The 57671-nt window shown below is 68.7% G+C and carries 51 protein-coding genes (1 of these 51 running past the window's edge); 30 read left to right on the plus strand and 21 right to left on the minus strand.

Annotated features, from left to right (window positions below; genetic code table 11):
* Positions 1 to 1264, plus strand: a 1264-nt coding sequence (locus VHC04_RS19315; RefSeq protein WP_325684355.1) for an ABC transporter substrate-binding protein, incomplete at its 5' end; no start/stop codon positions are given.
* A gap of 310 nt (positions 1265 to 1574) precedes the next feature.
* Here VHC04_RS19315 and VHC04_RS19320 read toward each other — a convergent pair.
* Positions 1575 to 2780, minus strand: coding sequence for an amidohydrolase family protein (locus tag VHC04_RS19320; protein WP_325684357.1), 1206 nt, complete (start codon positions 2778 to 2780; stop codon positions 1575 to 1577).
* Between the two features lie 308 nt (positions 2781 to 3088).
* Here VHC04_RS19320 and bla point away from each other — a divergent pair, with 308 nt between their 5' ends.
* The 3 genes from bla (at position 3089) to VHC04_RS19335 (ending at position 6351) form a co-directional block, all read left to right on the plus strand.
* Positions 3089 to 3859, plus strand: coding sequence for a class A beta-lactamase (gene bla / locus VHC04_RS19325; RefSeq protein WP_325684359.1), 771 nt, complete (start codon positions 3089 to 3091; stop codon positions 3857 to 3859).
* 7 nt (positions 3860 to 3866) lie between these two features.
* Complete coding sequence (locus VHC04_RS19330; protein WP_325684361.1) at positions 3867 to 5003, plus strand: acyltransferase family protein; 1137 nt, start codon at positions 3867 to 3869, stop codon at positions 5001 to 5003.
* 163 nt (positions 5004 to 5166) lie between these two features.
* Entirely contained in the window at positions 5167 to 6351 is a 1185-nt protein-coding gene (locus VHC04_RS19335) for an acetyl-CoA C-acyltransferase family protein (protein ID WP_325684363.1), read from the plus strand.
* Positions 6352 to 6545: 194 nt separating this feature from the next.
* Here the strand turns inward: VHC04_RS19335 and VHC04_RS19340 are convergent, their stop codons facing one another.
* The 5 genes from VHC04_RS19340 to VHC04_RS19360 form a co-directional block, all read right to left on the minus strand.
* Entirely contained in the window at positions 6546 to 7688 is a 1143-nt protein-coding gene (locus tag VHC04_RS19340) for an epoxide hydrolase family protein (RefSeq protein WP_325684365.1), read from the minus strand.
* A 99-nt stretch (positions 7689 to 7787) separates the two neighbouring features.
* Complete coding sequence (locus tag VHC04_RS19345) at positions 7788 to 8159, minus strand: nuclear transport factor 2 family protein (RefSeq protein ID WP_325684367.1); 372 nt, start codon at positions 8157 to 8159, stop codon at positions 7788 to 7790.
* 42 nt (positions 8160 to 8201) lie between these two features.
* Complete coding sequence (locus tag VHC04_RS19350; protein WP_325684369.1) at positions 8202 to 8957, minus strand: hypothetical protein; 756 nt, start codon at positions 8955 to 8957, stop codon at positions 8202 to 8204.
* Positions 8954 to 12415, minus strand: a complete 3462-nt coding sequence (mfd, locus tag VHC04_RS19355) for a transcription-repair coupling factor (RefSeq protein WP_325684371.1) — start codon at positions 12413 to 12415, stop codon at positions 8954 to 8956. Before mfd ends, VHC04_RS19350 begins: the two co-directional genes overlap by 4 nt.
* A complete protein-coding gene (locus VHC04_RS19360; RefSeq protein WP_325684374.1) occupies positions 12408 to 12683 on the minus strand; it encodes a succinate dehydrogenase assembly factor 2 in 276 nt (91 codons plus the stop codon). The genes mfd and VHC04_RS19360 overlap by 8 nt, the downstream gene beginning before the upstream one ends.
* 29 nt (positions 12684 to 12712) lie before the next feature.
* Between VHC04_RS19360 and recG the strand changes: the two genes are divergently transcribed.
* From recG to VHC04_RS19380, 4 genes are all read left to right on the plus strand, one after another.
* Positions 12713 to 14782 carry an ATP-dependent DNA helicase RecG gene (gene recG / locus VHC04_RS19365; protein WP_325684376.1) on the plus strand — a complete coding sequence of 690 codons (2070 nt, stop codon included), beginning with the start codon at positions 12713 to 12715 and terminating at the stop codon, positions 14780 to 14782.
* Between the two features lie 368 nt (positions 14783 to 15150).
* A complete protein-coding gene (locus tag VHC04_RS19370; protein WP_325684377.1) occupies positions 15151 to 15387 on the plus strand; it encodes a hypothetical protein in 237 nt (78 codons plus the stop codon).
* 368 nt (positions 15388 to 15755) lie between these two features.
* Positions 15756 to 16778: an isopenicillin N synthase family dioxygenase gene (locus VHC04_RS19375; RefSeq protein WP_325684378.1), complete on the plus strand. Its 1023-nt coding sequence runs from the start codon at positions 15756 to 15758 to the stop codon at positions 16776 to 16778.
* A 93-nt stretch (positions 16779 to 16871) separates the two neighbouring features.
* Positions 16872 to 18131 carry a cation:proton antiporter gene (locus VHC04_RS19380; protein WP_325684379.1) on the plus strand — a complete coding sequence of 420 codons (1260 nt, stop codon included), beginning with the start codon at positions 16872 to 16874 and terminating at the stop codon, positions 18129 to 18131.
* A gap of 27 nt (positions 18132 to 18158) precedes the next feature.
* Here VHC04_RS19380 and VHC04_RS19385 read toward each other — a convergent pair whose 3' ends face one another.
* Positions 18159 to 18728 carry a hypothetical protein gene (locus VHC04_RS19385; RefSeq protein ID WP_325684380.1) on the minus strand — a complete coding sequence of 190 codons (570 nt, stop codon included), beginning with the start codon at positions 18726 to 18728 and terminating at the stop codon, positions 18159 to 18161.
* 88 nt (positions 18729 to 18816) lie between these two features.
* Here VHC04_RS19385 and cnbZ point away from each other — a divergent pair, with 88 nt between their 5' ends.
* From cnbZ to VHC04_RS19445, 12 genes are all read left to right on the plus strand, one after another.
* Positions 18817 to 19359: a 2-amino-5-chloromuconate deaminase CnbZ gene (gene cnbZ, locus VHC04_RS19390; RefSeq protein WP_325684381.1), complete on the plus strand. Its 543-nt coding sequence runs from the start codon at positions 18817 to 18819 to the stop codon at positions 19357 to 19359.
* Positions 19356 to 19565, plus strand: coding sequence for a hypothetical protein (locus VHC04_RS19395; protein WP_325684382.1), 210 nt, complete (start codon positions 19356 to 19358; stop codon positions 19563 to 19565). Before cnbZ ends, VHC04_RS19395 begins: the two co-directional genes overlap by 4 nt.
* A 455-nt stretch (positions 19566 to 20020) precedes the next feature.
* Positions 20021 to 21010, plus strand: a complete 990-nt coding sequence (locus VHC04_RS19400) for a c-type cytochrome (protein WP_325684383.1) — start codon at positions 20021 to 20023, stop codon at positions 21008 to 21010.
* A 433-nt stretch (positions 21011 to 21443) separates the two neighbouring features.
* The gene (locus VHC04_RS19405) at positions 21444 to 21662 is read left to right on the plus strand and encodes a hypothetical protein (protein WP_325684384.1); all 219 of its coding nucleotides are present in this window, start codon (positions 21444 to 21446) and stop codon (positions 21660 to 21662) included.
* 228 nt (positions 21663 to 21890) lie between these two features.
* Positions 21891 to 22934 (plus strand): Ku protein, encoded by a 1044-nt coding sequence (locus VHC04_RS19410; protein ID WP_325684385.1) that lies wholly within the window; start codon positions 21891 to 21893, stop codon positions 22932 to 22934.
* Between the two features lie 3 nt (positions 22935 to 22937).
* Complete coding sequence (ligD, locus tag VHC04_RS19415) at positions 22938 to 25475, plus strand: DNA ligase D (RefSeq protein WP_325684386.1); 2538 nt, start codon at positions 22938 to 22940, stop codon at positions 25473 to 25475.
* 342 nt (positions 25476 to 25817) lie between these two features.
* The gene (gene rpsA, locus VHC04_RS19420) at positions 25818 to 27617 is read left to right on the plus strand and encodes a 30S ribosomal protein S1 (protein ID WP_325684622.1); all 1800 of its coding nucleotides are present in this window, start codon (positions 25818 to 25820) and stop codon (positions 27615 to 27617) included.
* Between the two features lie 83 nt (positions 27618 to 27700).
* The gene (sppA, locus tag VHC04_RS19425; protein ID WP_325684387.1) at positions 27701 to 28549 is read left to right on the plus strand and encodes a signal peptide peptidase SppA; all 849 of its coding nucleotides are present in this window, start codon (positions 27701 to 27703) and stop codon (positions 28547 to 28549) included.
* A gap of 17 nt (positions 28550 to 28566) precedes the next feature.
* On the plus strand, positions 28567 to 28896 hold the full coding sequence (ihfB, locus tag VHC04_RS19430) for an integration host factor subunit beta (protein WP_325684388.1): 330 nt from the start codon (positions 28567 to 28569) through the stop codon (positions 28894 to 28896).
* Positions 28893 to 29198: a lipopolysaccharide assembly protein LapA domain-containing protein gene (locus VHC04_RS19435; RefSeq protein WP_325684389.1), complete on the plus strand. Its 306-nt coding sequence runs from the start codon at positions 28893 to 28895 to the stop codon at positions 29196 to 29198. The genes ihfB and VHC04_RS19435 overlap by 4 nt, the downstream gene beginning before the upstream one ends.
* On the plus strand, positions 29198 to 29893 hold the full coding sequence (gene pyrF / locus VHC04_RS19440; RefSeq protein WP_325684390.1) for an orotidine-5'-phosphate decarboxylase: 696 nt from the start codon (positions 29198 to 29200) through the stop codon (positions 29891 to 29893). The genes VHC04_RS19435 and pyrF overlap by 1 nt, the downstream gene beginning before the upstream one ends.
* Entirely contained in the window at positions 29890 to 30525 is a 636-nt protein-coding gene (locus VHC04_RS19445; protein ID WP_325684391.1) for a phosphoribosylanthranilate isomerase, read from the plus strand. Before pyrF ends, VHC04_RS19445 begins: the two co-directional genes overlap by 4 nt.
* 120 nt (positions 30526 to 30645) lie before the next feature.
* Here VHC04_RS19445 and phaR read toward each other — a convergent pair whose 3' ends face one another.
* A complete protein-coding gene (gene phaR, locus VHC04_RS19450; RefSeq protein ID WP_325684392.1) occupies positions 30646 to 31266 on the minus strand; it encodes a polyhydroxyalkanoate synthesis repressor PhaR in 621 nt (206 codons plus the stop codon).
* 442 nt (positions 31267 to 31708) lie between these two features.
* Between phaR and VHC04_RS19455 the strand changes: the two genes are divergently transcribed.
* A complete protein-coding gene (locus VHC04_RS19455) occupies positions 31709 to 33199 on the plus strand; it encodes an alpha/beta fold hydrolase (protein ID WP_325684393.1) in 1491 nt (496 codons plus the stop codon).
* Positions 33200 to 33395: 196 nt separating this feature from the next.
* Positions 33396 to 34187 (plus strand): undecaprenyl-diphosphate phosphatase, encoded by a 792-nt coding sequence (locus VHC04_RS19460; protein WP_325684394.1) that lies wholly within the window; start codon positions 33396 to 33398, stop codon positions 34185 to 34187.
* A gap of 38 nt (positions 34188 to 34225) precedes the next feature.
* On the opposite strand, the gene rnd is transcribed toward VHC04_RS19460, so the two are convergent.
* A complete protein-coding gene (gene rnd / locus VHC04_RS19465) occupies positions 34226 to 35413 on the minus strand; it encodes a ribonuclease D (RefSeq protein ID WP_325684395.1) in 1188 nt (395 codons plus the stop codon).
* A gap of 336 nt (positions 35414 to 35749) precedes the next feature.
* Between rnd and VHC04_RS19470 the strand changes: the two genes are divergently transcribed.
* Positions 35750 to 37333, plus strand: a complete 1584-nt coding sequence (locus VHC04_RS19470) for a 2-isopropylmalate synthase (protein WP_325684396.1) — start codon at positions 35750 to 35752, stop codon at positions 37331 to 37333.
* A 248-nt stretch (positions 37334 to 37581) separates the two neighbouring features.
* Here VHC04_RS19470 and VHC04_RS19475 read toward each other — a convergent pair whose 3' ends face one another.
* From VHC04_RS19475 to VHC04_RS19495, 5 genes are all read right to left on the minus strand, one after another.
* On the minus strand, positions 37582 to 37803 hold the full coding sequence (locus VHC04_RS19475; RefSeq protein WP_325684397.1) for a hypothetical protein: 222 nt from the start codon (positions 37801 to 37803) through the stop codon (positions 37582 to 37584).
* A gap of 146 nt (positions 37804 to 37949) precedes the next feature.
* On the minus strand, positions 37950 to 38771 hold the full coding sequence (locus tag VHC04_RS19480; RefSeq protein WP_325684398.1) for an isocitrate lyase/PEP mutase family protein: 822 nt from the start codon (positions 38769 to 38771) through the stop codon (positions 37950 to 37952).
* Positions 38771 to 39916, minus strand: coding sequence for a CaiB/BaiF CoA transferase family protein (locus tag VHC04_RS19485; RefSeq protein ID WP_325684399.1), 1146 nt, complete (start codon positions 39914 to 39916; stop codon positions 38771 to 38773). The genes VHC04_RS19480 and VHC04_RS19485 overlap by 1 nt, the downstream gene beginning before the upstream one ends.
* Before the next feature lie 145 nt (positions 39917 to 40061).
* Positions 40062 to 41891 (minus strand): alkaline phosphatase family protein, encoded by a 1830-nt coding sequence (locus VHC04_RS19490; protein ID WP_325684400.1) that lies wholly within the window; start codon positions 41889 to 41891, stop codon positions 40062 to 40064.
* Positions 41892 to 42227: 336 nt separating this feature from the next.
* Complete coding sequence (locus tag VHC04_RS19495) at positions 42228 to 43271, minus strand: MBL fold metallo-hydrolase (RefSeq protein ID WP_325684401.1); 1044 nt, start codon at positions 43269 to 43271, stop codon at positions 42228 to 42230.
* 178 nt (positions 43272 to 43449) lie between these two features.
* On the opposite strand from VHC04_RS19495, the gene VHC04_RS19500 reads away from it, so the two are divergent.
* From VHC04_RS19500 to VHC04_RS19515, 4 genes are all read left to right on the plus strand, one after another.
* Entirely contained in the window at positions 43450 to 44673 is a 1224-nt protein-coding gene (locus VHC04_RS19500; protein WP_325684402.1) for a calcium-binding protein, read from the plus strand.
* A 161-nt stretch (positions 44674 to 44834) separates the two neighbouring features.
* On the plus strand, positions 44835 to 46421 hold the full coding sequence (locus tag VHC04_RS19505) for an acyl-CoA carboxylase subunit beta (RefSeq protein ID WP_325684403.1): 1587 nt from the start codon (positions 44835 to 44837) through the stop codon (positions 46419 to 46421).
* A 3-nt stretch (positions 46422 to 46424) separates the two neighbouring features.
* The gene (locus VHC04_RS19510) at positions 46425 to 48764 is read left to right on the plus strand and encodes a CaiB/BaiF CoA-transferase family protein (RefSeq protein WP_325684404.1); all 2340 of its coding nucleotides are present in this window, start codon (positions 46425 to 46427) and stop codon (positions 48762 to 48764) included.
* 27 nt (positions 48765 to 48791) lie between these two features.
* Positions 48792 to 50003 (plus strand): MFS transporter, encoded by a 1212-nt coding sequence (locus tag VHC04_RS19515; protein WP_325684405.1) that lies wholly within the window; start codon positions 48792 to 48794, stop codon positions 50001 to 50003.
* Between the two features lie 89 nt (positions 50004 to 50092).
* On the opposite strand, the gene VHC04_RS19520 is transcribed toward VHC04_RS19515, so the two are convergent.
* On the minus strand, positions 50093 to 50968 hold the full coding sequence (locus VHC04_RS19520) for a hypothetical protein (protein ID WP_325684406.1): 876 nt from the start codon (positions 50966 to 50968) through the stop codon (positions 50093 to 50095).
* Positions 50969 to 51254: 286 nt separating this feature from the next.
* Here VHC04_RS19520 and VHC04_RS19525 point away from each other — a divergent pair, with 286 nt between their 5' ends.
* Positions 51255 to 51749 (plus strand): YaiI/YqxD family protein, encoded by a 495-nt coding sequence (locus VHC04_RS19525; RefSeq protein ID WP_325684407.1) that lies wholly within the window; start codon positions 51255 to 51257, stop codon positions 51747 to 51749.
* Between the two features lie 289 nt (positions 51750 to 52038).
* Here the strand turns inward: VHC04_RS19525 and VHC04_RS19530 are convergent, their stop codons facing one another.
* Positions 52039 to 52278 carry a hypothetical protein gene (locus tag VHC04_RS19530; RefSeq protein ID WP_325684408.1) on the minus strand — a complete coding sequence of 80 codons (240 nt, stop codon included), beginning with the start codon at positions 52276 to 52278 and terminating at the stop codon, positions 52039 to 52041.
* Between the two features lie 245 nt (positions 52279 to 52523).
* On the opposite strand from VHC04_RS19530, the gene VHC04_RS19535 reads away from it, so the two are divergent.
* Positions 52524 to 52742, plus strand: a complete 219-nt coding sequence (locus tag VHC04_RS19535) for a cold-shock protein (RefSeq protein WP_325684409.1) — start codon at positions 52524 to 52526, stop codon at positions 52740 to 52742.
* 92 nt (positions 52743 to 52834) lie between these two features.
* Here the strand turns inward: VHC04_RS19535 and chrA are convergent, their stop codons facing one another.
* Positions 52835 to 54040: a chromate efflux transporter gene (chrA, locus tag VHC04_RS19540; RefSeq protein WP_325684410.1), complete on the minus strand. Its 1206-nt coding sequence runs from the start codon at positions 54038 to 54040 to the stop codon at positions 52835 to 52837.
* Positions 54041 to 54107: 67 nt separating this feature from the next.
* On the opposite strand from chrA, the gene VHC04_RS19545 reads away from it, so the two are divergent.
* Positions 54108 to 54467 carry a PadR family transcriptional regulator gene (locus VHC04_RS19545; protein ID WP_325684411.1) on the plus strand — a complete coding sequence of 120 codons (360 nt, stop codon included), beginning with the start codon at positions 54108 to 54110 and terminating at the stop codon, positions 54465 to 54467.
* Between the two features lie 200 nt (positions 54468 to 54667).
* On the opposite strand, the gene VHC04_RS19550 is transcribed toward VHC04_RS19545, so the two are convergent.
* From VHC04_RS19550 to VHC04_RS19565, 4 genes are all read right to left on the minus strand, one after another.
* The gene (locus tag VHC04_RS19550; RefSeq protein ID WP_325684412.1) at positions 54668 to 55273 is read right to left on the minus strand and encodes a PEP-CTERM sorting domain-containing protein; all 606 of its coding nucleotides are present in this window, start codon (positions 55271 to 55273) and stop codon (positions 54668 to 54670) included.
* Between the two features lie 230 nt (positions 55274 to 55503).
* A complete protein-coding gene (gene arsB / locus VHC04_RS19555) occupies positions 55504 to 56595 on the minus strand; it encodes an ACR3 family arsenite efflux transporter (RefSeq protein ID WP_325684413.1) in 1092 nt (363 codons plus the stop codon).
* The gene (locus VHC04_RS19560; RefSeq protein ID WP_325684414.1) at positions 56592 to 57119 is read right to left on the minus strand and encodes an arsenate reductase ArsC; all 528 of its coding nucleotides are present in this window, start codon (positions 57117 to 57119) and stop codon (positions 56592 to 56594) included. The genes arsB and VHC04_RS19560 overlap by 4 nt, the downstream gene beginning before the upstream one ends.
* An 8-nt stretch (positions 57120 to 57127) precedes the next feature.
* On the minus strand, positions 57128 to 57671 hold the 3' portion of the coding sequence (locus VHC04_RS19565) for an arsenite methyltransferase (protein WP_325684415.1). Its footprint extends 296 nt past the window's final position; only the last 544 of its 840 coding nucleotides appear in the window; its start codon lies beyond the right edge, outside the window — the gene reads right to left on this strand; its stop codon occupies positions 57128 to 57130.

A 57671-nucleotide genomic window follows, 5' to 3' on the forward strand; every position in this document is an offset into this window, starting at 1 on the left:
AAACCCTGACCGGCGCCGCTTCAATTCCAAGGATGAACAGATGCTTCTGAGACGGCGCTCCCTCCTCGTTGCCGGCGCGGCCACGGCGCTGCCGCGCTTCGGCCATGCGCAGACCCCCACCATCAAGATCGGCGTGCTGAACGACCAGTCCGGCCCCTATCGCGACGATGGCGGCCCCACCGGCGTGGTTTGCGCGAAGCAGGCGCTGGAGGATTTCGGCATCTCCGGCAAGGGCTGGAACGTCGAGATCATTTCGGCCGACCACCAGAACAAGCCGGATGTCGGCGTGTCCATCGCCCGGCAATGGCTCGACCGCGACGGGGTGGACGCGATCGTCGATGTGCCGACCTCCTCGGTCGGGCTGGCGGTGAACACGGTGTGCCGGGAGAAGAACAAGGTCTATCTGAATTCCGGCACCGGATCCTCCGACCTGACCGGCAAGCAGTGCAGCCCGAACACGGTGCACTGGACGTACGACACCTACATGCTGGGCAGATCGACCGGCGGGGCGACCGTGAAAAGCGGCGGCGACAGCTGGTTCTTCATCACCGCCGACTACGTGTTCGGCCAGACCCTGCAGCGCGACACGACCGAGGTGATCACCAAGGCCGGCGGCAAGGTGCTGGGCAGCATCGCCTATCCGTTCCCCGAGACCACCGATTTCTCCAGCATGCTGGTGCGCGCGCAGGCCTCGGGTGCGAAGGTGCTGGGCCTGTGCATGGCCGGCGCGGATACCGAGAACTGCATCAAGCAGGCGCACGAATTCGGCGTGGCGCAGAACATGCAGATCGCCGCGCTGCTGATCCAGGTGCGCGGCGTGCGCGCGCTGGGGCTGGACACGGCGCAGGGGCTACGGTGGAGCGAGTCGTACTACTGGAACGCGAACGATCGCACGCGGGCCTGGAATGAGCGTGTCCGCACCAAGACGCCGAACGGGGTGTGGCCGAACATGACCCAGGCGGGCGACTACGCGGTGACGCTGCACTATCTGAAGGCGGTGAACGACATGGGCGTGGCGGCGGCCAAGGCCGACGGCAAGGCCGTGGTGGACCGGATGAAGGCGATGCCGACGGACGATGACTGTTTCGGTCCCGGCCGCATCCGCGAGGACGGCCGAGCGCTGCATCCGGTGTATCTGCTGCAGGCGAAGAAACCGTCGGAGAGCAAGCAGTCCTGGGATGTGGCGAACATCATCGCGGTAACGCCGGCCGAGGAAGCGTTCCGGCCGTTGAACGAAGGGGGCTGTCCGCTGGTGAAGAGCTGAGGTGCGGCCGGCCGCGGCGGCGGGGGTGGATCCCCTGCCGTTGCGCGGGCGATCCCGTCATGCCTCCGGAGCAGCGGGAACGCCGCCGTCCGTTTTCAGAAAGTACTAAAACAGTATTGGTTCAACGCCCGGACATGGCCGCCGTTCCGCCGGCGGGCCCGACGCGCTTCCGTCGCCGAGCATCTGCCGCGCACAGCATGCGCACGCGCTGCGTGAGGATGATGACGGCCACGCCGGTTCGCAACCACAACCGCCACCGAAGACAGGCGGCGGAGAGGCGGCCACGTCCCACGTGACCGCCTCCACCCCCTTACGCCGCGATCTGCTGATGCGCCGGCACCGTCAGCCTGAAGAACCGGGCGGCATTCAGACCCAGCACCTTCGCCCGCTGCACGTCGTTCAGTTCCGGCATCGTCCGCTCGATCGCCTCGGCCGAGTGCGGCCACGTCCCCTCATGATGCGGATAGTCATTCGCCCAGGCAAAATTATCCATCAGCCCGAACCGTTCCGCGTGGTGCAGCCCCACCGGATCCTCCTGGAACGTCGACAGCCCGTGCGCCTTGTAATAATCGCTCGGCAGGCCCTGCAGCTTCGGCCGCACCCACATGTGGTGCTTCCGATACGCCTCATCCATCGCCTCCAGCAGCCAGGCGACCCAGCCGATCCCGGCCTCGATCGTCGCGAAGCGCAGCCCCTTGAACCGCTCCAGCACGCCCGAGGCGCACAGATTCGCCACCGGCTCGATCGTCGGCGACAACGAATGCGTCACGTAATTGATCACCGCCCCGCCATTGCCGCGGGCCGCCCGCGGGTCGCGCCCGGTCGAGACGTGGAAGGTGATCGGCAGGTCCGCCTCCTCGATCAGCCGCCACATCGGATCGAAATGCGGCAGGTTGTAGTTCACGTGATCCACGTCATGCGCGCCCCAGACCGGCTTGCACGGCAGGGACAAGGCGCGGAAGCCGATCTTCGCCACCCGCTCGATCTCCGCCATCGCGCTGTCCAGGTCGCCGGTGGCGATCGAGGCGACCGGCAGCATGGAGTCCGGATAGCCGCCGAACTGCTCCCACGCCCAGTCGTTCCACACCCGGCACTGCGCGTTGGCGAACACCGGGTCCGGCGTGGCCCACATCGCCAGGCCCTTGTTCGGGAAGATGATCTCCACGTCTATCCCGTCGGCGCGGTTGTCGCGGATGCGGTCCTGCACGTCGGCACCGGCCTTGGAGCGGACCCAGTCCTCACCCTCGAAGCTCATCACCCGGACGCGGTCGGGGCGATAGCCCTCGCAATAGCGCCATTGCACGCCCTTCTCGTCGGTGATGATGCGCGGCACGCGCTCACGGTATTTCGCCTCGATGCGGGTTTCCCACAGGTCCGGCGGCTCATTGGCGTGGCTGTCGGTCGAGACCATGAAGTATTTTTTCGGGTCGCCGGCATGCGCCGTGCGTTCCCAGCCGGAATGGCCGGGGGTCTCCAGCCGCCACAGATTCGGGGCGTTGATGGGGATTTCGTTCATACCTTCCTCCCTTGTGCAGCTACTCACCGGTAGCAGTGTGGCATATCGGGGTGCAATGGCCAAAGAGGCAAACGGCACGCGCAAGCCGCGCGCTCTGTTGCTATGTCGACGTGGCTGTACGTCGGAACGCTCTCCCGTGGTCGCAAACCATCTTTTGGCCGCTTTTCCAATAAGATAATCGGGCAAATTCAACCTGGTGGGAAGCTTCCATGCCCCCTCATCTATCGCGTCGTAGCCTCACCGTCGCACTGCCCATCGTATTTGGCATCGGCGGCCCGACGCCGCTCCTCGCCGCATCAGACTCCCGCATGGCGGACATCGAGCGGCGCCACGGGGGGCGCCTTGGCGTCTTCGCGGTTGATACCGGGTCGGACCGAACCCTCGCTCATCGCGCCGATGAGCGCTTCCTGATGTGCAGCACCTTCAAGGGGCTTCTCGCCGCCCTGATCTACGCCAGGGTGGATGCAGGCCAGGAAGATATGTCTCGAATGATTTCCTATGCCGCGGCCGACTTGATCTTCACGTCCCCCATCACGAAAGCGAATGTCGGAAAAGGGATGATGTCGGTGGGCGATTTGGCCCGGGCGACCCTCGAATACAGTGACAACACCGCCGCGATTTTGTTGATGCGAAGCGCGGGCGGGCCAGCCGGCCTCACGGCGTTCCTGCGCGGCATGGGAGACATGGTGACTCGTTCGGATCGCTACGAACCCGGCTCAAATCAGTATGATGGCTCACGCGACACCACGTCGCCGCGTGCGATCGTCGGGTCAGCGCGCAAGATACTCCTGGGCAACATCCTGAAGCCTGAATCACGGGCACGGCTTGAAGCCGGGATGGCAGCGTGCAAGCCGGGTGCGCGACGCATTCGGGCAACCCTGCCGGAGGGATGGGCGGTCGGGGATCGGCCAGGGGAAAACGTCTATGAGGAATCGAACGACTATGCGATCGTCCGGCCGCCGGATCGTGCTCCCCTGCTTGTAGCAACATATTACGATGCGCCGAAGACGAGCACGGCGGACCGTGAAGCGGTCATTCGTGAGGTCGGCGCTGTGTTCGCCAGCTGGGCCGCGGGCTGATCCCACTATGAGCATTGGCCTTCGCAACCCGCGGATCGATTTGATCCGGGGCGTGTCGATCCTTCTTGTGTTGTTCCATCATTTCAACATCGCGTATCATATGAATGACACCACCCTTTCTATGGTATTTGGCTGGGATGCGGTCCGCGCGCTGGCGCGCAATGGCAACTATGGGGTGACGATGTTTTTCGTCATCTCGGGTTATTTGATCACGTCGAACGCCGATCGCCGCTGGGTCGGACTCGCCCGCATCAACGCGCGGTCCTTTTATGGATTACGCATCGCGCGCATCCTGCCATGCCTGCTGTTGCTGCTCCTCATTGTCAATTTACTCGCGGTGGCAGGCGTGCCGATCTTCCAGAATCACGCGCCGACTGGAACGGTGGTTTCATTTTGGGTCGTTAATCTGGCGTCGCTGGCCTTCTGGATGAATGTGCTGATCAGCGCGCATGGTTGGGTCAACTATCCCCTCGGCGTACTGTGGTCTTTATCAGTCGAGGAAGTTTTTTATCTGTCTTTTCCAATTCTCTGCCTCGTCCTCCAGAGGGAGGCACGCCTGCTGGCTTTCTGGGCCGTGATTATCATCGTCGGCCCTCTATACCGCTTCACCCATCAGGGAGATGAAGGCGGCTTCCTCTACGCTTATTTCGCGTGCTTCGATGGCATTGCCATTGGTTGCTGCACAGCGTTGCTCGCACCACGCCTTCACCTGCGAGGGATTGCAGCAACAATCCTCCAAGCGTGCGTCATTGTCGCTATGGCGTTTATCTATCTCTGGCGGCCGATTGCGCAAACAAACGTGCTCGGCGTGTCGGCGATGGCCCTTGCCACCGCGGTGCTGTTGTGGGGGGCACATAATCGCCCGGCGGGCTCTATCCTCGAACACAGTCGCATCTTGAGTATCGTGGTCTGGTTCGGCAGGCTGAGTTATGAACTTTACCTGTTTCATCTCATAGTACTCGGGGCGGCACGCACCATCTTCCCGCCAAACGTCGTCATCGGAGATGAGAAATTGCTGCTTTTGATCGCGTTCCTGACGCTGTCAGCGGCATTGAGCGCGGCCCTCACGCGACTGTATGCAGAGCCGTTGAACCGCACCCTTCGATGGCTCCTCGAGCGCCAGGGCGTCAATCAAGCTGCCTGACGGACAAGCTGCCTGACGGAAAGCTGAATCCGGCTCGCCTGGCGCTTGCCGGCCTTGCTGTTGGGCACGGCCCGTCGCGCCCGGGTCAGCCGATGGCGCGCTTGCGTCCGCCCCGACCGCGTGCCATCCGTTGCCGCGCAATTCAGATCAAGAGGGCACGGCCATGCAACGCGAGGTCTACATCGTCTCCGGCGTCCGCACCGCGATCGGCGATTTCGGCGGCAGCCTGAAGGACGTTCCGCCCACCGAGCTTGGCGCCCGCGTGGTGAAGGAGGCGCTGTCCCGGGCCCAGGTCGACGGCGCCGAGGTCGGCCACGTGGTGTTCGGCAATGTCATCCATACCGAGGCGAAGGACATGTACCTGTCCCGCGTTGCCGCCGTGAACGCGGGCGTGTCGCAGGACGCGCCTGCGCTGACCCTGAACCGGCTGTGCGGGTCGGGCCTGCAGGCGGTGGTGTCGGCCGCGCAGGCGGTCACGCTGGGCGACGCCGATATCGCCGTCGCCGGCGGGGCGGAAAGCATGAGCCGCGCCGCCTACCTCGCCCAGGGCATGCGCTGGGGCGTCCGGATGGGCGACAGCGCCATGATCGACATGATGACGGCGGCGCTGCACGACCCGTTCCACAACATCCATATGGGCGAGACGGCCGAGAACCTGGCCGAAAGCCACCAGATCACCCGCCAGCAGCAGGATGAACTGGCCATCACCTCCCACCAGCGCGCCGCCCGCGCGATCAAGGAAGGCCGCTTCAAGACACAGATCCTGCCGATCGTGCAGAAGACCCGGAAGGGCGAGGTGGTATTCGACACCGATGAGCATGTCCGCCCCGACGTCAACGCCGCCGACCTGGCCAAGCTGCGTCCGGTATTCCGCAAGGACGGCACGGTGACCGCCGGCAATGCCTCGGGGATCAATGACGGCGCCGCGTCGGTGGTGCTGATGGACGGCGACACGGTGGCGAAGCGCGGCGTGAAGCCGATGGGCCGGCTGGTCGCCTATGCCCATGCCGGCGTCGATCCCAAGGTGATGGGCATCGGCCCGGTGCCGGCCAGCCGCAAGGCGCTGCAACGCGCCGGGCTGAGCCTGGCTGACATGGACGTCATCGAATCGAACGAGGCCTTCGCCGCCCAGGCCTGTGCGGTGGCCAAGGATCTGGGCTTCGACCCCGGGAAGGTGAACCCGAACGGCTCCGGCATCTCGCTGGGCCATCCGGTGGGTGCCACCGGGGCGATGCTGACGGTGAAGGCGCTGTATGAGCTGGCGCGGATCGATGGCCGTTACGCACTAGTGACGATGTGCATCGGCGGCGGCCAGGGCATCGCCGCGATCTTCGAACGCGTGCACTGACTCACGGACCGGCGGGCCCCACGGACCGGCGGGGCCTCATTCACCGGCGGACCGCGTTGACCCGCGGGACACCGAGAGCTCGGGCAGCGGCGGGGTTGGGCGCGTAGGGCCAATCTCGTCATGCCGGGCGAAGGCCCGGCACCCACGCACCGCATGGCATACCGTCCATACGGTCCGCCAGATGCACCACCCATTCACCGCAGCGGGCGGAAGAACACCCGTACCTCCTCCGCCAGCGCGTCCGGCTGTTCCATCGCCGCGAAGTGGCCGCCCTGGGCCATCGACGTCCAGCGCTGGATGTTCGTATAGGTCTTCTGCGCGATCGATCGCGGCGGACGGATGATCTCGTGCGGGAAGGCGCAATAGCCCATCGGCACGTCGATCGTCGCCTCGGCCGGGATCGGCCAGCCGGCGTGCATCCGAGCATAATAGGGCCAGAAGGATGAGTTGATGGCGCCGATGAACCAGTAGAGGGAAATATTCGCCAGCATATGGTCGCGGTTGACGATGGAGCGCGGATCGGTCCACACGCGGAACTTTTCCGCGATCCAGGCGGCCAGTCCGGCCGGCGAGTCGGTCAGCCCGTAAGCCAGCGTCTGCGGCCGCGTGCCCTGGATCCACTGATAGCCCGTCTCCTCCTTCAGCCAGGCGCTCAGCTCCTGGAAATAGCGGGCCTCCTCCTCGGTCGGCGTGGCCGGCGGCGGGCGGTCGCGCTGGATGGTCAGCAGGTTGACATGGATGCCGATCATCCGTTGCGCATGCGCGTAGCCGAGGCGGGAGGAGACGAAAGCGCCGTAATCGCCGCCCTGGGCACAGAACCGGTCGTAGCCCAGCACGTCGGTCATCAGCGCGGCCAGGCAGTCCGCCATCTGCTCGATATTGAATCGTTTCTGGTTCGGCGAGAAAGACAGGCCGAAGCCGGGCAGCGAGGGCGCCACCACGGTGAACGCATCGGCCGGATCACCGCCGAAGCTGGCCGGATCGGTCAGGCGCGGAATGATGTCCAGGAACTCGAATACCGATCCGGGCCAGCCATGCATCAGCAACAGCGGCTTCGGCGCCGGACCCTTGCCGGGGACGTGCAGGAAATGCACGTCGATGCCGTGCAGCGGCACCTTGAATTGCGGGAACGCGTTCAGCGCCGCTTCCTGCAGCCGCCAATTGAACTTGCCGCGCCAATACGGCACCAGCTCCTTCATGTAATCCAGGTCGGTGCCGTAGGCCCAGGGCCCGTCCGGGGCCTGGTCGGGAAAGCGTGTCCGGGCCAGTCTTTCCTTCAGATCGGCGATCTGCGCATCGGGGACCGATAGCTGGAATGGTCGCGGCGCCGGTGCCATGACGGACCTCCTGTTCGTTGGTCCGCCACCTTGCCGCCTGCCGCCACCCGGTCAAGCCCGCGCGCCGGGTCGACGGCCCGGCCCGGCTCCGCCGGGCGGTCAGCCCAGCTTCGTGCTCTGCCAGGTCACCATCTGCCAGGCGCCGTTGCGCCGCGTCCAGACATCGACGAAACGGACCCGGAACGACATCGCATTGCCGCGCGAGGTCACGCTGATCGCCGCCTCGCCCGTCAGCACGACGGTGCTTCCAAGATCCTGCGCCACCACGCCGGATGGCTCGACGGCGGAATAGACCGTCGCGCCCGACTCCATTGCGCCGATCAGGCTCTGCTTGGTATCCAGGCGCGCCGAGGAGTGCACATAGATCAGGTCGTCGCCGATCAGCCGGTTGAGCGTGGCGATATCCTTCGCGCCCATCGCCGCCATGCGCTGGCGGTCCAGGTCGATCACGGTCTGTGCGTTGCTTGTCATGGCCGGTTTCCTCCTTGGCCCGGCCAGCCTATCGCCGCACCGTCAGCCTGTCGAACCGAGGCGGCGGATGGCCGGGATCAGCAGCGGCGCCAGCGGTGCCGGACCGGCGTCCTCGGACGGCGCGCCGTCGGCATATGCCTCGCCTGCCCCATCCGGCGACGGGCCATCCGGGTCGAACCGGCCGGCGGGATCGTCCTCCTCCGCCGTGGGCCGGGATGTGCCGGCCAGGTCCACCACCGCGTCCGCGCGCGCCGCATTGGCGCGCAGGCGCCGGTTATACGCGGTCAGCCCGGCGCGTACGCCGGCCGACATCCCCGGCAACGGCGGCGCGGTGATCGCAATGACCTTCCAGCCTCCCCTATGCGCGGCGTCGGCGTAGTCGCTGAAGGCGGCATAGACATGCCGCGGGTCGCGGCCTTGCTGGATGTCGGCGGCTCCGGCGTGCAGCAGGACGATGTTGGCCCTGGCGCCCGCATCCACCAGCGGCGCCACGCTTTGCCGGAACGTCAGCAGGCATTGCAGCATCTGCCGCCCGGTGCCACCGGTATTGTTCCAGCGGACCGGCATGTCGACCGCCAGCCGGATCGCCTCGGCGAGGCCGCGGCCTTCCCTGGGCAGCGGCTCCATTCCGGCCAGGTCGCCGTCCAGGACCAGATTGAGCAAGCGGCGCTCCGCCCGGGCGGGCCGTGGCGTCAGGCCGAGGATCGCGGTGATCGGCGCGCCGCCGATGGATAAGCCGACCGATAAGCCGACCGATAAGCCGACCGGGGCGCCGCCCAGCAGCGTCCGCCGCCTCATGCGGCCTTGGCCTGCCGCGCGATGTGGTCCAGCGCGCCCAGCGTGTCGCGGGCGAATTTCAGCCGCGCCTTGACATCCATGTCGCGGGAGATCGCCAGCTTGTGATCGGGCCGCAGCCGCACCATGCCGCCCTTGCTGGACAGCCAGCGCACCAGCCCGGCCGGGTTGCTGAAGGCGTTGCCGCGGAAGCTGACCACCATGCCTTTCGGCCCGGCCTCCAGTTTCTCCACCCCGGCCTCCCGGCAGGCGCGCTTCAGCGCCACCACGCCCAGCAGGTTGTCGACCTCCTCGGGCAGCGGACCGAACCGGTCCACCAGCTCCGCCGCCATGGCATCGGTCTCGGCATCCGAGGCCAGCGCGCCGATGCGGCGATACAGGCCCAGCCGCACCGGCAGGTCGGCGACATAGGTTTCCGGGATCAGCACCGGCAGGCCCAGGGAGATGTTCGGCGTCCAGTCCCGCTCCTGCCCGGCGCGCTTGCCCTGGCCGACGCGCAGGTCCGCCACCGCGTCCTCCAGCATCTGCTGGTACAGCTCGATCCCGACTTCCTTGATGTGGCCGGACTGCTCGTCGCCCAGCAGGTTGCCGGCGCCGCGGATGTCCAGGTCGTGCGAGGCCAGCGTGAATCCGGCGCCCAGCGCGTCCAGCGTCTGCATCACGGTCAGCCGTTTCTCGGCCGCAGCGGACAGCCGGTGGCTCGGCGGCCAGGTCAGGTAGGCATAGCCGCGCTGCTTGCCGCGGCCGACCCGGCCCCGCAGCTGATACAGCTGGCCGAGGCCGAACATGTCGGCGCGATGGATCACCAGCGTATTGACCGCCGGCATGTCCAGGCCGGATTCGACGATGTTGGTCGACAGCAGGATGTCGTGCTTGCCGTCGCTGAACTCGGTCATCACCCGTTCCAGCTCCGTCGGCGCCAGCCTGCCATGCGCCTGCACCGTGCGCGCCTCGGGGACGATTTCCCGCAGCCGGTCGGCCATGCGGGCCAGGTCCTCGATCCGCGGCACCACGCAGAACACCTGGCCGCCGCGGAACCGCTCCCGCTGCAGCGCCTCGCGGATCACCACGTGGTCGAACGGCATGATGAAGGTGCGCACCGCCAGCCGGTCCACCGGCGGGGTGGAGATGATCGACATCTCCCGCACGCCGGTCAGCGCGAGCTGCAGGGTGCGCGGGATCGGCGTCGCGGTCAGCGTCAGCACGTGCACATCGGCCTTCAGCGCCTTCAGCCGTTCCTTGTGCGATACGCCGAAATGCTGCTCCTCATCGATCACCAGCAGGCCCAGATCGGCGAACTCCACGCCCTTGGCCAGCAGCGCATGGGTGCCGACGACGATGTTGACCTCGCCGGAGGCGATGCCGCGCTTCACCTCGGCGGCTTCCTTGGCGGTCACCATGCGGGACAGCTGCGCCACCTTGACCGGCAGCCCGGCGAAGCGGGCCGAGAAGGTGCGGAAATGCTGCCGCGACAACAGCGTGGTCGGCACCACGACCGCCACCTGGGATCCCGACATGGCGGCGACGAAGGCGGCGCGCAGCGCGACCTCGGTCTTGCCGAAGCCGACATCGCCGCAGATCAGCCGGTCCATCGGCCGGCCGGAAGCCAGGTCTTCCAGCACGTCCGCGATGGCGCGGGCCTGGTCGTCGGTCTCGGCGAACGGGAAGCGGGCGCAGAACTCGTCCCAGCTGCCTTCCGCCGGCGTCATCATTTCGGCGTCGCGCACCTTGCGTTCGGCGGCGATGCGGATCAGCGCGCCGGCCATGTCGCGGATGCGCTGCTTCATCCGCGCCTTGCGGTTCTGCCAGGCGGTGCCGCCCAGCTTGTCCAGCGCGGTGCCCTGGTGCTCGCTGCCGTAGCGCGACAGCACCTCGATATTCTCCACCGGCAGGAACAGCTTCTCGTCGCCGTCGTAGATCAGCCGCAGGCAGTCATGCGGCGCGCCGGACACCTGCAACGTCGCCAGCCCGTCATAGCGGCCGATGCCGTATTCCTGGTGCACCACCAGGTCGCCCTCGGCGATCTCGGTCGCCTCGGCGATGAACTGGTCGGCCCGCTTGCGCCGGCGCGGCGGGCGGGAGATGCGCTCGCCCAGCAGGTCCTGCTCACCCACCAGCGCCAGACGCTCCGCGACGAAGCCGCGTTCCACCCCCAGCACGATCAGGGAGATCGCGCCCGCCGGCTTGCGGCGGATCGTGGCCCAGTCATCCTCCTGCGCCACGTCCTGGAACCCGTGCTCGCCCAGCAGGTTGGCCAGCCGGGCTCGGGAGCCGCGGGTCCAGGCGGCAATCACCAGCCGCCGGCCCTCGGCGGCCCACCGCTCCGCCTGGGCGCGCAGCTGGTCGAACACGGTGATGCCGGGGCCGCCGGCCGAACCTAGCCCGCCGGATTGGGCGAAGACCGGACCCGGCCGGCCGCCACCGTCGACGCCGCCCGCTCCATCCGGGCGGACGAAGGGCGTGAAGGCCAGCAGCGGGCCGAAGGACAGCATCTCATCCCAGCCGGCGCGGTCCAGGTACAGCATCGACGGCGGCAGCGGCCGATACGGCACCTCGCCATCGCGGGGCACGCCCTTCCGCGCCTGGAAATGGTCGGCGATCATCTCCAGCCGAGCCTCCAGGACCTCATCGGCCTGGTGGTCGAGGGAGACGGCGGCGTCGGGCAGATAGTCCAGCAGGTTTTCCATCGTCGGATGGAACAGCGGCACCCAGTGCTCCATGCCCGGATGGCGCCGGCCGTCCGAGACCGACAGGTAGATCGGGTCCTTGGCCGCGTCCTGACCGAACAGCTCCCGCCATCCGGAGCGGAAGCGGGCGATCGACTCCTTGCCCAGCGGCACTTCCGAGACCGGCCGCAGCGACAGCGCCGACCGCCTTCCGGCGCTGCGCTGGCTGGACGGGTCGAAGGCGCGGATCGATTCGATCGTGTCGCCGAACAGGTCCAGCCGCACCGGCTCCGATTCGCCGGCGGGGAAAATATCGATGATCCCGCCGCGCATCGCATACTCGCCCGGCTCCATCACCGTCCCGGCCCGGCCGTAGCCATTGGCCTCCAGGAACGCCGCCAGGGTCTCGGGCTGCACGGTGCCGTTCACCGTCAGGGTCGTGCTGGCGCCGGCGAAGGCGGCACGCGGCGGGATACGCTGCACCAGCGCGTTCACCGTGGTCAGCACGATGCGCGGCTTCCGGGATGGCTCCAGCAGCCGGGCCAGCGTGGCGATTCGCTCCGAGAGGATCGCCGGGTTCGGCGACACGCGGTCGTAGGGCAGGCAGTCCCAGGCGGGGAAGCGCAGCACCTCGGCTTCCGGCATCACGAAGGACAGCGCCTCGGCCAGGCGCGCCATGCGGGCGTCGTCACGGGTGACGTGCAGCACGCTGCCGGCATGCTCGCGCCGCCGCCGCGCCAGCAGGAACGCGTCCCAGCCTTCCGGGGCGCCCCAAACCTTGACCGGTTCACTCATGAACCAGCGAATCCCGGATACGGCGCAGCATCGGCGTGTCTTCCTCGGGCGGGATCGGCGCGCGGCCGGTCAGCCAGTCGGCCAGCGGCGCGTCCGGCAGTTCCAGCACCGCTTCCATCGCGTCGAGGTCGGCTTCCGTGAAGGCGCCCAGGTTGGCGCGCACGAATCCCCCGATCATCAGGTCGTTCTCGTACGTCCCCCGATGCGTCGCGCGAAACAAAATACGCCGGCGGCGCGTGTCCGGCTGAGCTTGATCTGGTTCAGGCATCGATAAAGGTCATATAGCGGCGCGGTATCATGCTGTCAGCACCGCCCACCGACCTGCTTGCGCCGCTTTTCGCGCCCCTGACCAGCCTGCGTGGCATAGGACCGGCCGTCGCCGGCCTGATCGCCAAGGTGGCGGGCGGCGAACGGGTGATCGACCTGCTGTTCCATCTGCCCGAATCCTACCTGGACCGCTCCGCCCGTCCGACCATCCGCGCCGCCCGGCCCGGATCGGTCGCGACCCTGGCGGTGGAGGTGGTGCGGCACGAACGCCCGGCCACGTCCCGCCAGCCCTGGCGCATCGTCGTGCGGGACGACACCGGGACGGCCGAGCTGGTGTTCTTCCGGTTCACGCGGGAGGCGCAGACGCCGCCCGGCACCCGCCTGCTGGTGTCCGGCAAGCTCGACCTGTTCAACGGCCGGCTGACCATGCCGCACCCGGACCACCTGGTGCCGGCCGACCAGGCGGAGCGGATTCCGCTGGTGGAGCCGGTCTGGCCCATGACCGCCGGGCTGTGGCCGCGGCAGATCGCGGCCGGCCTGGCGCAGGCACTCGCCCTGGTGCCCGGCCTCCCGGAGTGGCACGACGCCGCGCTGCTGCGGCGGGAGCATTGGCCGCCCTTCGCCGATGCCCTGCGCGCCGTGCAGGCACCCCCCGACAAGGCGCCCGGCCCGGCCCCCCGCGCGCGCCTGGCCTATGACGAACTGCTGGCCGGCCAGGTGGCGCTGGGCCTGATCCGCGGCCGGGTGCGCCAGCGCCAGGGCCATGCGCTGGCGGACCGTGCCGTGCTGCGGGCGGAGGCGCTGCGCCGTTTCGGCCACCGCCTGACCCGCTCGCAGGAGGCGGCGTTGCGGGAGATCGACGCCGACCTGTCCTCCGACCGGCGGATGCTGCGGCTGCTGCAGGGGGATGTCGGGTCCGGCAAGACGCTGGTGGCGGCGCTGGCGATGCTGCGGGCGGTGGAGGCCGGCAAGCAGGCGGCACTGATGGCACCCACCGAAGTGCTGGCCAAGCAGCACCACCGCACCCTGTCCCGCCTGTGCCCGCGTCCGGTCGCGCTGCTGACCGGCTCCATCAAGGGCAAGGAGCGCGCCCGCCTGCTGCGCGGCATCAGGGACGGGACGATCCAGCTGGTCGTCGGCACCCATGCGCTGTTCCAGGATGCCGTGGAATACCGGGACCTCGCGCTGGCCGTCATCGACGAGCAGCACCGGTTCGGCGTCAATCAGCGCCTGACCCTGGGCACCAAGGGCGAGCACACGGACGTGCTGGTGATGACCGCCACGCCGATCCCGCGCACCCTGCTGCTGACGCAGTGGGGCGAGATGGAGGTCAGCCGCCTGACCGACAAGCCGGCCGGCCGCCAGCCGATCCGCACCACGCTGCACGCGCTGGGCAGCATGGCGACGGTGCTGGACGGGATCGCCCGCAAGCTGGACGAAGGCGCGCAGGTCTATTGGGTGTGTCCGCTGGTGGCGGAGAGCGAGGCGCTGGATGTCGCCGCCGCCGAGGACCGCTATGCCGATCTGCGCCGCCGGTTCGGCGACCGTGTCGGCCTGGCGCATGGCCAGCAGGCGGCCGAGCTTCGCGACGCCGCCCTGGCCGGCTTCGCGCGCGGCGATACGCGGCTGCTGGTGGCGACGACGGTAGTGGAGGTCGGCGTGGACGTGCCGCGGGCCACGGTGATGGTCATCGAACATGCGGAACGTTTTGGCCTCGCGCAGCTGCACCAGTTGCGCGGCCGGGTCGGACGCGGCACCGAGGCCAGTTTCTGCCTGTTGCTGCATGAAGATTTCGTGAATGACACCGCGCGGCGGCGGCTGACCCTGCTGCGCGACACCGATGACGGCTTCGTGATTGCCGATGAGGATTTCCGCCTGCGCGGCGCCGGCGACGCGCTGGGCACGCGGCAGGCGGGGCTGCCGGGCTATCGCCTGGCCGATCCGATGGAACACGAGCACCTCCTGCACATGGCGCATCGCGATGCCGCCGTCCTGCTGTCGCGCGACCCGAGGCTGGAGAGCGAGCGCGGCCAGGCGGTCCGTTGGCTGTTGCGCCTGTTCGAGCGCACGGCGGCCATGCGCACCCTGGCGGCGGGCTGAGCCTGGCCGATGATCCGGTGTTGCCTGACGGCGCCGCCGGATGCGGTGACCGGATGCGGGAGAAAGGTTTCAAACGCACCGCGATTCGCCGCCCGCGTCTGGCGCGCCGTCTGGCGCGCATCGGTCCCGCGGCCGCCTGTCCCGATCCGCCCGCCACGACGTTGCAGCCGCCAGGCTTCATCACGGTCCGAACGGGCATCGGCGGTGGGCAGCGGTCAGCGGGCTATGGGCTACGGGCCATGGGCGGTTGCCTCGCCCGATTGTGAAGCGGCGGCGGATACCATAATGCTGCCATCGAAATAACATAAGCACATCGCACGAGATGCTTATGTGAGTTTCGCTTTCGCGGAAGGAGAAGGGTTCCGATTATGGGTAAGTTCGTGACGCGCGTTGTTCTGCTGACCGGTTTGATGGCCGGCCTGGCTGCCTGCACCGATCCCTATGATCCTGGCCAGCGTGCCCTCGGCGGCGGCCTGATCGGTGCCGGCACCGGCGCCGCGATCGGCGGCCTGGCCGGTGGTGGCCGCGGCGCGGCGGCCGGTGCCCTGATCGGCGGCGGCGTCGGCGCCGTCGGCGGTGCCGTGACCACGCCGCCGCGCTACTGATGAACGAACGGCCTGGCGGTCTTGCGCCAGGCCGGACGCCTGTTCCTTGGCGGCCTTTGGGACGGCCTTCCATGGGGCGGGCCTGGCCATGAGCCGGCAGAGGCGGCCCGCCACATCCCGCATCGGATGTGGCGGTTTTTTGCGCCCCTGCCACGCGCCGGCCGCGCCGCGGTGCTGCGTTCCGCCACCGGTACCATCCGGGTGGGGAGCCGAAGCCGGCGGCAGGCCCGCCGCACCGGCCGCCAGCGGCCGCCGTCGCCGCGATCATGACACACCGGCAACCACCTGACGCGCTCGCGCCGCCACGCCGCGCTTGACTCCGCCCCCGGATCGGGTCCCGATTCCACGCGTCAGCATCAGGACCCGCCATGACCGTCTATGCACCGTCACTCGCGCCGATCCGCCATGATGCGCCGGAGGAGATCCCGGTTCTCGACATCGGCCGCCTCCGCGCCGGCGACCCGGGCGCCCTGGCCGCGCTCACCGGTGCGTTCCGCCACGCGCTGGAGGATGTCGGCTTCTACTTCGTCGTCAACCACGGCGTCCCCGCCTCGCTGATCGCCGCCACCTTCCAGGCTGCCGCGGATTTCCACGCGCAGCCCGAGGAGGCCAAGCTCGCGCTGCGGATCAACGAGCACAATATCGGCTACCTGCCCTTCCGCGGCTCCGTCACCCGCCACTCCCAGCTCAATGCCAATAATCGGCCGAACCTGGTGGAGGCGTTCTTCATCAAGCGCGAAATCACCGCCTCGGCGCCGCTGGCACCGTTCAGGGCGCCCAACCGCTGGCCGGAGAACGTGCCGGGCTTCCGCGCCGCGACGCTCGCGTATTGCGACGCGATGGAGGCATTGGGGAAGTCGCTGCTGCCGCTCTATGCCAGCGCGCTGGGCCTGGCGCCGGACTGGTTCGACGCCGCCTTCGCCCAGCCGATGTACACGCTGCGGCTGTCGCACTATCCAAGGCAGGACGTCGTGGAGGACAACGAGTTCGGCCTGGCGCCGCATTCGGACACCAGCTTCATGACGATGCTGGCGCAGAACGACGTGCCCGGGCTGTCGATCCGGTTGCCGAACGGGCGGTGGATCGACGCGCCGGCGCTGCCCGGCAGCATCCTGGTGAACGGCGGCGACCTGCTGCGGCGCTGGACCAATGACCGGTTCCTGGCGACGCCGCACCGGGTCATCAACCGATCCGGCCGCGAACGCTACGCCATCCCGTTCTTCATGGATTGCAGCTATGACTGGCGGATGGCGTGCGTGCCCACCTGCCTCGGGACGGACGAAAAGCCGAAATACGATCCGATCACCTATCCCGAATACATGACCTGGTTCCGTAACCAGAACTATGCCGCCGCCGTGCAGGGAACCCGGCAGCCGGCGGCGGGGGCATGAGGCGGCGGCCCGCCGCCGGTCGATCGCCGGGGCCGCGCCGCTGACCATGCCGGCGGTGGCATCGGCCGCCGGTCGATCGCCGGGGCCGCCGGCGTGAGTCCGTTCGACTTCCTGGCCATGATGCTGGTCGCCGTGGCGGCCATCGGCTGGCTGAACCGCCTGTTCGTCCGCCTGCCCCCGGCGATCGGCCTGCTCGGCGGCTCATTGCTGCTCGCCGCCGCCGTCCTCGCCGCCGATCCGCTGACCGGGGGCGCCGCCGCGGACTGGCTCCGCGGCGCCTTCGCCCGGTTCGACCTGCCGGACCTGTTCCTGGAAGGCATCCTGGGCCTGCTGCTGTTCGCCGCGACCTTCCAGGTCAGCCTGTCGGAGCTGGCGGAGAACAAGCGGATCATCTTCCTGCTGGCGACCGCCAGCGTCATACTCTCCACCGTCCTGTTCGGTGTCGGCCTGTACGGCGCCTGCCTGCTGGTGGGCTACGAGATGCCGCTGCGCTGGTGCCTGGTGATCGGCGCCATCCTGGCGCCCACCGACGCGGTGGTGGTGGACGACCTGCTGCGGCGGGTCCGCATGCCGGCCTCCCTGCGCGGCGCCATCGCCGGGGAAAGCCTGCTGAACGACGGCGCCGGCATCGTGATGTTCGTCATCATGCTGCACCTCGCGGCCGGCGAGCGCGGCCTGTTCGGCCATGGCCGGGTCGTCCTGGCGATCGCCAAGGCGGGCGGCGGGGGCGCCTTGCTGGGCCTGGCGCTGGGCCTGCTCGCGCGCCGCGCGGTGCGCGCGGTCAGGGATGACGGGCTGGTGCTGATCGTGACCCTGGCGGTCGTGCTGGTCAGCTACCGCGTGGCGGACTTGATCGAGGTGTCCGGCCCGATCGCCGTTGTCGCCGCCGGCCTGGCCTTCGGCGGCGGCGCGCGGAACGACCAGGGCCGGACGCAGGATCCCCACCGGCACGGCCACCCGCACGTCGTCACCTTCTGGCTGCTGCTGCATGAACTGCTGAACGCGCTGCTGTTCCTGCTGATCGGGTTGCAGGCGGTGGAGATCGCGTTCCGCCAGATCGCCTGGCTGCCGGTGCTGTGCGCCATCCCGCTGGCCGTGCTGGCACGCCTGGTCAGCACCGCCATCCCGGTCGCCTTCCTGGGCGGCGGCTGGACGGTGCGCGCCCGCCGGGTCGCGGTGCTGACCTGGGCGGGCATGCGGGGCGGCGTCTCCATCGCGATGGTGCTGGCAACACCCGCGACGCCCTGGCGCGGCGAGCTGCTGGCGATCTGCCTCGCGGTCGTGCTGTTCACCGTCTTCGCCCAGGGCCTGTCGATGCCATGGGCGCTGCGCCGCCTCTATCGCGAAGCGTAGCCGGTCACGCCGGGCGGGGCCGGCGGCTCACCGGCAGGCGGGCAGCGACTGTCCCTGGCCATATCCCGGCCAGCTGGTCCGCTCCGGGCACACCACCCGGATGGTCACCGACAGGCCGGGCGGCGTCGCCACCGGCGCCGTGCCGGCCGTCATGTCCTGGCTCATTGCCATGGCCGACGTCACCGGCGTGCCGTCCGGCGTCGTCAACGTCGGACCCAGCCGGTATTCCTCCAGGTAGCTGATGAAATTCGCCACCCGCTGCTGCCGGTCGTACTGCGTGCCGGAGCCGGTATCGCTGACCGACAGGCGCATCAGCGACGGGTCCAGCAGGCCCATGACGACGCTGGCGCGGGGATCGCGCACCCGGTTGTCCATCGCCGCCTCATGCCCGGGCAGCACCGCGCCGTCCGCCAGCGTCACCACCGCGCCATCCGGCAGCGGCTGCAGCGTGGCGATGTTCCCGGCGATTTCGGTGCTCATTGTCGTCTGCAGCCGCAGATTCAGCATGTCCACGCTGTTCGGCGGCCCCGACGTGCAGGCACCCAGCAGGACCAGCAGGCCGGCTGCGCTGGCGCGCCGGATCGCGGAACGGTTCATCTTGCTGCCTTCCGGCGGATGGCCCCTTGGCAGGACGGCTCCGCGTCTGGATTGATAATGAACGGAATCCTTACGGAGAAACCGGCACATGAGCAACACGATCGAGCGGCAGGGCTACCGATACATCCCGGGCCCGTTCCAATATTCCGCCGGTGTGGCCGCGCTGCCCGGCCATGCGATCGAGCGGGTGCGCTTCACCGACCCGGTGCCGCTGGCCGACGGGTTCCGCCGGATCGAGGCATACCTGGCGGCGGAAGGGCTGCCGCTGACGGCGTTCTGCGCCTGCGAGCTGCGCTCGCCGGGGCAGTTCACCGATGCCGGGTTCGTCGCGTTCAACCGGCACTATGTCGGCACCCTGGAACGCTGGGGCATCGTTGAAAACGACCGCAACCCGGTCGCCCGCAGCAATGTCTGCCCGGAGCTCGGCGCGCCGGCGGTGCCCAGCTTCCATGCCTTCTGCCTGGTGCGGCCGGCGGACGCGGCACCACGCAGCTTCGTCTGCGCCGGCAGCGGAGAGGCGCGCGAAAGCACCGGCCCGACAGCGAGAAGACGGTGCGTCATGGCGAGACCTCGGCGGACGCGATGGCCGAAAAGGCGCGCTTCGTCCTCGGCGCGATGGAACGGCGGATGACCGACCTGGGGGGCGGCTGGGACACCGCGACCGGCGTGCAGGTCTACACGGTGCACGACATCCATCCCTTCCTGGCCACGGAAATCGCCGCGCGCGGCGCCGCCCGCCACGGCATCACCTGGCACTATTGCCGCCCGCCGGTGCTGGGCTTGGAATACGAGATGGACTGCCGCGCCGTGGCGACCGAGCGGGTGCTGCAGGCCTGAGCGTCCACCTGAGCGTCCACCGGCGCCGCACGGCTGAACCTGCCGTGGCGCGACCACCTGCCGGCGCCCGCCCGGCACGGTTCCGGCGGGGCCGCGCCGGCCGGCCATGTGCGACCTGCATGGCGAGGTGTCGCGCGGTGACAACACCGGCCAGCGAAACACCGGCGAGCCGGCGGACCGGGGGACGGTTTCCGCCGCGGCGTGGCGACGCGGTGGCGGGGCCGGATAAACAAGCCATGGAATCAGTGTCCTGGCGGGCGTCCTTGCGGCTCCGTCACCCGCTGCGGATCGGCATCGATCCGACGAAAAATCCGGCCTGGGACACTAGCCGAACCGGCCGCTATCAAGTATCCCACCCGGCAAGGACGGGTGCGTCCCCGAAGAAGCGAATGTCAAGGCGCTCACTCCGGGGATGTCCGTAGAACCACGTCCCAAAGGACCGGAGTCTCGGCGGCATGGATTCATTGGAACTGAACAAGACAGTCGCGGCGGTGCTCGTCGCCGGCATCGTCTTCTTTCTCAGCGGCTTCATCGGCACCAACCTCGTGCGCAACCTGTATCCTGAGAAGGTCGCCATCGCCATCGAGACGCCGCAGGAAGCGCCAGCCGGCGGTGCCCCCGCCGCGCCGGAAACACCGATCGCCGTGCTGCTGGCCAAGGCCGATCCGGCGCGCGGCGAGGCGGCGGTGAAGAAGGAAGGCTGCGTCGCCTGCCACACCTTCAATGACGGCGGGAAGAACGGCATCGGTCCGAACCTGTATGGCGTCGTGGGCGAGCCGATCGGCAAGGGCAAGGACTTCACCTTCTCCAACGCGCTGGCCAGCAAGGGCGGCAACTGGACGTTCGATGCGCTGAACCACTGGCTGACCAAGCCGGCCGCGTTCGCCCAGGGCACCAAGATGACCTTCGTCGGCGTGAAGAACGAGCAGGAGCGGGCCGATATCATCGACTACCTGCGCACCCTGGCGAAGACCCCGGAACCGCGCCCGACCCCGACCGCCGAGGAGCTGAACCCGCCGAAGGCGGCGCCCGCCACCCCGCCGGCCGGTGAGAAATCCGCCGCGGCCCCGGCGGCGGCCGAATCGATCGATACCCTGCTGGCCACCGCGGACCCGGCGGCCGGTGAGGCGATGGTCAAGAAGCAGGGCTGCAACGCCTGCCATACCTTCAACCAGGGCGGCAAGAACGGCATCGGCCCGAACCTGTATGGTGTCGTCGGTGAGCCGATCGCCCAGGGCAAGGACTTCAGCTTCTCCACGGCGTTGAAGGCGCACCAGGGCAAATGGACCTACGAGGAGCTGGACAAGTGGCTGACGAAGCCGGCGTCCTACGCGCCGGGCACCCGCATGACCTTCGTCGGCATGTCGAACGCCAAGCAGCGCGCGGATGTCATTGCCTATCTGCGGTCGCTGTCCCCGAACCCGGAGCCGCTGCCGGCGAAGTAACCCGAACGCGGCGGCCGCGCGTGACCGGCCGCCGCGGCGTCCGGTCGAGGCCAATGACCGGTCGACGCGGTGTCTGGGCCACCCGGGTACCGGCCGGGATTGCCCGATCGAGTGGAACACCTGACCCAATGGCCGGCCGCACGCCGGCCATTTGCGTTTCCCGGCCCCGCCCCTCCGCGCGGAGCCGCCTCCATCAACGCCTCCATCAACAGTGATGCCGCCGCGCCGGAACCGATCCCGGGGGCCGCCTGTTCTGCTTGCCGTTGCCTAACCCGCGACCAGACGGAGCAATCAGATGACCCTGCTCAATACGCCGCCGCGGCGCACGCCCCAGGCCCCCGCCCGGCCCCAGGACGCGAAAGCCGGCACACCAGCCGCCACGGGGGCCGCCCCGGGGGCCGCCCCGGGGGCCGCCACGGATCGGAGAGCATCGGTGTCCAAGGCATCCGACACGAAAGCCGACGACAAGCCGCTATCCCAGCGCCAGGCCAGCGAGGGGCCGGACCGGCCCTCCCATGTCCGCGAGGTCGAGGCGCGGCCGACCGGCCATCCGACCTCGGATCGCCATGCCGCCGAAACCGCGCATTACTGGGAGGACGAGGTGCCTGAAACGCCGGAGCCGCCTGAATCACCGACAGAGACCAAGCCGTGATCTTGCCGTCGCGGCCTTCCCTCCCGAAGTGTACATGTCGTGCCGGCCGGCATGGCGGCCCCATCCGTCGTGCCGGCGGGGAGAGTCGACCCGTGGCGGGACGCCGCCTTGACGATGGACGCTGACCGCCGCGCCGGCGGGACGGTGGAGGGTGACCGCCGCGACGGCGGGGAATGGCATAGCGGCTGGCAACCATAACGCTGGCAACCATAACGACGGAGCGGACCGGTGGCGGCTCGGGCGAGCTGGAAGGGGTTCCTCAAGCTGGTGGACCTGCGCTGCCCGGTGGCGCTGTACGCCGCGGTCTCCAGCGCCGACACCATCACCTTCCGCACGCTGAACCGCGCCACCGGCCACCGCGTCCAGCGCCGCTTCGTCGATGAGGAAACCGGCGAACCCGTTGACGCCGCCGATCAGGTGAAGGGTTACCAGACGGGCCCCGACGAGTTCATCACGCTGGAGCCGTCCGAGATCGCCGCCGCCGTGCCGGACAGCGACAAGACGCTGACGGTGGAAGCCTTCATCCCCTGCGCCGAGGTCGACGACGTCTATCTCGACCGCCCCTATTACCTGACACCCTCCGACCCGGTGGGCCGGGAGGCGTACGGGCTGATCCGCGACGGGATGCGCAAGAGCAACGTGGTCGCCCTGGCGCGCACCGTGCTGTTCCGCCGGGTGCGCACGGTGCTGATCCGGGCGCACGATGCCGGCCTGATCGCCACCACCCTGCAGTTCGACTACGAGGTCCGTTCCGCCCGGGAAGCGTTTGCCGATATCCCCGACATCCCGGTGCAGGGGGAGATGCTGGACCTCGCCCGCCACATCATCGAAACGAAACGCGGCCGGTTCGACGCCGCCGCCGTGCATGACCGGTATGAGGCCGCGCTGGCCGAGCTGGTGAAGGCGAAGCAGCAGGGCAAGCCGCTGCCCAGGCGCGCGCCGGCGCGGCCGGGGAAGGTGATCGACCTGATGGCGGCGCTGCGCCAGAGCGCGGCCGCCAGTGGTACCACCAGCGGTACCGCCGGCGGTGCCGCCGACCGGGGCGACGACCATGCCGCTGCCGGAACGGAGGCCGCCGGAGCGAAGCGCCGAGCCAAAACGGCCGCCAAGGCGGGCCACGCCGCAACGAGCACCGGCAAGGCGGGCATTGGCAAGGCGGGCATTGGCAAAGCGGGCATCGGCAAAGCCGCCTCCCGGCCGGCGCCCAAGCCGGCCGCGCGGAAACCGGCCGCCTCGGCATCCGCGGCGCCGCGGAAGCGCAAGGCGGGCTGAGCGGTGGCGCTGGACACCTATCGGAAGAAGCGCGATTTCCGCGCGACGCCCGAGCCTCGGGGCGAAGCCGGCGGGCGCAAGGCGACAGCGCCGGGTCGCAGCTTTGTCGTGCAGAAGCATGACGCCCGCCGGCTGCACTACGATTTCCGCCTGGAGCTGGACGGCGTGCTGAAAAGCTGGGCCGTCGCCAAGGGACCGAGCCTGGTGCCGGGGGAACGGCGGCTGGCGGTGGAGGTCGAGGATCACCCCCTGGAATACGGTGATTTCGAGGGCACCATTCCGCAGGGAGAATATGGCGGCGGCACGGTGATCGTCTGGGACCGCGGCACGTGGCAGCCGATCGGCGATGCGCACAGGGGCCTTGCCAAGGGACATCTCGACTTCGAGCTGCTGGGCGAGAAGCTGCGCGGGCGCTGGCATCTGGTCCGCATGGCGCGCAAGCCGCGTGACAGGCGTGACAACTGGCTGCTGATCAAGGGTGACGACGACGCCGCTCGGCGCGACGGCCCCGATATTCTGGATGCCAGTCCCAATTCGGTGAAGACCGGGCGCGGCATCGACGACGTCGCGGGGGAAGCGCCGGGCTGGTCGTCGAGGACCGGCAAGATCGACAAGCCCGACGCCGGGAAGACCGCGCCGGCGGTGGTGAAGGGTGCCCGAAAGGCGGGATTGCCGGATTTCGTGGCGCCCGAGCTGGCGACGCTGACCGCGAAGCCGCCAGCGGGCAAGGCGTGGCTGCACGAGATCAAGTTCGACGGATACCGGCTGCAGGCCCGCATCGAGAACGGAACGGTCTCGCTGCTGACCCGCGGCGGGCTGGACTGGACGCGGAAGTTCGGCCGCGCGATCGCCGAGGCGCTCCGGTCGCTGCCTGCCCGGTCGGCGCTGATCGACGGCGAGGTGGTGGTGGAAGCGGCGAGCGGCGCGTCGGATTTCTCCGCGTTGCAGGCCGATCTCAGTGAGGGGCGCACGGACCGCCTCATCTTCTATGCGTTCGACCTGCTGTACCTGGATGGCGCCGACCTGCGCGGCGCCCGCCTGGTCGATCGGAAGGCGGCGCTGGAGGCATTGTTGACCGGCGCGCCGCCGGTGCTGCGGTTCTCCGCGCATTTCCTGCAGGACGGCGACCTGATCCGGCGGCATGCCTGCCGGCTGGGGCTGGAGGGCATCGTCTCCAAGCGCCAGGACGCACCCTACCGTTCCGGGCGCGGCAAGGATTGGCGGAAATCGAAATGCCAGGCCCGGCAGGAATTCGTGATTGCCGGTTTCGTGCCGTCCTCGGTCTCCGACAAGGCGATCGGGTCGCTGGTGCTGGGCTATTTCGATGACGGCCGCCTGGTGCATGTCGGGCGCGTCGGCACCGGCTTCACCGCCCCCATGGCGGCGGCGCTGTATCGCCGGCTGGCACCGCTGCGGATCAAGGCCAGCCCGTTTGCCGCGCCGCTGAGCGCCGACGCCGCCCGCCAGGTCCGCTATGTGGCGCCGGACCTGGTCGCCGAAGTGGAATTTCGCGGCTGGACCGCCGACCGCAACCTGCGGCATGCGGCGTTCCGGGGCCTGCGGGAGGACAAGCCGGCCGAGCAGGTGGTGTGGGAGGAGCCGATGGATGCGCCCGAGACGGCGCCGAAGCCGCGCGTGGCGCTGACCCATCCGGATCGGCTGTACTGGCCCGAGGCCGGCATCACCAAGCAGGGCCTGGCCGACTACTATGCCGATGTGTGGCGCTGCATCGCCCCCTTCATCGTCGGCCGGCCGCTGGCGCTGCTGCGCTGTCCGGACGGTGTCGGCGGCCAGTGCTTCTTTCAGAAGCATGCCTGGAAGGGCCTGAATCCGTATATCCATCCGCGCCCCGATCCGGCCGAGGACGAGCCGATCCTGACGATCGACGACCTGGACGGCTTGATCGCGCTGGTGCAGTCGGGAGTGCTGGAGATCCACCCCTGGGGCAGCACGCTGGCCGCGCTGGAGCAGCCGGATATGCTGATCTTCGACCTTGATCCCGGTGAGGACGTCCCTTGGCCGCGCCTGCCCGAGGCGGCGCTGGAAGTCCGGGACCGCCTGCTTCAGGCGGGGCTGGCATCGTTCGTGAAGAGTTCCGGCGGCAAGGGGCTGCACGTGGTGGCACCGCTGCGTCCCGAGGCGGACTGGGAGGCGGCGAAGCGGTTCTGCAAGGCGATCGCCGATGCGATGGCGGCGGACAGCCCGGAGCGGTTCGTGTCCACGATCACCAAGGCGAAACGACGCGGGCGCATCCTGGTGGACTATCTGCGCAATGCCCGCGGCGCCACCGCGGTGGCGCCGTATTCGACGCGCGCCCGCGCCGGCGCGCCGGTGTCCATGCCGGTGGCGTGGGACGACCTGGCCACGCTGACCGCGGCGAACACGTTCACCGTCAGCAACGCGCCCGCGTTTCTGGCGCATCGCGCGGACGACCCTTGGGGTTCGTTTCGACAGGCGGAAGCGCCCCTGCCGGCAGACGCGGCACGCAAGGGGGCGACGCGCAAGGGGCCCGCGGGCAGCCGCCGGAGGGCGGCGCGATGAGGTCTCGCGGCATCGCCGCCGCGACACGGCAGGGCCTGGACCCGATGGGCCTGGACCCGATGGGCCTGGGTTCGGCGGGCCTGGGTTCGGCGGGACCGGGTTCGGCGGGACCGGGTTCGGCGGGCCGGCGCTCGCGGCTCTCCGGCCAGAGCGCGCCGGCCGGTAGGAGGCTGAATCGAGATGGATACGCGGCTGGGCCGATCATCCGACGCGGAGTCCTTGACTCGGCGTCCGAATCCTCTATCTCCGCTGTGGACGCCACGCATGACGGGCGCCACAGTGCAATCGGGCCCGCGCTCATGATGGCGCGGGCAAGTCGTATTTCCGGACCAGGAAACGCGCATACCACGGCAACCAGCCGAGCCGGCGTGCTCGGCGCATCCCGTAACGGAAACCACCAGCCACATGGCATTACAAGCCGCCGCGCGCGCGCAAGAGCCTGCGCAAGACCATTTTCGTGGCGAAGATTTCGCCGCCCTTCTCGATGAAACCCTCGGCACAGACACCGGCTTCGACGGCTCCGTCGTCACCGGCCGCGTCGTCCGCCTGACCGATGAGTTCGCGATCGTCGATGTCGGCCTGAAGTCCGAGGGGCGCGTCGCGCTGAAGGAATTCGGGCCGCCCGGCGCCAAGCCGGAGGTGAAGCCCGGCGACTTCGTCGAGCTGTATGTCGAACGGTATGAGGATCGGGACGGCTCCATCATCCTGTCGCGTGAGAAGGCGCGGCGCGAGGAAGCCTGGACCAACCTGGAAAAGGCGTTCGAGGCGCAGAAGCGCGTGGACGGCACCATCTATGGCCGCGTCAAGGGCGGCTTCACGGTGGACCTGGGCGGCGCCGTGGCATTCCTGCCCGGCAGCCAGGTGGACATCCGTCCGGTGCGCGACGTCGCCCCGCTGATGGGGACCCCGCAGCCGTTCCAGATCCTGAAGATGGACCGCGCCCGCGGCAACATCGTCGTCTCCCGCCGCGCCGTGCTGGAGGAGACTCGCGCCGAGCAGCGCAGCGAGCTGATCCAGGGCCTGAAGGAAGGCATGATCCTGGACGGCGTGGTGAAGAACATCACCGATTACGGTGCCTTCGTCGACCTGGGCGGCGTCGACGGGCTGCTGCACGTGACCGACATCGCCTGGCGGCGCATCAACCATCCGTCCGAGGCCCTGACCATCGGCCAGCAGGTCAAGGTGCAGGTGATCCGCTTCAACTCCGACACCCAGCGCATCAGCCTGGGCATGAAGCAGCTGGAGACCGATCCGTGGGAAGGCGTGGCGGCGAAGTATCCGCCGGGCGCCAAGTTCTCGGGCCGCGTCACCAACATCACCGATTACGGCGCCTTCGTGGAGCTGGAGCCGGGGGTCGAGGGCCTGGTGCACGTGTCCGAGATGTCCTGGACCAAGAAGAACGTCCATCCGGGCAAGATCGTCTCCACCTCGCAGGAGGTGGACGTGATGGTGCTGGACGTCGACAGCTCCAAGCGCCGGATTTCGCTGGGCCTGAAGCAGGTGCAGCGCAACCCGTGGGAGCAGTTCGTGGACGACCATCCGATCGGCTCCGAGGTCGAGGGCGAGATCCGCAACATCACCGAGTTCGGGCTGTTCATCGGCCTGTCGCCGGATATCGACGGCATGATCCACATGTCCGACCTGTCCTGGGACGAGTCGGGTGAAGCGGCGATGGCCGGCTATGAGAAGGGCCAGGTCGTCAAGGCGAAGGTGCTCGACGTCGATGTCGAGAAGGAGCGGATCAGCCTGGGCATCAAGCAGCTGCGCGACGATCCGGCCGCCACCGTCCTGGGCAACGTGCACAAGGGCGACGTGGTGACCTGCGTGGTGTCCGCGGTGCAGGCCAACGGCATCGAGGTGAAGGTCAACGATGTGCTGACCGGCTTCATCCGCCGCGCCGAGCTGGCCCGCGACAAGGCCGATCAGCGGCCGGAGCGGTTCGCGGTGGGTGAGAAGGTGGATGCCCGGATCACCGCCGTCGATCGCGCGGCCCGCAAGCTGACCCTGACCATCAAGGGCAAGGAAATCGAGGAAGAGAAGCAGGCCATGGCCGAATACGGCTCCTCCGACTCGGGTGCCTCGCTGGGCGACATCCTGGGTGCGGCGATCCGTCGCCGGAACCAGATGACCCAGGACGGCTAATTCCGGCGATGTCGCTGGAAGTCGACTTGCTATTGGATAGGCGGCGCCTCAAGCGCCGCCTTATCTTTTGGCGGCTGGCGGCGGTGATCGCGCTCATCATCGCGGTCGGCGCCGGCCTGCATGCCGGCGGCTGGCGGTTCGGCAGCGCGCATGTGGCGCGCGTCACCGTGAAGGGCATCATCACCGACGACCGCAAGGTGACCGAGGCCATCGCCAAGCTGGCGGAGGATGACAGCGTGAAGGCGGTGATCCTGTCGGTCGACAGCCCCGGCGGCAGCGTCGCCGGCGGTGAAGGCCTGTATTCCGCGATCAGGCGCGTGGCCGGCAAGAAGCCGGTCGTCACCGTCATGGGCGGGCTGGCGGCTTCGGCCGGCTACATGATCTCGGCCCCCACGACGCGGATCTTCGCGCGCGATTCCACCCTGACCGGCTCGATCGGCGTGCTGCTGCAGACCGGGGAGATGTCGGGCCTGCTGAGCAAGGTCGGGATCAGCGCCACGACCATCAAGTCCGGGCCGCTGAAGGACGAGCCGAACTATTTCGAGCCGCTGACGCCGGCGGCCAAAACCATGCTGCAGGGCCTGATCGACGACATGTACGACCAGTTCGTCACCATCGTCGCCACCGGGCGCCACATGGATCCCGCCAAGGTGCGGGAGATCGCCGATGGCCGTCCCTACACGGGGCGGCAGGCGCTCAAGCTGGGGCTCGTCGACGAAATCGGCGGCGAGCCGGAGGCCCGGGCCTGGCTGAGCACCGAAAGGGGCGTTCCGGTCAGCCTGCCGGTGGACGACGTGACGCCGGACGACAAAAGCCGGTGGTCGATCGCCGGTCAATTCGGTCCCTTGTTCGATGAGTTTTGGAAAACCCTGGTTTCCCAAAGTGTTAGTCTTGACGCACCCTGGGCGATCTGGCAGCGTCCGGGCCACTGACTGTCCGGGGAAGCGCTGTGACGAAGTCTGAGCTGATCGCAGAATTGGCCGCGGCGAATCCGCATCTCCGAGGCCACGACGTGGAAACCATCGTGGCAACGATCTTCGAGGAGATCACCTACGCCCTCGCCCGCGGGGAGCGGGTGGAGCTGCGCGGCTTCGGGGCATTCACGGTGAAGCACCGGGACGCGCGGACCGGCCGCAACCCCCGCACCGGCGCCTCCGTCGCGGTCAGCGAGAAGTCGGTGCCGTTCTTCAAGGCCGGCAAGGAGCTGCGGCTCCGCGTCAACGCCGGCAAGATCCCGCGGGCCGAGAAGACCGAGCGGCAGGCCAAGGCGCAATCATGATCCTGCTGGTGATCGCCATCATCGTCAGCGTGCCTTTCGCGGTGTTCGCGCTCTCCAACATGCAGCATGTGCAGCTCGGGCTGTGGCCGTTCGACTATTCCATCGAAGTGCCGGTGTCGCTGGCGATCCTGGTCGGCATGGCGGTGGGCCTGCTGCTGGGCGGCGCCCTGGTCTGGGTCGCCGAGATCGCGCAGCGCCGCCGGGCGCGCCGGGCCGAGCGCACCTCCCGCCAGTTGCAGGCGCAGATCGAAGCGCTGCAGGCACGGCTCGGTCCGACCCACCTGTCCTTGCCGCCGCCGTGATGGACGCACCGGCCCGCCGGCTGATCGTCGCGCTGGACACGATCGATGTCGGCCAGGCCCAGGCCTGGTCCCAGGCGGTCGGCCCGCATGCGGGCCTGCTGAAGCTGGGCCTGGAGTTCTTCGCGGCCAACGGCCCGGCCGGCGTGCGCCAGGTTGGCGGGGCGCCGGTCTTCCTGGACCTGAAGCTGCACGATATTCCCAACACGGTGGCCGGCGCGGTCCGCGCCGTGCTGCCGCTGCGCCCTCGCATGCTGTCCATCCACGCGGCCGGCGGCGCCGCGATGGTGCAAGCCGCCCGTCAGGCCGCCGACGCGGGCGGGACGGCTCGGCCGATCATCCTGGCGGTCACGGTGCTGACCAGCCTGGATGCCGCGGCGCTGTCGGCCACCGGGGTGGCGGGATCACCGGCCGATCAGGTCCTGCGCCTGGGCCGCCTGGCCGTCGAGTCCGGCGCCGACGGGCTGGTGTGCAGCCCGCATGAGGTCGCCATGCTGCGGCAGGCGCTGGGGCCGGCCGTGCGGCTTGTCGTACCGGGTATCCGCCCGGCGGGCGCCGCCGCCGGCGACCAGGCCCGGGTGATGACGCCGCCGGAGGCCGTGGCCGCCGGCGCCGACTGGATCGTCGTCGGTCGCCCGATCACCCAGGCCGCCGATCCGGGTGCCGCCGCCGGCGCGATCGCCGCGGGCATCGCATGACCGTCCGGGTCAAGATCTGCGGGATCACCGATCCCGTGGCATTCGATACCGCTGTGGAGGCCGGGGCGGATTGGGTTGGCTTCAACTTCTTTCCCCCGTCCCCGCGGGCGGTGACGCCGGCACAGGCGGCCGCGCTGTCGGGGCGCCTGGACGGCGGCCCGGCGCGCGTCGGACTGTTCGTCGATCCGACCGATGCGCTGATCGCGTCGGTCCTGGATGCCGTCCCGCTGCAGGTGCTGCAGGTCTATGGCGGCGGCGTCGATCCAGGCCGGCTGCGCGATCGGTTCGGGCTGCCGGTGTGGCGCCCCGTCGGCATCAGCGGTCCGGCCGACCTGCCGCGCGGCGGGCTGGGCGCGGATGCGCTGCTGCTGGAAGCGAAACCGCCGGCCGACGCCACCCGCCCTGGCGGAAATGCAGTGGCCTTCGACTGGACGATCCTGCGCGGCTGGACCGCGCCGGGACCGTGGCTGCTGGCCGGCGGGCTGACCGCCGGCAACGTTGCCGAGGCGATCCGGGTCACCGGTGCGCCGGCGGTGGACGTATCCTCGGGGGTGGAACAGGAAAAGGGCCGCAAGGACCCGGCCTTGATCCGGGCGTTCATCCGCCGGGCGAAAGCCGCGGCGACCGGCTGAGGCACCCGCGTCCTGCCATTCGGCGGCACGCTTCATGCCGGGCGGCGGGGGCCCGGGATGGTGGCCCGTTGCCGCCGTTCGTTCCCGTCGTGGCGGGAAGCGACGGCGCGACGGCCGGCATCAATGCTGGCTGGTACAGCCCTTCTTCGCCTCGACGAGTTCCTTCTTCAGCCGATCCACCTCGGCCTTCAGCATGGCGACCTCGTCCTTGGTGTCCTCGGCGGCAGGGGGGGACCCGGAACTGTCCTGACCGCGATAGAACGGAGTGAACAGGCTGAACGCCCGTTCCATCATCGCCATGTTCTGGCGGCTGACTTCCTCCATGCTGCCGAACGGGAACAGGTTGCCCATCGTCTTCTGCATCGCGCTGCGCATCTGCTCCTGCTGCTGCGCGAAATTGGCCATGGCGTGTTCCAGGTATTTCGGCACCAGGCCCTGCATCGAGCCGCCATAGAAGCCGATCAGCTGGCGCAGGAACGTGGTCGGCAGCAGGTTCTGCCCGCTCTTGCCTTCTTCCTCGACGATGATCTGGGTCAGGACGCTGCGGGTGATGTCATCGCCGCTCTTGGCGTCGTAAACGACGAAATCCCGGCCGGCACGCACCATGTCGCCCAGATTTTCCAGCGTGATGTAGCTGGAGCTTTCAGTGTTGTACAAGCGCCGATTGGCGTATTTCTTGACGACGACGGGCGCCTTATCCGCGTTCTTGTTATCCGGCAAAATCTGGACGGTGTCTGCCATGCGATCCTCACCCTATGCGCCGACCATATCGTTTATTTCGCAGGTGCGAAAGGCGCAAATTCCAGTGCGGTTATAGGTTTGACGTTTCACCGCCGCCGGACCACGCCTATGGTCCGCCGCGAGGAGGGTTGATGGGGCATGAGCCTGGAGTCCGGTCAGGACGATCCCAAGGCAGGCGACGCACGGACGGACTCGACCGACCACCGCTCGGACTCCGCCGGCCCGGCGCCGGAACCGGACTTGCGACGCCTGGCGCAGGATTGGATCACGCTGTGGGAAAGCGAGCTGTCGGCGCTGGCGGCCGATCCGGAAATGCGGGAGGCATGGCAGGCGATAGCATCCGTATGGGCAGGCGCCTTGACGGCCGCCCTGCGGGCGATGCCGCGCGGGTCGGAGCCCTGGTGGCCCGCCGGTGCCTCCCCTGCCCCCACGCCGCCGGATCATGAGCACCCCGTTCATCAGCGCCCAAGGCAGCAGCGGGAGCAGCAGCAACCGGCCCGAGGCGCCGGGCCCGCTGATGCGGCGCGGGCCGCGCCCGCTGCTGCTGCACCTGACGCTCGCGACGCTGAGATCGACCGTCTCTCGCGCCACATCGATGCATTGGAACGCCGTCTCGCCGACATCGAGCGCGGCGGCGGTGGTGGACGCGCTGCGCCGCGCCGCCGCGGACGGAAACCGCGATCGACCGGGTGACGCCGCGTTCAGCGCCGAGGTGGTGGCCGAGACGCTGCGCCAGGACGCGCTGCTGATCGAGGGAATCGCGGCGTATCGGCGGCATCCGTATCGGCGGACGCTGGCGGACCCGCCAGCCGTGTGGGCCGAGGGCGGGTCACGGCTGCTGGACTACGGCATGGCCGGCGGCGGCATGACCGGCGGCGACATGACCGGGGGCGGCATGGCCGGCGGCGGCAAGGCGGGGGGAGGCAAGCCTGGGGGAGGCAAGGCCGGGGGCGTCCCGGCGGTGTTCGTGCCCAGCCTGGTGAACCGCGCCTATGTCCTGGACCTGATGGAAGGAGGATCGATGCTGCGCTGGCTGGCGCAGCACGGCGTGCGGCCGCTGCTGCTGGACTGGGGCTGGCCGGGGGAGGCGGAGCGGCGGTTCACCCTGACCGATTACGTCGCCGGCCGGCTGGAACGCGCGCTGGGCTACGCCGCGTCGTTCACCGGCGGCCCGACAGTCCTGGTGGGTTACTGCATGGGCGGCACCCTGGCGGTGGCGGCGGCCCAGCGCCGGCCGGACCTGGTACGCGGCCTGGGATTGCTGGCGGCGCCGTGGGACTTTCATGCCGGCGACGCGGAGCAGGCAGCCCAGGTGGCGGCGATGCTGCCGCTGCTGGAGCCGGCGATGGCACTGGGCAACGCGCTGCCGGTGGACCTGCTGCAATCGCTGTTCGCGCTGCTGGATCCCTGGGGCGTTGCCGGCAAGTATCGATCCTTCGCGCGGCTGCCGCAGGACGGGCGGCGCGCGCGGCTGTTCGTGGCGTTGGAGGACTGGCTGAACGATGGCATCCCCCTGGCGGCGGAGGTCACCCGGGCCTGCCTGCGCGACTGGTATGGCGCGAACACCCCATTCCGCGGCGACTGGCGGATCGCTGGGCTGGCGGTGGAGCCGCGCGCGGTGACAATGCCGGCCTTCGTGGCGGTGCCGGCCCAGGACCGCATCGTGCCACCCGGCGCCGCGCGGCCGCTGGCGCGCCTGATCCCACGGGCGGAGCTGCATGAGCCGGCGGCGGGGCATATCGGCATGGCGGCCGGCAGCCGGGCGGAAACGGCATTGTGGCAACCGCTGGCGGCATGGATCGCCAGGGTCGCCGGCTCCGGCGTATCGGGGGCTGGAGCCAGAGGCACCGGAGGTACCGGGGTCGGAGGTGGGGGACCTCGGGTTCCGCGCCGCCGGCCCGGGGCTCGACACGGCACAGGCAGCGCCGCGTGATGGCGGCTTCTCCGCCGCCCGGCCCGGTCGGCGCGGCATCCGGCGGCCCTGGCCGGACCGGCCGGCTTTCGTCAGCCCTGGGCTTTCGTCAGCCCGGGCTTTCATCAGCCCTGGGGTTTCGTCAGCCCTGGGGTTTCGTCAGCCCCGGGTTTCATCAACCAGGGATTCCGACCAGCAGGGAGCCGACCGGCAGCCGATGGATTTGCCCAGCACGATCGCCCTCGGCGTCATCGAGGGAGTCACCGAGTTCCTGCCGATCTCCAGCACCGGCCACCTGCTGATCGCGGAGCAATGGTTCGGCCGCCGGTCCGAGGTCTTCAACGTGGTGATCCAGTCCGGCGCAATGCTGGCGGTGACGGTGATCTACTGGCGGCGACTGATGGCCTTCGCGCTGGGCTGGCGGCAGCCGGAGACGCGCGCCCATGTCGGCAAGCTGGCGCTGGCCTTCCTGATCACCTGCGTGCTGGGGCTGGCCGCGAAGAGGTTCGGCTTCCGGCTGCCCGACACGGTGGGGCCGGTGGCCTGGGCGCTGATCGCCGGCGGCGTCTGGATTCTGCTCGCGGAATGGCTCGCCGCTCTGCGCCCCGACCGGGCGGCGATATCCTGGGTGGCGGCGGTCGGCGTCGGCATCGCCCAGATCGTCGCCGGACTCCTTCCCGGCACGTCCCGCTCGGGCGCCACCATCTTCACGGCGATGCTGCTGGGTACCAGCAACCGCGCGGCAGCCACCGAATTCTCCTTCCTGGTCGGAATCCCCACCATGTATGCCGCCAGCGCCTATGAGCTGTACAGCGGCCTGCACCACGGCGAGGCGCACGAAGACTGGGCCGAGCTGGGCGTGGCGTTCGTGGTGGCGGGGGTCACGGCGTTTGTCGCGGTGTCCTGGCTGCTGCGCTACATCCAGACGCACCGCTACGTGGTGTTCGCCGTCTACCGGCTGCTGCTGGGTGCGGCGCTGCTGGGCCTGGCCGCGCGGGGCGTGGTGTAGGGATGGCGGCCCCGATCGGCCCCCGGATCAGCCCCGGATCAGTCATTGATCGGGATGAAGCGCAGCTTCCGGCCATCGACGCACAGCGCCACCTTGCCCTGCTTCAGGCGCAACGCGTCCTCGCCGAACACGTCCCGGCGCCAGCCGTGCATCGGCGGCACATCCGGCTCATCCTCCAGCGCCAGCCGGTCGATATCCTCGGAACTGGCGACCAGGCGCGGGGCGACGTGGTGCTGCTCGCACTTCGCCGCCAGCATCACTTTCAGCAGGGACACCAGCGCGGCGGACGGGCGGGCGGAGTCGCGCGGCTGGGCCAGCACCGGCAAGGCGGCGTCGGGGACGGACCTGGCGGCGGCGAGCGCCTCCAGCAGCGAGGTGCCCGATCTACCCTCGGCAAAGCCCTTGGTGATGCCGCGCACGCGCGCCAGGGCATCGGCATTGGCCGGGGCCGTGGCGGCGATCTCCAGCAGCGCTTCGTCCTTGACCAGCCGCTGGCGGGGGATGTTGATCCGCTGTGCCTCCCGTTCCCGCCACGCGGCGGCGACCTGCAGCAATTGCAGCAGGCGGCGGTTGTTGGACCGCGGGCGCAGCCGTTCCCAGGCGGTTTCCGGATCGGGACGGTAGGTGGCGGGATTGCCCAGGATCGCCATTTCCTCGGCCACCCAGCCCAGGCGGCCGTCCTTCTCCAGCCGCTGGCGCAACCTCGTATAGACCTCCCGCAGATGGGTGACGTCGGCGGCGGCATAGGAAATCTGCGCCGGCGACAGCGGGCGGGCCGACCAGTCGCTGAAACGGTGCGCCTTGTCGATGGTTCCGCCGGTCAGCGCCGAGACCAGCGCGTCATAGCCGACCTGGTCGCCGAACCCTGCCACCATCGCCGCCACCTGGGTATCGAACAGCGGCTTCGGCACGTCACCGAAACGCAGCACGAAGATCTCGATGTCCTGGCGCGCGGCGTGGAACACCTTGGTGACGGCCTCATCGGCGAACAGCGCGCGCAGCGGGGCCAGGTCGATGCCCTCGGCCAGCGCGTCGATCACCGCCACCTCATGGTCACCGGCGACCTGCACGACGCACAGTTCCGGCCAGTATGTCCGCTCCCGCATGAATTCGGTGTCGACCGTGACGAACCGCTCCTGGTGCATGCGCTGACAGAAGGCGGCGAGGTCGTCGGTCGCGGTGATCAATCGCGGCGCCGGAAAGGCCGCACGAGGGGGTCGAGACATCCGCCCCTTCTACACGCTGCACCGCAAAAGACCAAAGCGCCGGTGCCCGGACCCCGCCGCCGCGCGGCGTCCGATCGGCCACCGGCGCCGCGACCTCTCCGATCCGTCTGTTGCGCGCCGCCGCCACCTCCGCTATGACGCTTGCCATGTTCCACGGCGCGCCTTTCGCGAGCTTGTCCGCCGACGCCCCCGCGTCGGCCGCCGCGCGTCCGTCCGGCCTGATTCTCCTCCTTCGACTTACGCGCCCCTGAGCGTCTCGCCGGGTTGCTGAACGCCGGTCTCGCTCAGGGGAACCCCTGAGGCATGTATCGCGTCCAAATCGAGGGAAACCATCGCATGAGCATCAACCATCCCAGCTTCGGCAAGCTGGACGACAACCGCATCATCATCTTCGACACCACGCTGCGCGACGGCGAGCAGTCGCCCGGCTTCTCCATGAACCTGCAGGAGAAGATCCGCATGGCGGAGGCGCTGACCGAGCTGGGCGTGGATGTGATCGAGGCCGGGTTCGCCATCGCCTCGCAGGGCGATTTCGAGTCGGTGAAGACGATCGCCGAAACGATCGGCCAGCGCGACGATTCGCCGGTGCTGGCCAGCCTGTCGCGCGCCGGGCAGATGGACATCCTGCGCTCCGCCGAAGCGCTGAAGCCGGCGAAGCGCAAGCGCATCCATATCGTGATCGCCACTTCCGACCTGCACATGAAGCACAAGCTGCGCATGACGCCGGACGAGGTGGTGCAGGCGACGATCGACAGCGTGACCTTGGCCCGCCAGCACGCCGAGGACGTGGAGTGGTCGGCCGAGGACGCGACGCGGTCGGACCCCGATTTCCTGTGCCGGGTGGTGGAGGCGGCGATCACCGCCGGCGCCAACACGATCAACCTGCCGGACACGGTCGGCTATGCGCTGCCGGAAGACATCACCGCGATGTTCCAGAACATCCGCAACCGGGTGCCGAACATCGACAAGGCGATCCTGTCGACCCACAACCACAACGATCTGGGCATGGCGGTGGCCAATGCGATCGCCGCGATCCGCGTCGGCGTGCAGCAGATCGAGTGCACGATGAACGGCATCGGGGAGCGGGCGGGCAACGCCTCGCTGGAAGAGGTCGTGATGGCGGTGCGCACCCGCCACGACGCGATCCCGTTCGACAACCGGATCACCACCACCAACATCCTGCGCACATCCAAGCTGCTGGCGACCATCACCGGCTTCGACGTGCAGCCGAACAAGGCGATCGTCGGCCGCAACGCCTTCGCGCACGAATCCGGCATCCACCAGGACGGCGTGCTGAAGATGGCCGCGACGTATGAGATCATGACGCCGGAAAGCATCGGCTGGGCGAAGAACAGCCTGGTGCTGGGCAAGCACTCGGGCCGCGCCGCGTTCCGCGACCGGCTGGACCAGCTGGGCTACAAGATCGGCCAGAACCAGCTGAACGACGCGTTCCGCCGCTTCAAGGACCTGGCCGACCGCAAGAAGGTGGTGTTCGACGAGGACATCGTCGCCCTGGTCGATGACGAGGTGATGCGCGACCACGAACGCATCCGCTTCGTGTCGCTGGACCTGCATGCCGGCTCCAAGGGTCCGGCGAAGGCGGCGCTGGAGCTGGAGATCGACGGCGCCGTGAAGGCGGCGACCGCGACCGGCAACGGGCCGGTGGACGCGACGTTCAACGCGATCCAGCAGATCTTCCCGCACAACGCCACCCTGCAGCTGTTCTCGGTCGGCGCGGTGACCGAGGGAACGGACGCGCAGGCGAAGACCACGGTGCGGCTGGAGGAGAACGGCAAGATGGTCGACGGCCAGGGCGCCGATGCCGACACGATCGTGTCCGCCGCCCGCGCCTATGTCCATGCGCTGAACAAGCTGCTGGTGAAGCGGGAGCGGACGGAGCCGGTGGCGCTGTCGGCCTGATCCGCATCTCCGCCCCCGCATCTCCGCCCCCGTCGGTGGCCCCGCGTCGCTGGCGCGGGGCGGATTGCGTGGAACGCCGGCCGGCCTGATCGTTACGTTTAATCGCTACGGGTAATCGCTACGGGGTCAGGACGGCCAGAGACGGGGGGCTGGCAACGAAGCCGCCGGCGGGGCGGGCCGGTGTGGCCGCTTGCCGCCGCGCGCCGGACGGTTTCAGCCCGCGCGGCCGCGGCGTCCGGTCACTTCGGTCAGTTGTAGCCCCAGAACCCGCTCGATCCGGTCTGCGGCCCGGCATTCGTCGGACCATAGAAGGTGCCCATCGTCGATACGCCCGGCATCCGGTCCTGATCGAATGTCGCCGTGCCCCCGAGCGGTGTCTGCTGGCCTGGGCCGGTGATGCCCAGGGCCTGGGGATCCGTTCCGCACCCGGCAAGGCCCAGCAGGCAGACGGTGATCAGAAGCAGGCGCATGGCGATTCCAGGGATGGTTCCGGGGTCAGAAGATTCAAGGGCGAGGCCCAACGGGAGCGTTCCAAAGAGGGCGTTCCCAGGGAGGTGTTCCCAGGGAAGTGTTCCAAGGGGGTGTTCCGCGGGAAGTGTTCCAAGGGGGCGATCGGTCAGCCCGTCATAAACCGGTTCAGGTCCGGAGTCGCCAGGGCCGTATCCAGGTAGCCGAAGGTGCCGTGCTCCGCCACCTCCTTCGCCGCCGACAGCAAGCCGGTCATCGCCGCCCGATACAGCGAGGTCGCCAGGCTGATGCGTTTCACCCCGGCCTGGGCCAGCGCGGCGACGGTGAAGGAGCGGCCCTTGATGCCGGCCATGAAGTTCACCGGCTTCGACAGCGCCGCGCAGACAGCGCGCACCGCGTCCAGATCCGGCAGGCCGGGTGCCATCAGCACGTCGGCGCCGGCCGCCTCGAACGCCTGCAGCCGCGCGATGGTATCGGACAGGTCCGGGTTGCCGTGCAGGTAGTTTTCCGTGCGCGCGGTCAGGGTGAAGGGAAAGTCCAGCGACCGCGCCGCCTGCACGGCGGCGGCGATGCGTGCCCGCGCGGCGTCCGGCGGGAACAGGGGTTGGTCCGGGTAGCCGGTGGCGTCCTCGATCGAGGCCCCGACCAGGCCGATCCCCGCCGCCAGCCGGATCGTTTCGGCGGCCGCCCCGGGCGAATCGCCGAACCCCTTCTCCAGATCGGCCGAGACCGGCAGGTCGGTGGCGTCGACGATCAGCCGGCAATGCGCCAGCGCCTCCTCCCGCGTCACCATCCCGTCGCGGCGGCCCAGCACCCCGGCCGAGGCACCGCTGGACGTGGCGATCGCCTTGAACCCGATCGCCGCCAGCATCCGGGCGGAGCCGCCATCCCAGGCATTGGCGATGACGAAGCTCTCCGGCGCCTCATGCAGAGCGCGGAACGTTGCCGCCTTTTCGGCCTGGCCGGGCATCACTCGGCCGCCTTGCGCCGGGGGATGATCTGATCGGTATGCTCGCCCAGCCGAGGCGCCGGGGCGCGCACGGCACCGGGGGTATCGGACAGTTTCACCGTCACGCCCATGGTCTTGAACGGACCGGTGACGGGGTGCCGCGTCTCCACCACCATCTCCCGCGCCAGGATCTGCGGATCGGTGTAGACCTCATCGTAATGCAGGACCGGCCCGGCGGGGATGCCCAGCTTCTCCAGCTCCGCCAGCCAGAACGAAGACGGTTTCCGGCGCAACTGGTCGGCCAGCAGCGCCACCAGCGCCTCATTGTTCGCCACCCGGTCGGCATTGGTCTTGAAGCGGGGATCGGTCAGCAGCTCCGGCAGGCCGACAAGATTGCACAGCCCCTGGAAGAAATGCTGCTGCGAGGCACCCAGGGTGATGTAGCCGTCCGCCGTCTCGAAGCACTGGTAGGGCGAGCTGCCGCGATGCTGCTGGCCGATGCGGGCCGGCCGCGTGCCGGTGGCGAAATAATGGGCCGATTCATACACCGCCAGCGACGTCGCCGCCTCCAGCAGGGAGGTCTCCACACGCTGGCCGAGGCCGGTGCGGTGGCGCGCCTCCACCGCCGCCAGGACGCCGAAGGCCAGGAACATGCCGGCGGTGACGTCGGAGATGGCGATCGGCAGCCGGTGGGGCGGGCCGTCGGCCGGGCCGTTGGTGCTCATGAGCCCCGACATCGCCTGGGTGATCAGGTCGAAGCCGCCGCGCGAGGCATAGGGGCCGGTCTGCCCGAAACCGGATATCGAGGCCAGGATCAGCCGCGGATTGCGGGCATGCAGCACGTCCCAGCCCAGGCCCAGGCGGTCCAGCACGCCCGGCCGGTAATTCTCGATCAGCACGTCGGCGCGGTCGACCAGGTCCAGCAGCGCCTGCCTGTCGGCCGGTTGTTTCAGGTCCAGCACCACGGAGCGCTTGTTCCGGTTCCACGTCATGAACGGGGCGCTCTCGCCGTTGACGAAGGGCGGCATCTTGCGTGCCGAATCCCCGGCCGGCGGTTCCACCTTGATCACGTCGGCGCCATGGTCGGCCAGCATCATGGCGCAGTATGGGCCGGACAGGTGGCTGGTCAGGTCCAGCACCAGAAGATGATCGAGCGCGCCGGCCATGTCGGTTTCTCCCCAGGACGTCGGGGAGGAGCATGCCACAATTCCGGGACGGCGCCACCCGTGGGCCGGCGGCTGCCAGGCCTGCCTGCGCCCGCCACGCCATGACGAGGAGCCCGCCGGGGGCGAGGCCGCACGCCGGCTGGCGTCATTCCCCCAGGCCGAGCGTCCGGCCGGGATAGCCGGCGGCGTCGAAATACCGCGTCGCGCCGACCACCTGGTATTTCAGCACCGTCACGCGGCCGGCCTCATCCGGTTCGGACCGCATCACCAGCGGACGCGATCCCGCCTGGGCACCGTTCGGCATCGCCTCGGTCAGCACGCGGCCGATCAGCCTGCCCTTCGGCGGGATATGCAGATCCAGAACATGGGCGATGGTCATGCCGATATCGGGAGTGCTGGCCGGGGCCGGGTCCACATACCCGGCGCGAAACCCCGGTCCCGCCGCCCCCATGATGTTGCGCGTATCCGCTCGGCTGAAGCTGCCATGCATGCCCTGGCCCTGCTGCAGGCCGGTATCGGCGACCTCCACGCCGCAGGTCGTCTGATCGGCGCAGCCGGTCGAGAAGCTGCGGAAATTCACCGCGATCGCCGGCATCGGCGTGATCGCCGTGCCCTCCAGCGCGATCGCCGACAGCGGCAGCGTTCCCGGGATCGGCCCCAGGCGGGAATCGACGAACAGGCCGCTGACATAGTCCTGCGCCGCCAGGATCTTCACCACCCGTTCGGCCAGCGTCCTGTCCGGCTTCGGCAGATACACGAGGTCGGAGCCACCGTTCGCGGCCACCACGACGGCGGGGTTGGCCGCGTCGTCCCCGATCAGGCCGTTCGCCCGGGCCGGCGCCGCGCCCGGTGCCAGGGCCGTGTTCCTGGCGTCGCCCTTCGCGTCCGGATCGAACAGCTTCAGCCCCAGCCCGTGCGCGAGATCGATGGCCACGAAGCCCGGCGGCAGCAGGCCGGCCGGCACGCCCGGATAGCCCTGCCGCGCGGCGTGGCTCGTCGCGCTCTCCTTGGAGATGGTGGAGAAGCCGTGATCGGAGGTCAGGACGACATCGGTCGAGCCTTCCAGGCCCAGCGCCTTCAGCGCGGCGAGAAGCTCCGCCAGGTTGTCATCGGCGTTGCGGATCGAGGCGAGCGAGGTCGGTCCATCGATCCCCGGCAGCAGCCGCATCAGCGAGTCGCCCTGGTTGTGCTGCGTGCCGTCCGGATCGCGCGACCAGAACACCATCACGAACGGTTTGTGCCGGTCCCTGAACATCGGCAGCACGACCTTCGCCGCGAGATCGGCGAACCATTTCTGCTGCTCCACATTCGCGACATGCGTGCCGGGCGTGGTGGCGGTGCCCGCCTTGCCGTTCTCCCCGCGCGAGGGGGCCTGGGTGGCCAGGCCGGCCTTCCGCAACGCAGCCTGCACCTCGGCCGATAGCGGAACGCCGCCCGCGTGCCCGGTCTGGTCATCGGCGATGACGGTCTGCGTGGCCGCGCCGCCGGTGTGGTCGAAGATCAGCGCCGGCCCGAGCTTGCCGATGGTGGCGGTGGACAGCCCGGCCTCGGCGGCGGCGCGCAGGATCGTGGTTTCGTTCAGGTAATTGCCGGCGAAGTGCTCATCGATATCGCCCAGCACGGGGTCGCTTTCCAGGAACGGGGTCAGGCTTTCCCCGGCGCCCGGCACCGGGAAGCCCGTATAAATGGTGTTGGAGAAGTCGCCAGTGTCACCCAGGTAGTGGCCGGTCGCCATGGCCGAGGCGTTCGGCGTGGTGAAGGTGGGGAACACCGAATGCGTGTTGGCGAACCGCACGCCGCGCTTCATCAGCGCCGTCATCGCCGGGGCGGTCTGCTCAGTCACCATGCCCGGCCGCAGCCCGTCGGCGACGAACAGGATGACGTTATGCGGCGTGTGCGGCTGGGCCGGGTCCGCGGCCTGGGCGGCTGAGAGCAGGAAGGGCAGCAAGCAGGTGGCGGCAAGCAGGCGGCGCATCGAAAGGCGACTCCGTAAAGCGGTCTCCGGACACCGGCTACCCCGCCCGCACCGTCACGACATGTGAAGAAACAATGACAAAGGGAAGAAACAGCGACAAAGGGAAGAAACAGCGACGGAGTCCGGCCGGCGCCGCCGCAGCCGGGCATTGCGCGGTCCACGCCTGCCGGTTGTCGATCCCGGCGATCGCGCTCCGGAGCGGGGACACGTTCGATGCGGACCTGAATCCGCGCGGCCATGGCGCTACTCGCCTTGCACTGCACGGCGCGGGCGGCGACGATCTCCCGCAGCGCCGGGGCGGGTGTCGGGAACGGTCCGGGGTCAGACGGTCCGGGGTCAGACGGTCCGGTAACGATCCACGCCCGCGGCATCGGCCTCCAGCCGCAGCCGTCCCTCCGCCAGCATGTGGTTCACGTGCGCCAGCACCTCGCCGAACGCGAAGCCGGTCTGGTGCGCATCCAGTTCCCGCGTGAAGACGAAAGGCAGGATCTCGGCCACCGATAGCGGAGCGGTCCGGCATGCGGCCTCGATCTCTCCGCAGCGCAGCCCGTGATGCTCGATCAGCGCGTCGATCCGCCGGTGCAGCCCGTAGAACGGCAGCCCATGCCCGGGCAGGACCAGCACATCCTCGTTCACCGTGGCCCTGATGTCCCGCAGCGAGGCCAGATAGATGCCCAGCGCATCCAGCGTCGGCTCCATCGGATGCACGCTGACATTGGGGGAGATCCGGGCGATCACCTGGTCGGCTGCCAGGAACAGCCGGTCCTCGGGCCGGTACAGCATGGCCTGCTCCAGCGCGTGGCCGCCGCCTGTCCGCACCTGGAAGGTCCGGCCGCCGATGGTGACCGCGTCGTTGTGCTTGATCCGGTGATAGGATGGCGGCACCCCGGTGGTGCGGCGCAGATATTCGTGGCCGCGGCTCAGCACGATCTCGGTCACGTCCGGCGCCAGGCCGTGACGGCGGTAGAACGGGCGGAACACGTCGTTGCCGAAATCCGCGGGCGCGTGCTGCAGCACCAGGCTGTGCAGGTATTCCGGACGTGGCATGGTCAGCTCGATCCCGCAGCGCTCCACCAGCCAGTTGGCCAGTCCGACATGATCGGGATGGAAGTGCGACACGATCAGGGATGACAGGCCGTCCTGCTTCAGCGGGCCGGCGAAGGCGGTGTCCCAGCCGCGCCGGCAGTCATCGGTGCCCAGGCCGGTATCCAGCGCCACCCAGCCCCGATCCGCCCGGATCAGGTAGATGTTCACATGGTCCAGGCGGTACGGCAGCGGCAGGCGCATCCAGCGCAGGCCATCCGCGACCACGATCAGCTCGCCGGGCGCGGGCGGCTGCGTGAACGGGAAATCCAGGCCGGAAACGGGATCGTGCTGCATGCCCCCTGCCTAGACCAGTTTTGCCGGGGACTGAAACCCCGCGGCCGCAACGGTTCGGCGATGACCTCTATCTAAAGTTGTATTTTCTATTGTATAACATCCTTAAGTATAATATCACCCGCCCATGGCAATCGTGATCGCCTTACCAGGAAACAAGCCGTCCCGGGGAACCGCCTAAATGGTGCAATCGACCGTCTCCGTCATGATCCCGACTTCGTCCGACAAGACGGAATCGGTCACCTATACCTTCAACAACAGCCTTGCCCGCTCGATCGCCCAGCAGATCTCGGACGCGCTGTACGCGGCCAGCCCGCTGACCGTCACCTCGGTCGGCGGTGGTGGCAGCATTCCGGCGCCCGGCGGCGGCGCCCAGCACCTTGTCCTGACCGGTTCGCCGTCGGGGTCCGTGCCCGCGGGCTACGGCTTCATCGCCGACGTCGCCGGCACGGCCACGACGGTCATGGCCGGGCCGGACACCAGCCTGATCGTGTCCACCGGCGGCGGCCTGTTCCAGCTGGCCGGCAATGCGACCATCGCCGCCTCGGGCGGCGACAACGTCGTCTCCCAGACCGGCGCCGGCACGGTCCAGATCGCCATCGACGGCGGCGGCCTGAACGTGATCACCGCCGAAGGCTCTGGCACCATCACCGGCAGCACCGGCGCCAACCTGATGAACCTGACCGGCGACGACCTGATCGTCTCCTATGGCAATGACACCATCAATGCCTCCGGCAATTCCACCGTGTTCGGCGGCTCCGGATCGATGCTGTTCGTCGGCGGCGCCGGGACCTCCACCATCCTGGGCGGCACCGGCGCCACCTCGGTGACAGCCGGCGCCGGCGGCGTGGTCTTCAGCGTCAACACGGACGACAACGCGACCGTCAATGCCTCGGCCGGCACCGCGACGGTCTTCGGCGCGGGCGGCCAGAACATCTTCCTGGTCGGCACCAGCGGCACGGCCGATCAGCCGAACGCCCTGGTCACCAGCGGCGGGGCGGAGACGCTGAACGCCGCGGGGTCCAGCGGCGCGGTCTGGATGTCGCAATCGCAGGACGACAACAGCACGCTGATGATCGCCGGGTCGGGCAACGACACGCTGATCGCCGGCATGGCCGGCGGCTCCGCCACCATGGTCGGCGGCAGCGGCGCCGACCGTTTCGTTTTCTTCAAGCAGGCGACCGGCGGCGGATCGGACGTGATCGCCAACTTCACCGGCGCCGACCGGGTGTTCATCGAGGGCTATGCCGCCACCGGCTCCGCCTCGCAGCTTCAGGATGACGCGATCGTCGGGTCCGGCGGGGTCACGCTGACGCTCAGCGACAACACCTCCATCACCTTCTCCAACCTGACCAGCGCCTCGCAGCTCGACGGCATGATCCATTATGGCGGCGCGGTGACCTGAACCCGCGGCCGGGCCAGACACGCCGAACCGCGGCCGGGCCGGACACGCCGCAAACCGCGGCCGGGCCGGACACGCCGCGCGCGCCTGCACCGAGGCGGGTCGTTTGACCCCGCGGGACAGTGGTGGAAACATTGGCGGTGACGTCCAGGAACCACGCCGCCATGACCAGACCCCACGCCGCGCCGGCCGCCGATTGGCGACCGGAGCTGGAGGAACTCGCCGAGCGCCAGAGCATCGTCCGCCGGATGGGCGGTGCGGAGCGGGTGGCGCGCCAGCATGCCGGCGGCCGGCTGACGGTGCGCGAACGCATCGACCGGATGCTGGACCACGGCTCGTTCCTGGAAATCGGCTCCATCGCCGGCAAGGGCAGCTACGACGCCCAGGGTACCATGACGGAGTTCCTGCCGGCCAACGGCGTGTTCGGCCGCGGCACCGTGGATGGCCGGCCGGTGGTGATCTACGGCGACGATTTCACCGTCCGCGGCGGATCGGCGGATGCCTCGATCAAGAACAAGTATTTCGTCCCCGAGAAGATGGCCGGGGAATTCCGCATCCCGCTGATCCGCATGATCGAGGGGTCCGGCGGCGGCGGCTCGGTCAAGACCATCGAGACGCGCGGCCACGCCAACCTGCCCGGCGGCATCGGCCAGAGCTCCGGCCTGTGGCTGTGCGCACAGAACATGGGCCGCATCCCCGTCGTCACCATGGGCCTGGGATCGGTCGCCGGCCTGGGCGCCGCGCGGCTGGCCGCCAGCCACTATTCGCTGATGGTGAAGGACACCTCGGCTATCTTCGTCGCCGGCCCGCCGGTGGTGGAACGGCTGGGCGAAAAGCGCACCAAGCAGCAGCTGGGCGGCCACCATGTGCAGGTCCCGGCCGGCACGGTGGACGACGCGGTGGACACGGAAGAGGAAGCCTTCGATCGGGCCCGGCGCTTCCTGTCCTATCTGCCGTCCTCGGTGTGGGACCTGCCGCCCCGGCAACGGTCGCTGGACAGCCCCGAGCGGCGCGATCCGCAGCTGATCTCCATCGTGCCAAAGGATCGGCGCAAGGCCTACAGCATGCGGCGGATCATCGAAGCCGTGATGGACCGGGGCAGCTTCTTCGAAATGGGCCGGCATTTCGGCCGCCAGATCATCACCGGCTTCGCCCGGCTGGACGGGTGGCCGGTCGCGGTGCTGGCTGGCGACCCGTTGTTCAACGGCGGGGCGTGGGGCGCGGCGGCATCGCGGAAAATCACCCGCTTCGTGGACCTGGCGCAGACGTTTCACCTGCCGGTCGTCCACCTGGTGGACTGCTTCGGCTTCGCCGTCGGGCTGGAGGCGGAATCGACGGCGACGATGCGCCACGCCGTCACCGCGATCAGCGCGATCCATCAATCCACCGTGCCCTGGGCCGCGATCATCATCCGCAACGTCTTCGGCGTCGGCGGTGGCGCGCACGTGCCGCACACGCAGACGCCGGTGCGCTATGCCTGGCCGTCGGGCAACTGGGGATCGCTGCCGCTGGAAGGCGGCGTCGAAGCCGCCTACCGCGCGGAGATCGATGCCGCGGACGATCCGCCGGCGAAACTGCGGGAGATCGAGGAGCGGCTGGAACGCATGCGCAGCCCGTTCCGCTCCGCCGAGGCCTTCATCATCGATGAGATCATCGATCCGCGCGATACCAGGCCGCTGCTATGCCAATGGGCCAACATGGCGGCGCCACTGCGCACGCCCGGCCAGTCCTTCTTCACCATGAGGCCCTGAGCGATGCCGCTGTCGCGTTTCCGCATCCTGCAGGTCGGCTCCGGCGTGGCGCTGGACTATTGCGGCAAGCTGTTCGCCGATTTCGGCGCCGACGTGATCAAGCTGGAACCGGCGGGCGGCGACCCGTTGCGGACGGAGCCGCCGCTGCTGGAGAACGGGGAGAGCGGGTATTTCGCCTGGCTGAACACCAACAAGCGCAGCGTCACCGAAACGCCGGAGACGCTGGCGGCGTTGCTGCCAGGCGCCGATGTGCTGCTGGACGGGCGCGGGTTTCAGGCATCGGTGCCGCCGCATGTATCGGTCACGCGCCTGTCCTGGTTCGGAGAGCACGGGCCCTATGCCGCCTTCGCCGGCACCGACGCCGTCGTGCGGGCGCTGGGCGGGCTGGTGGCGCTGACCGGACGGGCGGAGGGGCCGCCGACATTGGCCACCGACCACCAGTCCAGCATCATCGCTGGCGTCGCCGCCTTCATCGCCAGCGCCGCCGGGTTGTTCGACCGCAGCAACGGCACCAGGCGGTTTTCCGTCAGCACGCATGAAACCGCGGTGAACATCGCGGAGTATGAGGCAGCGGTGGCCTGGGACGCCGGCGAATCCCGCCGCCGCCCCGGGGTAAACCGTTTCGGGCGCAACTATCCGGTCGGCATCTATCCGACGAAGCGCGGGCTGGTCGGCGTCACCATCGTCACGCCCGGCCAGTGGCGCGGCCTGTGCGCCATGATGGGCATGCCGGACCTCGCCAGGAACCCCCGCTACGCCATCAATGTCGACCGCCTGGCTCACGCACTGGAGATCGACGCCCTGTTCCAGCCGGTGTGGGACACCAGAACGGCCGAGGAATGGTTCAGCCTGGCGCTGGAATACAAGCTGCCCATCGTCATGGTGCCCACCATGGCTGAGCTGCTGGAACTGCCGGTGCATCGCGAGCGCGGCGCCTTCGGCCCGGTGCGCATCGGCGGCGCGGCGTTCGAGGCACCGGTCCTGCCGCAGCACCTGACCCGCACACCGCCGAAATCCGGCGGCACCGCGCCGCTGGCGGGGGAGGATGAGGCACAGTGGCACGTCTCCCCCAACGCCTGGCCGGACAGGCCGGCGCCGCCGGACCGCCGGCCGCTGGAGGGCGTGCGCATCGTCGACCTGACGATGGGCTGGGCCGGCCCCACCGCCGCGCGCCACCTCGGCGACCTGGGCGCCGAGGTCCTGAAGGTGGAAGCCTGCCAGTACCCGGACTGGTGGCGCGGCACCGACCTGCGGGCGGAATTCATCGCGGCGCAGAAATACGAAAAGATCCTGTGGTTCCAGTTGATGAACCGGAACAAGCTGGACGTCACCCTGGACCTGACCCATCCCGACGGCGCCGCCCTGCTGAAGCGCCTGGTGGCGGAAGCCGACATCGTCATCGAAAACTATTCCAGCGAGGTCCTGCCCAAGCTCGGCCTCGACTATTCCGTGTTGTCACGGGTCAATCCGAACCTCATCATGCTGTCGATGCCCGCGTTCGGCAGCAACAATGCCTGGAGCGCCTGTCGCGGCTATGGCTCGACGCTGGAGCAGGCATCCGGCCTGCCGACGGTAACCGGCTTCCCCGAAGATCCGCCGACGATGAACCAGACCGCCTATGGCGATCCGGTGGGCGGGTTCAATGCGGCCGCGGCGCTGATGGCGGCCCTGCTGCACCGGCAGGCGACCGGACAGGGACAGAATATCGACCTGTCGCAGGTCGAGTGCATGATCCCGTTCGTCGCCCCCGAGCTCATCGCGCAATCGGCGCTGGGCGAAACGCCGCCACGCCTGGGCAACCGCCATCCGGTGCATGTGCCACATGGCTGCTTTCCGTGCGCCGGCGACGACCGCTGGGTGACCATTGCCGTGACCGGTGACGCCGCCTGGCGTGCCTGTTGCGCCCTGCTGCACCGACCCGACCTGGCGGACCTGACCGCCTCGGACCGCCGCGCCAGCCAGGCGGAGCTGGAAGCGGTGCTGGCCGGCTGGACCGCGACGCTGGACGCCGAGGAGGCCATGACGCGGCTGCAGCGGGCCGGCATCGCCGCCGGCGTGGTGCGCCGCCCGATGGAGCTGGACCAGGATGCCCATCTGACCGCGCGTGGCTTCTGGCATCGGCACGACCGGCCGTTCACCGGGCCGCACTGGCATTCCTCGGCGCCGTTCCGCGAGGGACGCGACGCCTATAAGGTTCGCCGGGTCGCCCCGACCCTGGGACAGGACAATGAGGCGATCCTGGGCGGCCGGCTGGGGTTGAGCACGGCCGAAATCCAGCGCCTGGCCGATAGCGGTGTCATCGGCACCATCCCCCGGCCGCGCCGAGCGCAGAGCGACGCATGATGAATGAGCGAGATGAATGAGCGAGGCATGACAGACGCCAGAACCGAGATACGGCGGGAACTGAAGGCGCTCAGCCTGATCTGTGCCGCGCATCTGGTCAGCCATTTCTACTACCTGGTGCTGGTGCCGCTGTTCCCGATGCTGCGCGACAATCTCGGGCTGAGTTTCGTGGAACTCGGCCTCGCCATGACGGTGTTCAACGTCGTCTCCGGCGTGGTGCAGACGCCGATGGGCTATGCCGTGGACCGGTACGGCGCGCGCCTCGTGCTGATCGGCGGCCTGGCCCTGGGCGGCGCAGCCTATGTCTCGATCGGGATGTATCCGGCCTATTGGTGGATCCTGTGCGCCTCGGCGCTGCTGGGCGTCGCCAACGCCGTCTATCATCCGGCCAACTACTCGATCCTGGGCGCGGTGATCGAGCCGTCCCGGCTGGGCCGCGCGTTTTCGGTGCACACGTTTTCCGGGTTCCTGGGCGGGGCGATCGCGCCGATCCTGATGCTGCTGGGGGCCCGGGCCTGGGGTTTCCAGACGGCGATCCTGGCCGCCGGGGCGGCTGGCCTGGTGGTGGCGGCCGCGCTGTGCTTCGCCGGCTGGCTGGATCGCGCGGTGGCCGCGCGCGTGCCGCAGGGGACGCATCAGCACATTCCGATGCGGCAGCTGGTGACGCCGACCGTCATCAGCCTGATCATCTTCTTCATGCTGCTGAGCCTGAGCAGCGGAGCGCTGACGAACTACTCCGTGGTCGCGCTGGTGTCGCTGTATGACGTAACCCTGTCGGCGGCGAACATCGCCCTGTCCGGCTTCCTGTTCGCCACCGCCATCGGCGTGCTGGCCGGCGGGGTGATTGCCGACCGGACCAGGCGCCACGGCGACGTCGCCGCGCTGGGCTTCGGCCTGTCGGGCGTCCTGATCCTGGCGGTGGGCAGCGTCAACCTGGGGCCGGTGCTGCTGGTGCTGGCGATGACGGCGGCGGGGTTCCTGTCCGGCATGATCTCCCCATCACGCGACATGCTGGTGAAGGCGGCCTCCCCGCCCGGCGCGTTCGGCCGGGTGTTCGGGATCGTCACCACCGGCTTCAACATCGGCGGCACGCTGGGCCCGCTGATCGGCGGCTGGATCATGGACCATGGCCTGCCACGCTGGGTGTTCTTCTCCTCGGTGCTGTTCATGGCACTGACCGCGGTGATGGCGCTGGCCAGTGACTGGCGCGCCCGCCGGCGTGCCGTGCTGGCGATGTGACGCCGCGGCGGCCGCACGCGCGCGGCCGCCGGCCCCGGCTTCGGGCGCTGGGCTCGGGCGCCGGCCTCGGGGCGATCGTGCCCGAACGGTCAGTATTCGTCGCGGATGCGGCCGCCATAGGCCGCCGCGACCGAGGCGATGAAGGCACCGATCATCAACGACAGCGCGGTGAAGATCGCCAGGTTGGCCGCCGCCTTCCTGGCCGCGTCGGCCGCCGCCCTGGCCTTGGTCGCCGCCTGAGAGGTGGCCGCGATCGCATCATCGACCCGCTTCTGGGCATCAGCCTGAGACAGCCCCGTGCGCGCCGCCACCAGCTGCGCCAGATAGGCCCGGTCATCCTGCGGCACCTGTCCGGTCACCACGCCATTGGCCAGGATGCGCGTGGCCTGCGCGGCCGCTTCCTGGCTGTTCTGGTTCGCGTCGGTACGATCGGACCGGAACAGCGTGTCAACGGTGTAGCTGGACACGCCGCCGGACGACCCGGACGAGGCGCTGGACGCCGCGGCCTGGGCGGCTCCGCCGGCGACGCTGGACACCGCATGGGCGCCGCCGCTGACCAGCGCGCCGGTGGCCGAGGCCAGGAAGGCGGCACCGATGATGGTCGTCACCGTCCAGGACAGGAAGCCGTGCGCGGTATCCCGGAAGAATACCTCGTGGCTGTGCAGCCCGACCCATTTGGTCCGCAACCGGCCGGTGATGAAGCCGCCCAGCGCGGAGCACAGCCATTGCACGACGATCAGGCCGATGCCGGTGGAGATGGCGAACGTCGTCGCCGACGCGCCCATGGTCGGCCAGGCGGAAATCGTGGTCAGGCCCAGGCCGGCGGCCAGCGCGGTCAGGACGATGCCCAGGGCCAGCGCCGCCGCGGTACCCGCGATGATCGCTGCCCAACTGACCGCCGAGACGCGCGATTCGTTCGCCACCGCCACGGATGGCGCGGCGGCGGTCACTGAAACGGTGTCCATGCTCAATGCCAGACCAGCGCGAGCAGGATGATGATCGGGATTGGCACGCCCAGCAGCCAAAGCAGAATTCCACGCCCCATGATTTCCCTCCAGGATCGGTATGATGCCTCCCGCCCTCAAAGCCGGCGCAGGTGCACTGTTGCAACGCCGGACGGACAGGATGGTTCGGGGGCGTGACATCATGAACGCGTGATGCGCGAAGATCGGCGCCGTCCGCCGATGCACCGGGCCGGCGGCTGCGCATATGGGTTGCCGGTCCAGCCAGGAAGGCCTAGTGGCCCTTCGGATGACAACGATCTACGTCGATGCTGACGCATGTCCGGTGCGCGAAGAGGTCTATCGTGTCGCAGGCCGGCTGCATGTTGCGGTTCGTATCGTATCCAACGGATCTCGTCCGATCCGCGGGCCGGGATTGCCAAATGTCCAAATGATCGTTGTGTCAGCCGGCCCCGACGCGGCGGACGACTGGATAGCCGAACGGATCACCGCCGCCGATATCTGTGCGACCGCGGACATACCGCTCGCCGCCCGCTGCCTGGCACGAGGCGCCCGCGCCCTGGCCTTCAATGGGCAGGAATGGACCAGCGGCAACATTGGCGGGGCCCTGGCCGGCCGAATCCTCAATCAGCACCTGCGAGAATCCGGCATCAACCAAGGCGGCCCCTCCGCCCTGACGCAGCGGGATCGCGCCTGTTTCCTCAACGCCCTTGACCGCCTTGTGCACGCGGCTCGGCGCGGCGCCCCAATCCCCCTGAAGCTGCGGCCGCCTGAACCGGACTGACGATCGTTGCCGGCCACCAGCCGCGAAGGATGTCCACGTTTGCCGCTTGGTCCGCCGCTCGTCATTGCCGTGCCCCGGCCACGCGGTCCGGAATACCGACCGCCTGACCGCGCGCCGCCTGACCGCACGATGCACGGAACGACGATCATCGCGCCGCCCCGTGGCGGCGAAGCGGGCCAGGACGGAAGCGTCGCGGTTGAGTGGGATGCGAGCGCAGCTCGGCAGTCTTGCAATCATAACTTGTGATTTGGCGCAGCACAGGTCACAGTTCGGGAGGATGATCCCTGGCTTATCCGCCGGGGTCGGTCCTCCTACTATATTGGGGGCGGCTTACTGTCACCGCGCCGCCCCCGACTTTTTTCGGTGCGGCGGAAACCATCTCGCTCTCCAGCCTCCTGGCCTCGGCTTCGAGCTTGTCCGCCAGATCGAGCAGCTCCTTCGCGATGTTCGGGTAATATTGCTGGTATTTTTGCGAAGTTTGCCGAGCCTGGCCAACTCTTGCACGAAGCGCATCCGGGGTGTCTGCCATTCCCATAGCCTTCTGTTACGATTTCTCCGTTAAAGCATCGGCAATTGCTCGCGGGGAGATATGAAACGAAATGATTGACAACCCTTAGTTCACATTATCGTGTTATGTGCAATTTTTAGGAAGCGGTATCGTGCCATGTGCGTCAGCACTGAATACAACGCGTTCCCACCATGGGTCATGCGCCGCCAAGGCTGAGCGACCAGTGGCGGGGCGAAAGATCATGGATTCGATTGGATGCAGCGGCGATGGCGACCGGTATCGTGAAGAAGCTCGACGCTGCCAAGGGGATCGGCTTCATCACGCCTGACAATGGCGACAACGATGTCCCCATCCATATCACCGCCGTCCGGCGAGCCGCTCAGACCGACCTGCAGGAAGGCCAGCGAGTCAGTTTCGACCTGGTCTCCGGGCCTCGTCGGGGGATGGTCGCCGTCAATCTGCGGCGGGGCGTCCGGCGTTCTTGATCACGCTATCGGAACGGAGTCCCGGTCGGAGAGATCGCCGGAAGCCTGCGCCGTGCCGCCCTGGCCGTGATCGGGCCCATGAAACCCGCCTGTCAGCCAATCAGACGCAACCCGGCCCCGGCGATCGCCGAGAGCGCAACGATAAGCAGCGGCGGCGCGCGCCAGACGGTCAGGAGCACGAACCCTGTTGCCGCCACCGCAAGATCCCGGGCCGCCAGCACCGCGCTCGTCCAGACCGGGTCGTAGAGAGCCGCCCCCAAAAGGCCGACCACGGCGGCGTTGGTCCCCCGCATGGCGGCCTGCGCGGCAGGAAAGCCCCGCAGCGCATGCCAGAAGGGCAGCGTTCCCAGCAGGCACAACATGCCCGGAATGAAGATGCCGACAAGCGCGATGATCGCCCCTGTCACGCCGCCCGGAGGGGTACCGGCAACGGCCCCAAGATAGGCCGCGAACGTGAAAAGCGGTCCTGGCACGGCTTGCGCGGCGCCATAGCCGGCGAGGAAAGCGCTATCCGATACCCAGCCTGGAGTCACGACCGCACCGTGCAACAACGGCAGCACCACGTGACCGCCGCCGAAGACGAGGGCGCCCGACCGATAGAAGGCGTTGAACTCTGCCAACATGCCGTCATGCGCCGGCACGAACGCGATCGCCAACAGCAAGACGAAGATGGCGAGGAAGATGCCGCCCGCGCGGCGGGAGACCGGGATCACGACGTCGTCCGGCGTTGTGCCCGCCTCGCCACGGCACAGCAGCCAGCCAGCGAGGCCCCCCAACGCAATCGCTCCCATTTGGAAGAGCGGCCATGAGCCGACCAGCATGACGATCAGTGCCACCGTTGCAATCGATGCTCTCACGCGATCCGGACACAAGCTGCGCGCCATGGCGAGCACGGCCTGTGCAACGATCGCCACGGCCGCCAGCTTGAGACCGTGCAGAAGGCCGGCCCCCGTCCGGGTGTCGGCAATGGTCCCCGCGCCATAGGCGAACAGGATCAGCAACACCGCCGAAGGCAAGGTGAAACCGGCCCAAGCGGCCAGGCCGCCGCGCCAGCCGCCACGCACCAGCCCGATCCCAAAACCGGTCTGGCTCGAGGCCGGCCCCGGCAAGAACTGCGCGAGAGCGACGAGCTCAACATAGGCCCGCTCGGTCAACCACTGGCGCCGCTCGACGAATTCGCTGCGGAAATACCCGAGATGTGCGATCGGCCCACCGAAACAGGAGCAGCCGAGACGTAGGAAGACCAGCAGGATCTCAAGCGGCGAGCTTGTCGCCGGCACCTGCGCATCGGTCACCATCGACGGAGATCGGGCGCGCTGACAGGATACCGACCCGGGCATCAGGTCAGGATATTATCGGGTTCCGATGACGACAACCGATACCATGGAATTTCACGACCTCCTGTCAGGGTTCGTCCGTATTCACATCCTGCACCATGCAGCCGAAGGCGACGTCTACGGTCAATGGCTTATCGATGAGCTCGGACGACATGGCTACCGCCTCAGCCCGGGCACGCTGTATCCCATGCTGCAGGCCATGGAGGAACGCGGCTATCTCGTGTCGCGCGGCGATGCGGATGGTCGGCGTGGCCGTCGCCGGAAGGTCTACACCGCAACGGACCAGGGGCGGCGAGGCCTCGCGGTAGCCCGCGAGCGGCTTCGCGAGCTGACTGGCGAAGTGAGCGGCAACGGTAGACACGCGCCCCGTCGGCGAGGTCCGGCATGACGTGGCCGTCGCGGCTTGGTGAGACCGGGCAGCGCCCGCTCCTCGTGAGGTCATGGAGCCATCACGCGAGGCTCAAACACAGCCTGCGGCGTGCCCGCCCGGCCGGCCGAGGCGGCCTGAACGGCGCTGGCGGCTGAAATGGGAGACGCCGAGAGGAACGATTGCTCCTCTCGGCGGGCGCATCCCGTCAGGTGTGGCTTTCAGGCGGCAGCGCGCTGCCGACGCTTCCGGATCACACCAAGGCCGGCCATGCCGACGCCCAGCACCGCCAGGCTGGCGGGTTCCGGGGCGGGGGTCGGCGTGATCGTCTTCGACACAAGGTCGTAGTTGTTCTTCGAGCCAACCCAATCGATCTTCAGATCGGGGGCGTAGCCCGCGAAGCTACCTGACGAGAGGGTCACGTCGAAGACGAATGTCAGGGTCGAATCCGCAGCATACGCGGTGGAAGGGGTGGGCGGTATGGAAGTGTTGTCGAAGCAAAAGAAATTACCGTTGCCGTTGCACCCGGAAGAGTTCAGTCCACCGTTGATGAAGCTATATCCCGAAGGCGGTGTGATCATCACCGCGCTCAAGAAGTTGCTGGGCTGGGTAAAGGCGATCGCATTCACGCCCGAGCGGCCCTTTTCGGTATCTGAAGCACCGTTGATGCCGGTGATCGAGAGCGTGAACTGGGCTGTCAGCGAACTCAGGACCGACTCGGTCAGCGTGTAAGTGAGTCCGTCCGCGATCAAGCTTGCATGAGCCGGCGCGGCCGCCGATGCGGCCGCCGCGACCACCGCAAAGCCGAGCGAGCGCAGTTTTGCCATTTGATTCCCCGTCATGCGATTGACGAGCGCTTGCGAGCAAAAAACGCGCCAAATCTCTTAAAATGGAAAACGCCGCTCGATATCAGCGGGTTACCGCGTTTCAGCATTTATAAAAAAACGTAGAATGTAAAATTTCCCGACACAGATTGGGAGTCCGCTTGGATGCGAACCGCATACAGGGTGCCCGGTTGGACAGGGCCCGCCCTTTTCCGGCGTCACTCGTTCCGGCGTCACTCGCGCGCGATCATATCACGGCGATCATACCATGACCGTGACCGCCGTACGATGTGCACGACCGACAGCATCACCGGCACCTCGACCAGAACCCCGACCACCGTCGCCAGCGCCGCACCTGATTGAAAGCCGAACAGCACGATTGCGGTCGCCACGGCCAGCTCGAAAAAATTGCTCGCGCCAATCAGGGCCGACGGCCCGGCGATGCACCATTCGACCCCGAGCGCGCGATTGAGCCAGTAGGCCAGGCCGGCATTCGCATAGACCTGGATGAGGATGGGCACCGCAAGCAGGACGATCACCAACGGCTGGCGCATGATCTGTTCGCCCTGCAGGCCGAACAGCAGCACCAATGTCAGCAGCAGCGCAGACAGCGACAGCGGGGCCAGCTTGCGCAGCATCCAGGCGAGCGCGGCCGGACCGCCGTGCCGCAGCAATGTTCGCCGCCAGAGCTGGGCGACGGTAACCGGCACGAGGATGTAGAGCGCGACGGACAGGAACAGCGTGTCCCAGGGCACGGTGATCGAGGACAGGCCCAGCAGCAGTCCGACGATCGGCGCGAAGGCAATCACCATGATGGTGTCGTTCAGCGCCACCTGACTCAGTGTGAAATGCGGTTCGCCATCCACCAGGTTCGACCAGACGAACACCATGGCGGTGCAGGGGGCGGCGGCAAGCAGGATCAGGCCCGCCGTGTAGCTGGCGATTTGATCGGCCGGCAGCCAGAGACGGAACAAATGCGCGATGAAGATCCAGGCCAGCAACGCCATGGAGAACGGCTTGACCAGCCAGTTGACGCCGACGGTCGTGGCGATGCCGCGCCAGTGCCGCCCGACTTCGCGCAGCGCCGCCGGATCGATCTTCAGCAGCATCGGCACGATCATCAGCCAGACCAGCACCGCGACCGGCAGGTTGACCTGCGCCACGGTCGCGTTGCCGAGAGCATGGAACACACCCGGCACCAGCTGGCCCAGACTGATGCCGGCGATGATGCACAGTGCCACCCACAGAGTCAGGAACCGCTCGAACAGGCCCATGGCCGGCTTCTTCGCCGACGCGGTTCCGGCACTGACGGTTGTCCCGCTCATGACGCGCAATGCTCGGCGGTGTCCGGACGAACACGGCCGATCGCATCGACCTCGCGTTTGAGCGCGATCCGGTCGAGCGAGGCGAGCGGCAAGGCAAGGAACAGCGTGATACGCCGCTCCAGCATGCGGAACGCATCCCGGAAGGCAAGCATCTGTGCACCCGCGCCGTCGTCGGTGACGGCCGCTGGATCGGGAATGCCCCAGTGCGCCGTGACCGGATGCCCAGGCCAGACCGGGCATATCTCGCCGGCGGCCTGGTCGCAGACAGTAACGACAAAGTCCATGACGGGCGCACCGGGAACGGCAAACTCATCCCAGGATTTCGAGCGCAGCCTACCGGTCGAGTAGCCTTGTTCCGTCAGCAGGTGCAGCGCTTGAGGATGAACCACACCCTTCGGAAAGCTGCCGGCGCTGTAGGCGTTGAAATGGCCTTTGCCCAGCTCCCGCAGCAGGCACTCGGCAAGGATGCTCCGCGCCGAGTTGCCCGTGCAGAGAAACAGGGCGTTGAAGGGCTGGCGGTCCATATTGCCGCCTATCCGCAGCAGCTCGTGGAGCAGCAGGCAGGTGCCTCGCTCTCCACCGGCTTGCGCGCTTCGATGATGGCCGAGACCACGTAGTCCTCGATGCCGCGGCCGGGTGCCCAACTGGCGATCAACTGGCGGCTTTCGTCCTTGGCCGTCACGCGCACATCGAGAAAACCGGCGGCTTGCAGCCATGTCTCGACTTGCGCGGATTGCGCCGCGCCCGCGACGCAACCACAGACAAGCGCTCGGTTGGTTGCCAGCTCCGGCGTCAGCGGCCTGATGTTGATCACATCGGAAATCGCCAGACGGCCACCCGGTTTCAGCACGCGAAATGCATCACGAAACACCTGTGCCTTATCGGGCACGAGATTGATGACGCAGTTCGAGAGGATCACGTCGGCCGTGTTGTCGGCGACCGGCAGATGCTCGATCTCACCGAGGCGAAACTCGACGTTCGCGGCACCGGCCTTGGCGGCGTTCTCCCGCGCCTTGGCCAGCATTTCGTGCGTCATATCCACGCCGATGACATGCCCGCCCGGTCCCACCTGGCGC

The organism is Rhodopila sp. (genome assembly GCF_035548095.1).
In the GTDB taxonomy this organism is placed as follows: Bacteria; Pseudomonadota; Alphaproteobacteria; order Acetobacterales; family Acetobacteraceae; genus Rhodopila.

Coding starts and splice junctions, on each gene's coding strand:
- VHC04_RS19320 (WP_325684357.1), bottom strand. CDS start 2,780: ATGAACGAAATCCCCATCAACGCCCCGAATCTGTGGCGGCTGGAGACC.
- bla (WP_325684359.1), top strand. CDS start 3,089: ATGGCGGACATCGAGCGGCGCCACGGGGGGCGCCTTGGCGTCTTCGCG.
- VHC04_RS19330 (WP_325684361.1), top strand. CDS start 3,867: ATGAGCATTGGCCTTCGCAACCCGCGGATCGATTTGATCCGGGGCGTG.
- VHC04_RS19335 (WP_325684363.1), top strand. CDS start 5,167: ATGCAACGCGAGGTCTACATCGTCTCCGGCGTCCGCACCGCGATCGGC.
- VHC04_RS19340 (WP_325684365.1), bottom strand. CDS start 7,688: ATGGCACCGGCGCCGCGACCATTCCAGCTATCGGTCCCCGATGCGCAG.
- VHC04_RS19345 (WP_325684367.1), bottom strand. CDS start 8,159: ATGACAAGCAACGCACAGACCGTGATCGACCTGGACCGCCAGCGCATG.
- VHC04_RS19350 (WP_325684369.1), bottom strand. CDS start 8,957: ATGAGGCGGCGGACGCTGCTGGGCGGCGCCCCGGTCGGCTTATCGGTC.
- mfd (WP_325684371.1), bottom strand. CDS start 12,415: ATGAGTGAACCGGTCAAGGTTTGGGGCGCCCCGGAAGGCTGGGACGCG.
- VHC04_RS19360 (WP_325684374.1), bottom strand. CDS start 12,683: ATGCCTGAACCAGATCAAGCTCAGCCGGACACGCGCCGCCGGCGTATT.
- recG (WP_325684376.1), top strand. CDS start 12,713: ATGCTGTCAGCACCGCCCACCGACCTGCTTGCGCCGCTTTTCGCGCCC.
- VHC04_RS19370 (WP_325684377.1), top strand. CDS start 15,151: ATGGGTAAGTTCGTGACGCGCGTTGTTCTGCTGACCGGTTTGATGGCC.
- VHC04_RS19375 (WP_325684378.1), top strand. CDS start 15,756: ATGACCGTCTATGCACCGTCACTCGCGCCGATCCGCCATGATGCGCCG.
- VHC04_RS19385 (WP_325684380.1), bottom strand. CDS start 18,728: ATGAACCGTTCCGCGATCCGGCGCGCCAGCGCAGCCGGCCTGCTGGTC.
- cnbZ (WP_325684381.1), top strand. CDS start 18,817: ATGAGCAACACGATCGAGCGGCAGGGCTACCGATACATCCCGGGCCCG.
- VHC04_RS19395 (WP_325684382.1), top strand. CDS start 19,356: ATGACCGACCTGGGGGGCGGCTGGGACACCGCGACCGGCGTGCAGGTC.
- VHC04_RS19400 (WP_325684383.1), top strand. CDS start 20,021: ATGGATTCATTGGAACTGAACAAGACAGTCGCGGCGGTGCTCGTCGCC.
- VHC04_RS19435 (WP_325684389.1), top strand. CDS start 28,893: ATGATCCTGCTGGTGATCGCCATCATCGTCAGCGTGCCTTTCGCGGTG.
- pyrF (WP_325684390.1), top strand. CDS start 29,198: ATGGACGCACCGGCCCGCCGGCTGATCGTCGCGCTGGACACGATCGAT.
- VHC04_RS19445 (WP_325684391.1), top strand. CDS start 29,890: ATGACCGTCCGGGTCAAGATCTGCGGGATCACCGATCCCGTGGCATTC.
- phaR (WP_325684392.1), bottom strand. CDS start 31,266: ATGGCAGACACCGTCCAGATTTTGCCGGATAACAAGAACGCGGATAAG.
- VHC04_RS19455 (WP_325684393.1), top strand. CDS start 31,709: ATGAGCACCCCGTTCATCAGCGCCCAAGGCAGCAGCGGGAGCAGCAGC.
- VHC04_RS19460 (WP_325684394.1), top strand. CDS start 33,396: ATGGATTTGCCCAGCACGATCGCCCTCGGCGTCATCGAGGGAGTCACC.
- rnd (WP_325684395.1), bottom strand. CDS start 35,413: ATGTCTCGACCCCCTCGTGCGGCCTTTCCGGCGCCGCGATTGATCACC.
- VHC04_RS19470 (WP_325684396.1), top strand. CDS start 35,750: ATGAGCATCAACCATCCCAGCTTCGGCAAGCTGGACGACAACCGCATC.
- VHC04_RS19475 (WP_325684397.1), bottom strand. CDS start 37,803: ATGCGCCTGCTTCTGATCACCGTCTGCCTGCTGGGCCTTGCCGGGTGC.
- VHC04_RS19480 (WP_325684398.1), bottom strand. CDS start 38,771: ATGCCCGGCCAGGCCGAAAAGGCGGCAACGTTCCGCGCTCTGCATGAG.
- VHC04_RS19485 (WP_325684399.1), bottom strand. CDS start 39,916: ATGGCCGGCGCGCTCGATCATCTTCTGGTGCTGGACCTGACCAGCCAC.
- VHC04_RS19490 (WP_325684400.1), bottom strand. CDS start 41,891: ATGCGCCGCCTGCTTGCCGCCACCTGCTTGCTGCCCTTCCTGCTCTCA.
- VHC04_RS19495 (WP_325684401.1), bottom strand. CDS start 43,271: ATGCAGCACGATCCCGTTTCCGGCCTGGATTTCCCGTTCACGCAGCCG.
- VHC04_RS19500 (WP_325684402.1), top strand. CDS start 43,450: ATGGTGCAATCGACCGTCTCCGTCATGATCCCGACTTCGTCCGACAAG.
- VHC04_RS19505 (WP_325684403.1), top strand. CDS start 44,835: ATGACCAGACCCCACGCCGCGCCGGCCGCCGATTGGCGACCGGAGCTG.
- VHC04_RS19510 (WP_325684404.1), top strand. CDS start 46,425: ATGCCGCTGTCGCGTTTCCGCATCCTGCAGGTCGGCTCCGGCGTGGCG.
- VHC04_RS19515 (WP_325684405.1), top strand. CDS start 48,792: ATGACAGACGCCAGAACCGAGATACGGCGGGAACTGAAGGCGCTCAGC.
- VHC04_RS19520 (WP_325684406.1), bottom strand. CDS start 50,968: ATGGACACCGTTTCAGTGACCGCCGCCGCGCCATCCGTGGCGGTGGCG.
- VHC04_RS19525 (WP_325684407.1), top strand. CDS start 51,255: ATGACAACGATCTACGTCGATGCTGACGCATGTCCGGTGCGCGAAGAG.
- VHC04_RS19530 (WP_325684408.1), bottom strand. CDS start 52,278: ATGGCAGACACCCCGGATGCGCTTCGTGCAAGAGTTGGCCAGGCTCGG.
- VHC04_RS19535 (WP_325684409.1), top strand. CDS start 52,524: ATGGCGACCGGTATCGTGAAGAAGCTCGACGCTGCCAAGGGGATCGGC.
- chrA (WP_325684410.1), bottom strand. CDS start 54,040: ATGGTGACCGATGCGCAGGTGCCGGCGACAAGCTCGCCGCTTGAGATC.
- VHC04_RS19545 (WP_325684411.1), top strand. CDS start 54,108: ATGACGACAACCGATACCATGGAATTTCACGACCTCCTGTCAGGGTTC.
- VHC04_RS19550 (WP_325684412.1), bottom strand. CDS start 55,273: ATGGCAAAACTGCGCTCGCTCGGCTTTGCGGTGGTCGCGGCGGCCGCA.
- arsB (WP_325684413.1), bottom strand. CDS start 56,595: ATGAGCGGGACAACCGTCAGTGCCGGAACCGCGTCGGCGAAGAAGCCG.
- VHC04_RS19560 (WP_325684414.1), bottom strand. CDS start 57,119: ATGGACCGCCAGCCCTTCAACGCCCTGTTTCTCTGCACGGGCAACTCG.